The sequence below is a fragment of the Pantoea sp. RIT-PI-b genome, assembly GCF_001187905.1.
GTDB classification, from domain to species: domain Bacteria; phylum Pseudomonadota; class Gammaproteobacteria; order Enterobacterales; family Enterobacteriaceae; genus Pantoea; species Pantoea nemavictus.
On the sequence record NZ_LGIS01000014.1, the window covers coordinates 1 to 56,915 of the forward strand.

The following is a 56,915-nucleotide window of genomic DNA, read 5'->3' on the forward strand; positions in this document are numbered from 1 at the left end:
AGATTCCCGTAAAAATTTATGGCAAAATGCGGAAGCAGGCATAGTGGCGATCTTATTTTTTGTTGGCGCAATAATTAGATCATTTTTCCACTGTGCCTGCTTCGTTTTTGTGGGGATTCATCAGCCCGTAGGGTCGCCATTAATGGCGACCTGGTCATAAACCGCACTTTCTACATCTTCGGATAATGCTTTTTCTGCCATGCCAGCAGCTCAAACACGCCAAAGAAGAAGATTTTCGCCTGGGTTACGCCGCTCAGCTTGGGGGCATCTTTCGGCTGGGTGGCGCGCAGTAACACCAGCTGCAAGCCATGCATAATCACCATAAAGAACAGTGCAACATGCACAAAATAGCGCAGCGGTGTCGGGAAGGGTTGCACCAGATTGAGCAGTAAAAAAGCCCAAACGCAAATCATCAGCAAACGACCTAAATTAAGCCACATCGTGCGTCTCCCGTTGGCGTTGATATAAGCGATACGCAACCTGGCCGGCAATTTTCTCGCGGTACAGATCCCAATTAGCTGGCGCGATGGGCGTGCCGGTTTCCACTTCGCTCTCCACATAAATCAGCGCTTCGGCGGCCAGCCAGCCATTTTGCTCTAGCAGCGTCAATGTTTCCTGTAACAGCCCTTTACGGAACGGTGGATCGACAAAGACCACGTCAAACGGCTCGCCGGGCTGGCTCAGCCACTGCAGCGTATTGGTTTGCACCACGTTGGCTTGAGTGGCGCGCAGCGTTTGCAGGTTCTGTGACAGTTGTTGCGCTACGGAGCGCTCCAGCTCCAGCAGCGTGGCGGATGCGGCGTGACGTGACAGCGCTTCCAGCCCCAATGCGCCGCTGCCGGCGAAGCAATCAAGGCAGCGTGCTTCCTGAATATCCGGCGCTAACCAGTTAAACAGGGTTTCACGCACGCGATCGGTGGTCGGGCGCAAACCTGCGCTATCCGGCACTGGTAATTTACGGCCGCGCCACTGACCGCCAATAATGCGGATCTGGCCTGCAGCGCCGCTGCTGCGGGGGGATTTACTCATTTCGCTCACAACTCGTCATAATTTGTTGCGTAGTTTAACGGGCGTAGCGGGCAGAAGAAACGTTAAAAAAGGGTGCTGTGGTGCGCTGGCTGGAAAGTGTTAGACTACTGAGTTGGTATCGTGCGCGTAATTACCTGATTTTTACGCCGCTCACCCGCTAAAAAATGAATATTTTATCCCCTGGGAACAGCGTGCTACCGGGAATAAGCCATCGAGGAGTAGGGTCACACAATGGCAAAAGAGAAAAAACGCGGCTTTTTTTCCTGGTTAGGCTTTGGCAAAGAAGAAGAGACGCAACAGCCTGCTGAAGAGCAGCAGCAAACTGCCGAGGTGGTCCCAGAGCCCGCCGTTGAAGAGAGTGCGTTAGATCGCGCCGAAGCGCAGGCTGAAGAAACCGTTGCCGTTACCGAACAGGTTGCGGAGCAGCAGAGTGAACCGGAAGTCATTGCAGAGCCGGTACTTGAGCAGCAAGAACCTGAGCCGGTTACCGCTATCGAAGAAGAGGTGTTGCCGGAAGCGATTGAACAGCCGGATGTGGCGCCAATCGAAGAAGAGCCGCAGCGGGAAGAGTTAGCCCTTGAGCCAGTCGTCGAGGCGGAACCTGAGGACGACGCGCCGTTAAGCGATGAAGAGCTGGAAGCGCTGGCTTTGGCGGAAACCTATGCTGAAGATGCTGAACTAGCAGAAGAAACTCAGGATACCGTGAGCGATTTGCCGCTGGCCGCTGCGCCAATCATTGCGCAGGAGCAGGAGCGTCCTACCAAAGAGGGCTTTTTCGCCCGCCTGAAGCGCAGCCTGGTTAAAACCCGCGAAAATCTCGGTTCTGGCTTTATCAGCCTGTTCCGCGGCAAGAAAATTGATGATGACCTGTTTGAAGAGCTAGAAGAGCAGCTGCTGATTGCTGATGTTGGTGTTGAAACCACGCGCCGTATCATCACCAATCTGACGCAACAGGCCAACCGCAAGCAGCTGCGCGATGCCGAGGCGCTGTACGGCCTGCTGAAAGCCGAAATGTCCGGCATTCTGGAAAAAGTTGATCAGCCGCTGGAAGTGGGCGGTAAAACGCCCTTTGTCATCCTGATGGTGGGCGTGAACGGTGTGGGTAAAACCACCACCATCGGTAAGCTGGCGCGTCAGTATCAGGCGCAAGGCAAATCGGTGATGCTGGCGGCGGGTGATACCTTCCGTGCCGCGGCGGTTGAACAGCTGCAGGTTTGGGGCCAGCGTAACGATATTCCGGTGGTGGCTCAGCATACCGGCGCAGATTCTGCTTCAGTGATTTTTGATGCGATTCAGGCTGCTAAATCACGCAACGTGGATGTATTGATCGCCGATACCGCTGGCCGCCTGCAGAACAAATCGCACCTGATGGAAGAACTGAAAAAAATTACCCGTGTGATGAAGAAGCTGGATGAAGAGGCGCCGCATGAAGTGATGCTGACGCTCGACGCCAGCACCGGGCAAAACGCCATCAGCCAGGCCAAACTGTTCCATGAAGCGGTGGGCCTGACGGGCATCACGCTGACCAAACTGGATGGCACCGCCAAAGGCGGCGTGATCTTCTCGGTTGCCGATCAGTTCGGTATTCCGATTCGTTATATCGGTGTTGGGGAAGGCATCGAGGATTTACGGCCGTTTAAGGCCGCAGACTTTATTGAGGCACTGTTTGCCCGAGAGGAATGATTGGGATGATTCGCTTTGAAGAGGTCAGTAAAGCTTACCTGGGAGGACGTCAGGCGCTGCAGGGAGTGGATTTCCATCTGCGTCCCGGCGAAATGGCGTTCCTGACCGGCCATTCCGGCGCGGGGAAAAGTACCTTACTGAAGCTGATTTGTGGCATTGAGCGCCCGAGCGCCGGGCAGATCTGGTTTAGCGGTCACGATATTTCGCGTTTGCGTCACAGCGAAGTGCCTTTCCTGCGGCGTCAGATCGGCATGATTTTTCAGGATCACCACTTGCTGATGGATCGTTCGGTCTATGAAAACGTGGCGATTCCGCTGATTATTTCCGGTGCCAGCGGCGAAGATATTCGCCGTCGCGTGTCGGCTGCACTGGATAAAGTGGGCCTGCTCGACAAAGCGAAAAGCTTTCCGATTCAGCTGTCGGGCGGTGAACAGCAGCGCGTCGGCATTGCCCGCGCGGTGGTGAACAAGCCTGCGGTGCTGCTGGCGGATGAACCGACCGGTAACCTCGATAATGCGCTGTCGGAAGATATTCTGCGCCTGTTCGAAGAGTTCAACCGCGTTGGCGTCACGGTGTTGATGGCAACGCACGATGTCGGATTGATTGCACGCCGAAACTACCGCGTGATGACGCTCAATCAGGGACGTCTGCACGGAGGCCACGATGGTCAATAAACGCAATAAGCGCGCACCTGCGCCGAAAGCGAAGCAGCCCTCTAAAAGCAAAGCGCTGAAGGGCGGCTGGCAGGAGCAGTGGCGCTATGCGCTGCGCGGCACGCTGTCGGACATGTGGCGTCAGCCGCTGGCGACGCTGCTGACGGTGATGGTGATTGCCATTTCTCTGACGCTGCCGAGCGTCTGCTACATGGTGTGGAAGAACGTCAGCCAGGCGGCCACGCAGTGGTATCCCGCGCCGCAGTTGACGGTATATCTGGATAAAGCGCTGGATGATACCGCGGCGGAGAACGTCACCGCGCAGCTTAAGCAGCTGGATGGCGTGGATAACGTCAACTACCTGACGCGTGAAGAAGCGCTGAATGAGTTCCGCAACTGGTCAGGTTTTGGTGGCTCGATGGACATGCTGGAGCAGAATCCGCTGCCGGCGGTGGCTATCATCACGCCAAAACTCAACTTCCAGAATTCGGACACCATGGCGAATCTGCGCGATCGGGTAGCGAAAGTGCAGGGCGTGGACGAAGTGCGCATGGATGATAGCTGGTTCGCACGTTTAGCGGCGCTGACCGGCCTGGTGGGGCAGATCGCCTCGATGATTGGTTTGCTGATGGTCGTTGCGGTGTTCCTGGTGATTGGCAACAGCGTGCGACTGAGCATCTTTGCGCGCCGCGACACCATTAACGTGCAAAAGCTGATTGGTGCCACCGATGGCTTTATCCTGCGTCCCTTCCTGTACGGCGGAGCGCTGCTCGGGTTTGGTGGCGCAGTACTGTCGCTGATTCTTTCCGAAGTGCTGGTATTGCGCCTGCAATCGGTGGTGGCGCAAGTCGCCACGGTGTTCGGTACCACATTTGTGTTGGAAGGCTTTTCCTGGGATGAAGGGCTGCTGTTACTGCTGATCGCGGCCATCATTGGCTGGATTGCGGCATGGCTGGCAACGGTTCAACATTTACGTCGTTTTACGCCGCAGTAACCAAAAGCAACGTTTTTTGATATACTCTTCCTCTGCTGCCGACGACCTGGGAGCAGAGGAATTCTCCTGGTTCCCCCGCCGTCATCTGTGTGTAAAATATTCACTGCTATAATTGAACTTGTGGATAACTTTGTCGTCCAAGTAGCACAGATTGCTTCTGGTTTTCTCGTGACGTTGACATAATGTAACGTCTGCGCAAGGAACTGTGCAGCAAGTCCATTGAATTTGTGAGGGTTTGAATGACCAAAGAAATGCAAACTTTAGCGATTGCTCCTCTAGGTAACTTGGAATCTTACGTCCGGGCTGCCAACAACTGGCCGGTGCTGACGGCAGAAGAGGAAAAAGCATTGGCTGAGCGGCTGCATTACCAGGGCGATCTGGATGCAGCTAAGACGCTGATCCTGTCTCACCTGCGCTTTGTTGTTCATATTGCTCGTAACTACTCCGGTTACGGCTTGCCGCAGGCGGACCTGATTCAGGAAGGTAATATCGGCCTGATGAAGGCGGTGCGTCGCTTCAATCCAGAAGTGGGCGTGCGCCTGGTGTCGTTTGCCGTGCACTGGATTAAGGCAGAGATTCACGAATACGTGCTGCGTAACTGGCGTATCGTGAAAGTCGCGACCACCAAAGCTCAGCGTAAGCTGTTCTTTAACCTGCGTAAAAGCAAACAGCGTCTCGGTTGGTTCAACCAGGACGAAGTGGAAATGGTCGCGCGTGAGCTGGGCGTGAGCAGCAAAGACGTGCTGGAAATGGAATCGCGCATGGCCGCGCAGGATATGACTTTCGACATGTCGTCTGATGACGAAGCGGGCGAAGGCAAACCGATGGCGCCAGTGCTGTATCTGCAGGATAAAACCTCTGACTTTGCCGATGGCATCGAAGAGGACAACTGGGATGCACATGCGGCTGATAAGCTGAGCGATGCGATGCTGAGCCTTGATGAGCGTAGCCAGGACATTATCCGCGCCCGTTGGCTGGACGATGACAACAAAACCACGTTGCAGGAGCTGGCCGATAAATACGGCGTCTCAGCGGAGCGCGTGCGTCAGTTGGAAAAGAACGCCATGAAGAAATTGCGTGTGGCGATTGAAGCCTGATAATTATCAGGCGGAAAAACGGGGCGACTTGATAGTCGCCCTTTTTATTGCCTGAAACACCGTAATTTCATTAGGCAATGACCCGTAGCGGCGCGATTTATCGCGCTGTTTTTATTGCCCATTCCCGACGATGCGCAATAAATTGCGCCGCTACCGATCGAGATTGGCAGGACTTATTTCACCCAACCATCAACCTGCGCGCGAAAACCACAGGCCTGCATAAAAGCAGCCCGCACGCCTTGATCGGCCTCGCCATCATCGGCAATCCACCAATCCGTCAACGCACCATTCTGTGCAATTGTCTCTTCCAGCAAATATTGCCCCACGCCGCGCCGCTGCGTAACTTCACGCACATTGAGATGGGTGATCTTCCCCTGCGTGCCGCTAAGCGTTAACTGCAATGCCGCCAGCAGCCGATCGTTAAAACGCGCGGCATACAGATGCTGCGTGTCGCTGAGTTGTGCTTCGAGTTGCACAATATCGATTCCGGGCCAGACTTTAGCTAAATCGATGCGATCCTGGGCGGTTAACGATGCTAAGCGCTGGATTGTCAGCTTCATACCTAATACCTGTACTAGTGCAAAGGCGATAGTGTAGCGAATTTAGACAGTCAGAGCGCTGTCACTTTTTTGCGATGAAAATAGGTCAAATGCCAGCCGGTTTGCCAGGATTGTGGAGTAAGCCAGCAACGATCGTTGAAAAACCCAGCATAACGCGCTGCTATCCTGCTGAAAATTCGGCCATAACAACCAGACGATTCTGCTGATCCACTCAGTCAATTCTGAATATGTCAGTTGATTTACAGAAGAAAGTTCCTGTTTAATAACCTGAAAAATAAAGCCTTATTACCAATAAATGCCAGAAAAGCGTGCTAACCCATTATTGCAGAATGAGTTTTCCTCTTTGACTGGCAGAAAATAAAGCAATCACAACACACGACACAACAGATGGGGAAGTTCGCATGAAAATGAGTAAAGGACGCGCATTACTGGCGGGCTGCGTAGCGTTGGCATTGAGCCATGCTGCGCTGGCGAAAGACATCAAAATTGCCATCGTTGGCGCATCAACGGGTCCAGTCGCGCAGTACGGTGACATGCAGTTTACCGGTGCAGCACAAGCCATTAAGGACATCAACGCCAAAGGCGGCGTGAACGGTGACAAACTGGTTGGCGTGGAATATGACGACGCCTGTGACCCGAAACAAGCGGTTGCGGTTGCCAACAAAGTGGTTAACGACGGCATTAAATACGTTATCGGCCATTTATGCTCCTCTTCTACTCAGCCCGCTTCAGACATCTATAACGACGAAGGCGTACTGATGATCACGCCAGCCGCTACCGCACCCGAGCTGACTGCGCGTGGCTATGCTGACGTGCTGCGCACCACTGGCCTGGACTCCGATCAGGGTCCTACAGCGGCGACGTACATCCTCGATCACATCAAACCAAAACGTATCGCTGTGGTGCATGACAAGCAGCAATATGGCCAGGGCCTGGCGGAATCCGTGCAGAAAACCCTGAAAGCCAAAGGCGGCAACGTGGTGCTGTTTGAAGGTATCACCGCCGGTGATAAAGACTTCTCCACGCTGATTGCGCGTCTGAAGAAAGAGAACGTCGATTTCGTTTACTACGGGGGTTACTACCCGGAGCTGGGCCAGATTCTACGTCAGGCAAAATCTGCTGGCCTGAATGCCGGCTTCATGGGCCCGGAAGGTGTGGGCAACGCCTCACTGTCTAACATCGCGGGTGATGCGTCTGAAGGCCTGTTCGTGACGCTGCCGAAGCGCTATGACCAGCTGCCAGAGAACAAGGCAATCGTTGATGCGATTAAAGCCAACACCGCGTCTAACCGCAAAGATCCAACTGGTCCGTTCGTCTGGACCACCTACGCCGCGATTCAGTCGCTGGTGGCGGGTATCGAGCGCAGCAAGAGCGATGAGCCTGATGCGATTGCGAAGAACCTAAAAGAGGGCGCTGCCGTCCCAACCGTGATGGGCAACCTGAACTGGGATGAGAAAGGCGATCTGAAGGGCTTCGAATTTGGTGTCTTCAAATGGCACAAAGACGGCTCTTCTACCGCAGTTAAGTAATCCCCCCAAATTCCCTCTCCCGCACGCGGGGGAGGGAATTATTCAGCTCCAGAGCAGGTCCTCACTATGTCCGAGCAGTTTCTCTATTTCATTCAGCAGATGTTCAACGGGGTTACCCTCGGGAGCACCTACGCGCTGATCGCCATTGGTTACACCATGGTCTACGGCATTATCGGCATGATCAACTTCGCCCACGGCGAGGTGTACATGATCGGAAGCTATGTCTCCTTTATCGTGATTGCCGCCCTGATGATGATGGGCATCGATACCTCGTGGCTGATGATTGCCGCTGGCTTCGTGATGGCGGTAATTATCTCTAGCGCCTATGGCTGGAGCATCGAACGCGTGGCTTACAAGCCAGTGCGATCGTCGAAGCGCCTGATCGCGCTGATCTCGGCCATCGGTATGTCGATCTTCCTGCAGAACTACGTCAGCCTGACGCAAGGTTCGCGCGATCTCGCGCTGCCAAGCTTGATCACCGGGCAATGGACGCTGGGCGAAAGCAACGGCTTTGCCGCCACGCTCTCTACTATGCAGCTGGTGATTTGGGTGGTGACCTTCCTGTCGATGCTGGCGCTGACGCTATTCATTCGTTATTCGCGCATGGGCCGCGCCTGTCGCGCCTGTGCGGAAGACCTGAAAATGGCCAGCCTGTTGGGCATCAACACCGACCGCGTTATCTCCCTCACCTTCATCATTGGTGCGGCGATGGCGGCGGTTGCGGGCGTGTTGCTCGGTCAATTCTACGGCTCTATCAACCCGTTTATCGGCTTTATGGCCGGGATGAAAGCCTTTACCGCGGCGGTATTGGGCGGCATCGGCAGCATTCCTGGCGCGATGATTGGCGGCCTGGTGCTGGGTATTGCGGAAGCGCTGACTTCGGCCTATCTGTCGACCGAATATAAAGACGTGGTCTCCTTCGCGCTGCTGATTGTGGTGCTGCTGGTGATGCCAACCGGGATTCTCGGCCGTCCGGAGGTGGAGAAAGTATGAAACGCCTCGGTTTGGTTAACGCCGTCATCTCCACGGTGATGTTGCTGGTGCTTGCCACGTTTTTCATGGGCGTACGCCTCGATCTGGATGGCACCAAACTGGTGGTCGCCAACGCGGGCGCGGTACGCTGGAACTGGATCTTCATTGGCTGTGCGGTGGTGTTTGTCTTCCAGCTGCTGCGTCCGCTGGTACAGGGCAAATTCAAACGCAGCGGCAAAGGTTTTGTCCTGCCGGGTTTTGATGGATCGACGCCGAAGCAGAAGTTGTTGATGGCACTGGTGATTGCCGCAGCAGTGATTTGGCCGTTTCTGGTGTCGCGCGGCAGCGTTGATATCGCCACGCTGACGCTGATCTACGTAATGCTCGGGCTCGGGCTGAACGTGGTGGTGGGATTATCAGGATTGCTGGTGCTGGGCTACGGCGGTTTCTACGCCATCGGCGCTTACACCTTTGCGTTGCTCAACCACTATTACGGCTTTGGCTTCTGGGAAAGCCTGCCGCTGGCCGGTTTGGTGGCGGGAGCCTTTGGTTTGCTGCTTGGCTTCCCGGTGCTGCGCCTGCGCGGCGACTATCTGGCGATTGTGACGCTCGGCTTTGGCGAAATCGTGCGTATTCTGCTGCTAAATAACACGGCGATCACCGGTGGCCCGAACGGTATCGCGCAAATTCCTAAGCCCAGCCTGTTTGGTCTGGAGTTTGGCCGCCGGGTTAGCGAAGGCGGCTGGAGCACCTTCCATGACTTCTTCGGCTTGAAATACGATCCCAGCGACCGCGTGATTTTCCTCTATCTGGTGGCGCTGCTGCTGGTGGTGCTGACGCTGTTTGTCATCAACCGTTTACTGCGCATGCCGCTGGGCCGTGCGTGGGAAGCGCTGCGTGAAGATGAGATCGCCTGCCGTTCGCTTGGTCTGAGCCCAACGCGCATCAAACTGACCGCCTTCACCATCAGCGCCGTGTTTGCAGGCTTTGCGGGTACGCTGTTCGCCGCACGTCAGGGTTTCGTTAGCCCGGAATCCTTTACCTTCGTCGAATCGGCCTTTGTGCTGGCGATTGTGGTGCTGGGCGGCATGGGCTCGCAGCTAGCGGTGATCCTCGCAGCCATTCTGCTGGTGGTCTCGCGCGAGCTGATGCGTGATTTGAATGAGTACAGCATGCTGGTGCTCGGTGGTTTGATGGTGCTGATGATGATCTGGCGTCCGCAAGGTCTGCTGCCGATGAAGCGTCCGCATCTGAAGTTGAAAAGCAGTAAACAAGGAGAGCAGGCATGAGTCAGCCTTTGTTAGCCGTTGAAGGCCTGATGATGCGCTTCGGCGGCCTGTTAGCCGTCAACAACGTGGCGCTGGAGCTGCATCCACAGGAAATCGTTTCGCTGATTGGCCCGAACGGCGCCGGTAAAACCACGGTGTTCAACTGCCTGACCGGTTTTTATAAACCGACTGGCGGCACCATCAAACTGCGCGATCAGCAGCTGCAGGGTTTGCCGGGCCAGAAGATTGCGCGTATGGGCATTGTGCGCACCTTCCAGCACGTACGTCTGTTCCGCGAAATGACAGTGATTGAAAACCTGCTGGTGGCACAGCATCAGCACCTGAAAAGCGGCGTGTTTTCCGGCTTGTTCAAAACCCCGGCTTTTCGTCGCGGCGAGAGCGAAGCGCTGGATCGCGCAGCGACCTGGCTGGATCGCATCGGCTTGCTGGATCTCGCCAATCGCCAGGCGGGCAACCTTGCTTATGGCCAGCAGCGTCGTCTGGAAATCGCGCGCTGCATGGTGACGCGTCCTGAGATTCTGATGCTGGATGAACCGGCTGCCGGCCTCAACCCGCGTGAAACCCACGAACTGGATGAGCTGATCGCCGAGCTGCGCGGTGAGCACAAGGTTTCCGTGCTGCTAATCGAACATGATATGAAGCTGGTGATGGGTATTTCTGACCGCATTTATGTGGTGAATCAGGGAACGCCGCTGGCCAACGGTACGCCGGAAGAGGTGCGTAACAATCCGGATGTAATCCGTGCATATTTAGGTGAGGCGTAACATGGCAAACCCGATTTTAACCTTGCAGAGTGTCAGCGCCCATTACGGTCCGATCCAGGCGCTGCACAATATTAATCTGCACATCAATCAGGGTGAAATCGTTACCCTGATCGGTGCCAACGGCGCGGGTAAAACTACGCTGCTCGGCACCTTGTGCGGTGAACCGCGCGCCACCAGCGGCAACATTACCTTTGATGGCAAAGAGATTACCGACTGGCAAACGGCGAAAATCATGCGTGAAGCAATTGCCATTGTGCCGGAAGGCCGTCGGGTATTTTCGCGTATGACGGTGGAAGAGAACCTGGCGATGGGCGGCTTCTTCGCTACGCGGCAGCAGTATCTGGAGCGTATCGATCGCGTCTATCAGCTGTTTTCACGTCTGGCAGAGCGTAAAGCACAGCGTGCGGGCACCATGTCCGGCGGTGAGCAGCAGATGCTGGCGATTGGCCGTGCGCTGATGAGCCAGCCGCGTCTGCTGCTGCTGGATGAGCCTTCGCTGGGGCTGGCGCCAATTATCATTCAGCAGATCTTCGACACCATTGAGCAGCTGCGTAAAGAGGGCATGACCATCTTCCTCGTCGAGCAGAACGCCAACCAGGCGCTGAAGCTGGCCGATCGTGGCTATGTGCTGGAGAATGGCCACGTGGTGCTGGAGGATAGCGGCGAAGCGTTGTTATCCAATGAAGCGGTACGCAGTGCTTATTTAGGCGCGTAGTTGGTGCTCGCGGTCCCCCTCCTCGGTCCTCCCCCATAAATGGGGGAGGAAGATGCTGCCATATGTGAGTTCTGAAGCAGCATGTGGCAGCGTCTCCTTCCCCCGCTAGCGGGGGAAGGCCGGGATGGGGGACAGCCAGCACGGACGAATGTTTAAACCCGCATTATCCCATCCCTCTGTCACATCCCCGTCATAAACCTGTTATTAATCCGTCATTTCCCCGTGTCATGTTACGTCGCGAACAAAAAAAATGCGCGAATTCGCGCGTAGCTAACAGCACAGGAAAACCTTATGTCCGCTTTTACGCTTCGTCCCCGCCTGATGAGTGTCGTGCTCGGTCTGGCGCTCAGCGGTAATGCGCTGGCTGCAACTGAGATCCCTTTCTGGCACTCAATGGAAGGCGAGTTAGGCAAAGAAGTTGATTCTCTGGCACAACGTTTTAACCAGGCTCATCCCGATTACAAAATCGTCCCGACTTATAAAGGTAACTACGAGCAGAGCCTGGCGGCGGGTATTGCCGCTGTGCGCTCTGGCAAAGCGCCCGCGCTGCTGCAGGTGTATGAAGTCGGTACCGCGACCATGATGGCGTCAAAAGCGATCGTGCCGGTCAATGAAGTGTTTAAAAACGCTGGCGTGCAGATGGATCCGCAGCAGTTCGTGCCAGCCGTTGCCGGTTACTACAGTGATAGCAAAGGCCAGCTGATTTCTCAGCCGTTCAACAGCTCAACGCCGGTGCTGTACTACAACAAAGATGCCTTCAAAAAAGCCGGTCTGAACCCGGATCAGCCACCGAAAACCTGGCAGGAGCTGGCAAAAGACGCCGAAGCGCTGCGCAAAGCCGGCCTGACCTGTGGTTACGCCAGTGGCTGGCAGGGCTGGATTCAGATTGAAAACTTCAGCGCCTGGCATGCGCTGCCGGTGGCCACCAAAAACAACGGCTTTGACGGCACCGATGCAGTGCTGGAATTCAACCAGCCGGTGCAGGTGCGCCACATCGAAATGTTGGAAGCGATGAACAAGAAAGGGGATTTCACCTACTTCGGTCGCAAGGATGAATCCACCGCCAAGTTCTACAACGGCGATTGCGGCATCACCACCGCCTCTTCCGGTTCGCTGGCCGACATCAAACACTACGCCAAATTTAACTTCGGCGTCGGCATGATGCCGTACGATGAAACCGTACCGAACGCACCGCAGAACGCCATTATTGGCGGCGCGAGCCTGTGGGTGATGAAAGGCAAAGATGCCAACACCTACAAAGGCGCGGCGGAGTTTATGAAGTTCCTCGCACAGCCGGAAATCGCCGCTGAATGGCACCAGAAAACCGGTTATCTGCCGATCACCACCGCAGCCTATGAGCTGACTAAACAGCAGGGCTTCTACGACAAGAACCCAGGCGCAGACATCGCCACGCGTCAGATGCTGAACAAAGATCCGCTGCCGTTCACCAAAGGTATGCGTCTTGGCAACATGCCGCAGATTCGCACCATCGTGGACGAAGAGCTGGAGGGCGTGTGGACCGGCAAACAGGCACCACAAGCCGCGCTGGATAACGCGGTGAAACGCGGTAATGAACTGCTGCGCCGTTTTGAGCAGCAAGTGAAGTAAACGCTGTTATCTCGGGGCCGACGCCTGGCGTTCGCCCCGATTTCTCTCTTTGATTGAGCCTGCTATGTCCTCATCGCGCCCCGTATTTCGCTCCCGTTTTCTGCCCTATTTGCTGGTGCTACCGCAACTGGTGATTACCGCCATTTTCTTCCTGTGGCCCGCCGGTGAAGCTCTGTGGTACTCGCTGCAAAGTATTGATCCTTTTGGCATCTCCAGCACCTTCGTGGGTTTGGCAAACTTTAAGCGTCTGTTCAATGACGAATACTATCTGGCGTCCTTCTGGACCACGATTGAGTTCAGTGCGCTGGTGACGATTTGCGGCATGACTTTTTCCCTGCTGCTGGCGGCGCTGGTGGATTACGTCATTCGCCTGCGCAAGCTATATCAAACGCTGCTGCTGCTGCCGTACGCGGTCGCGCCGGTGGTAGCGGCGGTGCTGTGGATGTTCTTGTTCAATCCGGGCCTCGGTTTATTCAGCCACCTGCTGAACCAAATGGGCTACAACTGGAACTATGCGCAAAACAGCGGTCAGGCGATGTTCCTGATTGTATTGGCGTCGATCTGGCAGCAAATGAGCTACAACTTCCTGTTTTTCTTCGCGGCGTTACAGTCGATTCCCAAATCGCTGGTGGAAGCCGCTGCGATTGACGGCGCGGGTCCGGTGCGCCGCTTCTTCAATTTGTCGCTGCCGCTGATTACGCCGGTGAGCTTTTTCCTGCTGGTGGTCAATCTGGTTTACGCCTTCTTCGATACCTTCCCGGTGATCGATGCCGCCACCGGCGGTGGTCCGGTACAGGCCACCACTACGCTTATCTACAAAATCTATCGTGAAGGCTTCACCGGGCTGGATCTCTCCTCCTCCGCCGCGCAGTCGGTGGTGCTGATGCTGCTGGTGATTGGCCTGACCATCCTGCAATTCCGCTTTGTCGAGCGTAAGGTGCAATACCAATGATTGAGAATCGACGCGGGCTGGATATCTTCAGCCATACCTTGCTGGTGCTGGGCGTGCTGACCATTCTGTTCCCGCTTTATATCGCCTTTGTGGCGGCGACGCTGGATAACGAGGCGGTGTATCAGGTGCCGATGACCTTAGTCCCTGGCTCGCATCTGTGGGAGAACATCTCGCGCATCTGGACGCACGGCGTCAACGGCAACGGCCCGGCATTTGGCATGATGATGTTTAATAGCCTGCTGATGGCGCTCGGCATTACCGTCGGCAAAATCACCGTCTCGATGCTCTCCGCTTTCGCGCTGGTGTGGTTCCGTTTCCCGCTGCGCTCGCTGTTCTTCTGGCTGATTTTCATCACCCTGATGCTGCCGGTCGAAGTGCGTATTTTCCCGACGGTGGAGGTGATTTCGACGCTGAACATGCTCGACAGCTACAGCGGCTTAACGCTGCCGCTGATGGCGTCCGCTACCGCCACGTTCCTGTTCCGCCAGTTCTTTATGTCTTTGCCGGACGAGCTGATAGAGGCGGCGCGTATCGACGGCGCCAGCCCGATGCGTTTCTTCTGGGACATCGTACTGCCGCTATCAAAAACTAATCTCGCCGCGCTGTTCGTGATCACCTTCATCTATGGCTGGAACCAGTATCTGTGGCCGCTGCTGATCATCAACGATGCCAGCCTCAGCACCGCTGTGGCGGGGGTGAAAAGTATGATCAACACCAGCGGCGGCCCAACGCAGTGGAATGAAGTGATGGCGGCAATGTTATTAACCCTGATTCCACCGGTGGTGGTGGTACTTGTGATGCAACGTGCGTTTGTGCGTGGCCTGGTGGAGAGTGATAAATAAATGGCAGGCGTAACCCTTCAGACCGTTACCAAGTCGTATGACGGCAAAAATCAGATCATTCAGCCACTGAATATCACCATTAACGATGGCGAATTTATGGTGATGGTCGGCCCTTCCGGCTGCGGCAAATCAACACTGCTGCGCATGGTGGCAGGCCTCGAGCGCGTATCGTCTGGCGATATCTATATCGACGACAAACGCGTCACCAATATGGAGCCGAAAGATCGCGGTATCGCCATGGTGTTTCAGAACTACGCGCTCTATCCGCACATGACGGTGGGCGAAAACATGGCGTATGGCCTGAAAATTCGCGGCATGGGTAAAGTGCAGATCGAGCAGCGCGTGATGGAAGCGGCGCGCAGCCTGGAGCTGGATCATCTGCTGCATCGCCGTCCGCGCGAATTGTCTGGCGGACAACGTCAGCGTGTGGCGATGGGCCGCGCCATCGTGCGTGAACCGGCTGTGTTCCTGTTTGATGAGCCGCTCTCCAACCTCGACGCGCGTCTGCGCGTGCAGATGCGTCTTGAGCTGCAACAGCTGCATCGCCGCCTAAAAACCACCAGCCTCTACGTCACGCACGATCAGGTAGAAGCCATGACGCTGGCGCAGCGCGTGATGGTGATGAACAAAGGCGTAGTGGAGCAGGTGGGTACGCCGGTGGAAGTGTATGAACGTCCGGCCAGCCAGTTCGTTGCCTCCTTTATCGGCGCGCCGGCCATGAACCTGCTGCCGGGACAAATCAGTAGCGACGGCACGCGTTTTACCCTGGATGCACTTAACAGCTTGCTGCTGGGTGAAAGTAAAGCCAAATGGGCCAACCGTCCGCTGACGCTGGGCATTCGTCCCGAGCATATTCAGCTCAGCAGCCGCGAGGCCGGCGGCATTCCGCTGGTGGTGGAGACGCTGGAGATGCTCGGCGCCGATAATCTGGCGCATGGCCGCATCGGCAACGCGCGCATGGTGGTGCGTTTGCCGCACAGTGAGCGCCCGCAGGCGGGCAGTACCTTGTGGCTGCATCTGCCGTCAGATGCGTTACACTTCTTCGATTCAACCTATGGAAAGCGTCTGGAATGAGTCAACACAACTGGCCTTATCCGCACATTGTCGCGCATCGCGGCGGCGGCAAACTGGCCCCGGAAAATACCCTCGCGGCGATTGATGTCGGCGCGCAGCACGGCCACACCATGATTGAGTTTGATGCCAAGCTCTCGGAAGATAAGCAGATTTTCCTGCTGCACGATGACACGCTCGATCGCACCAGCAACGGCTGGGGCGTGGCGGGTGCGCTGTCGTGGCATAAGCTGTCTCAGCTGGATGCGGGCGGTTGGTTTAGCCGCGATTACGAAGGCGAACCGCTGGCGCTGCTGAGCGAAGTGGCAGAACGTTGCCGCCAGCATCAGATGATGGCCAATATCGAGATCAAACCGACGACCGGTCAGGATGCGGAAACCGGACGCAATGTGGCTCTCGCGGCACGCGAACTGTGGCAAGGACAAACCGCGCCGTTGCTCTCATCCTTCTCTTATGCCGCGCTAGAAGCGGCGATGCAGGCGGCACCCGAGCTGCCGCGCGGCTTACTGCTGGATGAGTGGCACGACGACTGGCAGGCGCTAACGGCGCGCCTGAATTGCGTATCGATTCATCTGAATCACAGATTACTCGATGCTGAACGTACCGCGCTGCTGAAAGCGGCCGGTTTGCGGATTATGGTGTATACCGTGAATCAGCCCGCGCGCGCGCGCGAGCTGCTAAGTTGGGGCGTCGACGCCATCTGCACCGATCGTATCGACACTATCGGTGCGGACTTCCGCTAGTTCTGCTGCTTAAGCTGGCCCGGCTGCGATTGAATCACCTGCTGCTGGGCACTGTTACGCTGTTCCTGCACCTTGCGCTGTACATCCTGGCTTTGCTGCTGCTGATCCTGCTGCAGTTTACGCTTTTGCTGTTGCTGCTGATTCTGCATTTGCGACTGCATCCGCTGCTGGCTCGGGTTATAGCCGGGTTGGTTCGGATCGTTGGTGCTATTCAACATATTCGCCATGCTGCTTAACGGCAGCAAAGCGGCGATCACAATTAGCCATTTGTTTTTGTTCATGGTGTTTCCTCCATCAATGCAGCCTGCTGTGTGGTGTTGTTGCGCAACAGGCAACAACGGCTACTGACATAAGTTTATGCTATATCTCAAACCCCTCATCCAGGAGTGCACCTAATTTAACTTTACTGCTACGCTTTTTACTGTATTTGCAAACACTTGCATCAATTAATAACAAATGTAAATAACGTCAAAAGGGTGGTGACAGGATGAGGATACAAGGCAACGTGCGTCAGTTCGGCTGGGCATTGCTGATGAGTTTTACCGTGGTGCAGGGCGCGAACGCCGCGCCGGCCAGTGCACCGCCGGTTTCCTATGGCGTCGATAGCGACACTTTTCACCCGGTTAAGGCCAGACATGGCATGGTGGCATCGGTTGATGCGCTGGCCACTGAAGTGGGTGTCGATATCCTTAAGCAGGGCGGTAACGCCGTCGATGCAGCAGTGGCGGTTGGCTTCGCGCTGGCGGTGACGCATCCGCAGGCCGGTAATCTCGGCGGCGGTGGCTTTATGCTGCTGCGCACCGCATCCGGCCGCACTACCGCCATCGACTTCCGCGAAATGGCGCCGGCGCGCGCATCACGCGATATGTTCCTCGACAAGCAGGGCAACGCTGATAGTAAGTTGTCACTCACTTCTCACTTAGCCTCCGGCACGCCGGGAACCGTGGCCGGTTTTGCGCTGGCCGCAAAGAAATATGGCACCTTGCCGCTCAGCACCTTGCTGGCGCCGGCTATCAAACTGGCGCGTAACGGCATCGTAGTGAACGATGCGCTGGCCGACGATCTCGCCACCTACGGCAAAGAGACGCTAATCAATCACGACAATAGCCGCGCGATTTTCTACAAGGCCGACGGCAAGCCATATCAGAAGGGCGAACGTCTGGTGCAAAAGAATCTCGCACATAGCCTGCAGCTGATTGCCCAGCAAGGTCCGGATGCGTTCTATAAAGGCAAAATCGCCGATGAGATTGCCGGTGAAATGGCACAGCATGGTGGGTTGATCGGCAAGCCGGATCTGGCGGCCTACCGCGCCATGGAGCGTAAACCGGTGAGCGGCACCTATCGCGGCTATGAAGTCTTCTCCATGCCGCCGCCGTCGTCCGGCGGGATTCACATCGTGCAGATCCTCAATATCCTGGAAAACTTCGATCTGGCGAAATGGGGCTTTGGCAGCGCCGATGCGATGCAGGTCATGGCAGAGGCGGAAAAGTACGCCTATGCCGACCGTTCGGAGTACCTGGGCGATCCTGACTTCGTCAACGTGCCGCAGCAGGCGCTTACCAGCAAAGCCTACGCCAAAACGCTGGCGCAGCAGATTGACGTCAACAAAGCGCGTCCATCCAGCGAGATCAAACCGGGCAAACTGGCACCGTACGAAAGTAATCAAACCACGCACTTCTCGGTAGTCGATAAAGAGGGCAACGCGGTAGCGGTGACTTACACGCTGAATACCTACTTTGGCAGCGGCATCGTGGCCGGCCAAAGCGGCATCCTGATGAACAATGAAATGGATGACTTCTCAGCTAAACCGGGCACGCCAAACGTCTATGGCTTAGTCGGCGGGGAGGCGAATGCGGTACAAGCGGCCAAACGTCCGCTGTCATCGATGTCGCCCACCATCGTGGCGAAAGACGGGAAAACCTGGCTGGTTACCGGCAGCCCGGGCGGCAGCCGCATTATCACCACTGTGCTGCAAATGGTGGTCAACAGCATCGATTTTGGGATGAACGTGGCTGAAGCAACCAACGCACCACGCTTCCATCATCAATGGTTGCCGGATCAGCTGCGGGTCGAGAAAGGCTTTAGCCCGGATACGCTGCACCTGCTGGAAACCAAAGGCCAGCATGTGAAAGTGATGCCTGCGATGGGCAGTACGCAGAGCATCATGATTGGGCCGGACGGCACGCGCTATGGCGCATCCGATCCGCGTTCGGTGGATGATTTAAGCGCGGGATACTAATCACCCTGCTTTGTAGGGTCGCCACTCATGGCGACCGGGTTTGCAGGTGCGCATCAATGCGCACCCGACATTGATAATCAGCAAAATGGTGAAAATCCCCTTTAACATCAAGGGATTCTATCTTGCCATCAATGCAAAAAAATTCGCTAAAAGGGTTTACAGACGCGAATGATAATGATTATTATTGTCATGCGAGCTCGGAAACGTCTCCTGACATCTGGGTAAGCACGACATTGCTCACATTGCTTCCAAGTATTATTTAGCCAGCTCGGGTGCTGGCTTTTTTTTTGCTTTTACATGGTGTACCAGGTTGCCGCGCCGGGCCCAACCGGCAGATTGAACACGAACACCCACAGCACAAACAGCAGCGTCCAGCCAATCATAAACACCACCGAATACGGCAACATCATGGCCACCAGCGTACCGATGCCCATGTCACGACGATAGCGCGCCGCCACCGCCATAATCAGACCAAAATAACTCATCATCGGCGTTATCACGTTGGTCACAGAGTCGCCAATGCGGTAAGCCGCTTGAATCACTTCTGGCGCAAAGCCCACCAGCATCAGCATCGGCACAAAGATTGGTGCGGTAACCGCCCATTGTGCCGAGGCGGAGCCAATCATCAAATTGATAAAGCCGCAGATCATGATGAAGCAAACAAACAGTAGCGGTGCGCCCATATCCAGTGATGCCAGCAGATTGGCGCCTTTCACCGCCACCACGGTGCCGAAGTTGCTCCAGTTAAAGAACGCCACGAACTGCGCAGCAAAGAACACCAGTACGATGTACATGCCCATGCTGCTCATGCTGGCAGACATGGCGTTGATCACATCACGATCGGTGCGCATATTGCCGATGAGTCGGCCATACACCATGCCTGGAATAGCGAAGAAGACAAAGATAAACACCACAATGCCTTTCAGGAAAGGCGAGCCCGCCAGCGTGCCGGTTTTCGGATTGAGCAACACGCCGTAACCCGGAATGACGGTTAGTATCAGCAGCATTGTGACGCCCAGTACCGCCCAGCCGGCACCTTTCAGCGCCCGACGTTCAGTCGCTGTGAGCGCGCCCATATCGCCACGCACCGCATCGCCCTCGCTATCCTGATATTTGCCCAATTTCGGCTCGACGATGCTGTTGGTAATCCATGTACCCAGAATGGAAATCACGAAGGTGCTGACAAACATGAAGTACCAATTCACTTCCGGGCCAACATGGTAGTTCGGATCGATAATCTGTGCGGCGCTTTGGGTAATACCCGACAGCAGCGGATCGATGGTGCCGAGCAATAAATTCGCGCTGTAGCCGCCTGAAACCCCAGCAAACGCTGCAGCCAGACCCGCCAATGGATGACGGCCCAGCGAGTGGAAAATCATGGCTGCCAGTGGAATCAGCACCACATATCCCAGCTCCGAAGCCGTATTGGAGATAATACCGGCGAAGACGACAGTAAAGGTGATGAGCTTTTTCGGTGCGTTAAACACCAGTGCGCGCATTGCTGCCGAGAGCAGCCCCGAATGTTCGGCAATGCCCACGCCGAGCAAGGCAACCAGCACGGTGCCGAGTGGTGCGAAGCCGGTGAAGTTGGTAACCAGATTGCTGACAATACGCTGCAGACCTTCGGCACTCATTAGGCTAACCACGTGAATCACCCCATCCGGCGCGCGGCCCGCCGCCCCAATAGGGCGCGGATCCATGACGCTGACACCGAAGGCGGCAGCAACGGCTGATGCGACAATAATAAAGAGCGCAAAGATCGCGAACAGCGTTATTGGATGGGGCAGCAGGTTGCCGAGCCACTCAACGGTATCCAGAAAGCGTTCAATAGGACGCCTGGTGGATGCAGAAGTTTGGTCCGTCATGATTGTCCTTGTTATGTCTTTAGGTGCTAATTTGCAGGACTGCCGATGCTCTTTGTTCTCACTCTGATTAGCTACAAGACCCTTCTCGTTAGTTCAGCCGTAAGGTTTCCCACAAAACCTGAACCTGACAAAAAATGATAAACTCGGGTTACCTTTGATCTCAGGCGCACACGATGAAGAAGAAAAGACCGGTATTACAGGACGTTGCCGATCGCGTCGGCATCACAAAAATGACCGTCAGCCGCTACCTGCGCAATCCCGATCAGGTCTCAGCGGCGCTGCGCGACAAAATCGCCGTGGCGCTGGATGAACTCGGTTATATCCCCAATCGCGCCCCCGACATGCTCTCTAACGCCACCAGTCGCGCTATCGGCGTGCTGCTGCCTTCGCTGACCAACCAGGTTTTTGCAGACGTGCTGCGCGGGATTGAAGCCGTCACCGATGAAGCGGGTTATCAAACGCTGGTGGCGCACTTTGGTTACAACGCGCAGAAAGAGGAGCTCCAGCTGCGTTCGCTGCTCGGCTGGAACATCGACGGCGTGATTCTCACCGAACGCACTCACACGCCAGGCACGCTGCGCATGCTGGAAGTGGCGGGCATTCCGGTGATTGAGATGATGGATTCGGTAACGCCTTGCCTCGATATGGCGGTAGGCTTTGATAACGTCGAGGCGGCACGTCAGATGACGCATGCTATCCTGAAAAAAGGGCATCGCCACACCGTTTATCTCGGCGCACGCCTTGATGAACGTACCTTACAGAAACAGCAAGGTTATGAAAAAGCGATGCGCGAAGCCGGGCTGACGCCGCACAGCGTGATGATGGAAGATGCTTCTTCATTCAGCGCCGGCGCGCAACTGCTGTGCGAAGCGCAGAAGCGTTATCCTGAGACCGATAGCCTGTTCTGTACCAACGATGACCTGGCGGTTGGCGCCATGTTTGAGTGCCAACGCCAGGGATTGCGCGTGCCGCAGCAGATGGCGATTGCCGGTTTTCACGGTCACGACATTACGCAAGTGGTGAATCCGCGCCTCGCCACGGTGTTAACGCCGCGTGAGCGCATGGGTCGTGAATCGGCGGCGATGCTGCTGGCGCGCATTGGCGGCGATCGCAGCGTCACGCAACCATTGGATGTCGGTTTCGAAATTGCCGAAGGTGACAGCATCTGATTTTGGCGAATTTATGAGTCAGTTCACACTTTCGTGCTTTTCCGCCTAACAAGGGTTGCCAGCCTTTGAGTGGGCTCCGACAATGATGACTGAATTTGTTATCGGTAACATTGGGCAGAAATCACTGCCGGAGCGCAAAACAATGACTACGCCATCTCCATCGCACCACGTCTTTATCCTGATGGGCGTTTCCGGCAGCGGAAAATCTGCCGTCGCCAATCAGGTCTCTCACCAGTTAAACACTGCGTTTCTCGATGGCGATTTCCTCCATCCGCGCAGCAACATCATGAAAATGGCCGATGGTCATCCGCTGGACGACAACGATCGCCAGCCGTGGCTGCAGGCGCTGAATGATGCGGCGTTTGCCATGCAGCGCACCCAGGAAATCTCCATTATCGTCTGCTCGGCGCTAAAAAAGTCCTATCGCGACATCCTGCGTCAGGGCAACGAGAACCTGAAGTTTATCTATCTGCAGGGCGATTTCGAGACCATCGAATCCCGTTTGAAGGCGCGTAAAGGCCACTTTTTCAAACCGCAGATGCTGGTGACGCAGTTCGCCACGCTGCAGGAACCCGGCGCGGATGAGCCCGATGTACTGGTGGTTGATATCAATCATTCACTGGGTGAGGTAGTTGCGGCCACGGTTGCGACCATTGAGGGTGCAATCAACAAGGGTTAGTCATGAGTACCGCAACGCTAGTATTAACCGCAGCAGGCTCTGTCCTGCTGCTGCTGTTTTTGGTGATGAAAGCGCGTATGCACGCCTTTGTTGCCCTGATGTTAGTCTCCATTGGTGCTGGTCTGTTTTCCGGCATGCCGCTCGATAAAATCGCCGAAACCATGGAAAAAGGCATGGGCGGAACGCTCGGCTTTCTCGCCATTGTGGTGGCGTTGGGCGCGATGTTCGGCAAAATCCTGCATGAAACCGGCGCGGTCGATCAAATTGCCATCCGCATGTTGAAAACCTTTGGTGAAAGCCGCGCGCACTATGCGATGGGCGTCGCCGGGTTAATCTGCGCGCTGCCGCTATTTTTCGAAGTGGCGGTGGTGTTGCTAATTAGCATTGCGTTCGCGGTGGCGCGTCGCACCAAAGGCAATTTAGTTAAGCTGGTGATTCCGCTCTTTGCCGGGGTAGCCGCGGCGGCGGCGTTTCTGTTGCCGGGACCGGCGCCGATGCTGCTGGCTTCGCAAATGCACGCCGATTTTGGCTGGATGATCCTGCTGGGCCTGTGCGCGGCAATCCCGGGCATGCTGATTGCCGGTCCGCTGTTTGGTAACTTTATCGCGCGTCACGTCAGCTTTAGCGCCCCGCCGGAAGATCATCAGCCGGAAGTGGAAGAGGGCAAACTGCCGTCGTTTGGCTTTAGCCTGGCGCTGATTCTGTTCCCGCTGCTGTTGGTCGGTCTGAAAACCATCGGCGCGCGCTTCACCACGCCGGGTACCCATTTGTATGAGTGGCTGGAGTTTATCGGCCATCCGTTCACGGCGATTCTGCTGGCCTGTCTGGTGGCGATTTATGGCCTGGCGTACCGTCAGGGCATGGATAAAGAGAAGGTGATGCAGGTGTGCGGCAGCGCGCTGCAGCCGGCGGGCATTATTCTGCTGGTGATCGGTGCGGGCGGCGTGTTTAAGCAGGTGCTGGTGGATTCGGGTGTGGGCCCGGTGCTGGGACACGCGTTGACTGGCGCAGGTATGCCGATTGCGCTGGCGTGCTTCATTCTCTCCGGTGCGATCCGCGTGATTCAGGGCTCGGCTACCGTGGCGTGTTTAACCACCGTGGGTTTGGTGATGCCGGTGATTGAACCGCTGCACTACAGCGGCGCGCAGCTGGCGGCGCTGTCGATCTGTATCGGCGGCGGCTCGATCATTATCAGTCACGTGAATGATGCCGGCTTCTGGCTGTTTGGCCGCTTTACCGGCGCCACCGAAGCCGAAACGCTGAAGACCTGGACGCTAATGGAAACCATCCTCGGTACCACTGGCGCGATTGTCGGAATGATTGCGTTTAGTTTGCTGTCGTGATGTAAAACCCGCGCAATAAATTGCGCCGCTACGGAATGCAGATGTTTGTAGCGGCGCGATTCATCGCGCGTTTTTGAACTTATCAATCCTCATCCCGCTCGTCATCCGGCTGATCTAACACCGTGTACGCCACGGCGCAGAACAGCGAATTCAAACGTTTCATATCGCCCAATAATCCAAGATGCAGCGAGCTGGTTTCAATGCTTTGCACATTTTGCAGATGTAAACGCTCGACGTGCGCGTGGGAGAAGCGGCGAATCAGAATGCGGAAACGATGTTTAGAGCGGCGCAGGCGTTTGGCGCTGGTGACATCGTGCGACAGAAACACCGACAAACTCAGGCGCAGGTTATACAGCACCTGCTCCTGCAAGGTTTGCAGCTCCTCCAATCCTTCCGCTGAGAAGGCGCGGCGCGCGGTCAGCGACTTATCCGCTACGTCGGCGCACATGCGTTCAATAATATCGCCCGCCTGTTCCAGATTGAGCGCCATCTCAATGATCTCCGCCCAGCGGCGGGAATCATCCTCCGGCAAATCCTCTTTCGGCATGCGCGCCAGATAGAGTTTGATCGCGGTGTAGAGCACATCCACATCATCATCCAGCCGCCGCACCGCGCGCTCTTCTCGCAGGTCGCCGTGCACCACTTTATTGAATGACTCAATCATCTGCTCGACCACGTCGCCAATACGCAGCGTTTCGCGCGAGGCATTTGCCAGTGCTAACGCCGGCGTATCTAGCGCGCTACTGTCGAGATGTTTGGGTTTCAGATGGGTTTCATTCTCCGCATCGTCGTCAATCATGCGGCGGCACAGACGCGCCATCGGCTCGGCAAACGGCACCATCACTAAGCAGCGAATCAGGTTGTAGAACACGTGGAAGAAGATCACCAGCTCCTCATCATTGACCGGTAATTTGTCGAGGATGTCGGCGACGAAATTGACGAACGGCAAAATGGCGATGCTGCCAATCAGCTTGAACAGCAGGCTGCCGAGTGCAACACGTTTGCCGGCGGCGTTGGAGCCGCTGGCGTTGATCATTGCCAGTAAGCCGCTGCCGAGGTTGGCGCCTATCACCAGACAAAGCGCGACTTTAAACGAGATGACGCCGGTTGCCGTCAGCGTAGCGGTAATCAGCACCGCCGCGAGGCTGGAGTAACTGATGATGGCAAACACCGCGCCAATCAACGCATCGAGCATCACGTCGCCAGTTAGCGTCGAGAACAGCACCTGCACGCCTGCCGCCTGGGTAATCGGTTTGGCGGCGGCGACAATCAGCTGCAACGCCAGCAAAATCAGCCCCAAACCTATGCTGGCGCGGCCCAGCTGACCGCCGCGCGTCTGCTTGCGGCTGAGGAAAAACACTACGCCAAAGAAGATGAACAGCGGCGAAAGCCACGTCAGATCAAAGGTCAGGATGCGCGCCATGATGGCGGTACCGACATCGGCACCCAGCACCACGACCAGCGCGGGCGTGAGGCTCACCAGATTCTGCGCGACAAAAGAGGTGACGAGCAGCGTGGTGGCGTTACTGCTTTGCACCAGCGCTGTGACGCCAATCCCGGCGAGAAACGCCATCGGTTTTTTTTCGACGCTGCGGCTGAGTACACGACGCAGATCGGCACCGTAAACGCGCATGATACCGGTACGCACGATGTGCGTGCCCCACACCAGCAGCGCAACGGCAGAGAGTAGATTAAGCAGAGTTAACACGGTTAAAGGCTCCTCATCCGTCAGGCGCAAACAACACCGATTGCCAGCCTGACGGTGAGCGCAACCGGTAAAACCTTCGCCGCGTTGCGTTGCCCATTTTTTCGTTTAAATTAAGCGACCTGGCGCAACGTCGACATCTCTAACTGTAGCCCAATCTGCATGCCAGCGGGGTGCAAATCTGCCACGCTACGGTTGAGGACATCAATCGAGAGCTCGACGTTTTGTGCGCGCACGCGATAGCGGATCACGTTGCCGAGCAAGCTGTGGCTGAGGATGGTGGCGGGAATGCCATCCGGTGGCGCGCACAGCCGAATTGACTCGGGACGAATCGCCACCTGGCCGCTAAATGTTTGGCCGGTAAGCTGCAATGCCTGCTCGGCGCTCAGCAGGTTGTAGTTGCCAATAAATCCGGCGGCGAACAGATCGGCTGGCTCGGTATACAGCCTCTCAGCGTTGCCGTTCTGCACGATCTTGCCACGATTCATCAACACGATGCGATCGGACATCGTCAACGCTTCTTCCTGATCGTGGGTGACGAACAGGGTGGTGAGTTTTAGCTCTTTTTGAATATTACGGATCTGTTCGCGCAGATGACGGCGAATACGCGCATCCAGCGCCGACAGCGGTTCGTCCAGCAGCAGCAAGCGTGGACGCGTCACCAGCGAACGTGCCAGCGCCACGCGCTGACACTGTCCGCCCGAAAGCTGATGCGGATAGCGGCGCGCGAAATCGGTGAGTTCGACCAGCGCCAGCACCTCCATCACGCGTTTTTGAATATCGCCGCTGGCCAGCTTCTGCATCTTCAGACCAAACGCCACATTCTTCTCAACCGTCATATTCGGAAACAGCGCGTAGCTCTGGAACACCATGCCAATGGTGCGCTTCTGCGGCGGCAGCGGCACGATATCCTGACCTTGCAGCAGCACTTTACCGCTATCAACGTCAGTCAATCCGGCGATGCAGCGTAGCAGCGTGGATTTACCGCAGCCGCTTGGGCCGAGCAGGGTGACAAACTCGCCCTCTTCGGCGCTAAAATCGATGTTTTCAAAAATGGCGGTCGGGCCGTAGCTTTTATTCAACTGAGTGACGTTCAGATAACTCATGGTCAGCCTCGTTCAGGATTGAGGGCATTCGCCAGCCAGGTGACCAGCAGAACGACGGCAAAATAGGAGATCACCAGCGCACTGGTGAAGTGGCCGCTGCCGTTGCGCATGTTAAACAGATAAACCTGCAAGGTTTCATAGCGGGTGCCGACCAGCATGTTAGCGAAGACGAATTCACCAATCAGGAAGGAGAAGGAGAGCAGCACCGCGATAAACACCCCTTTACGCAGGTTTGGCAGCACCACAAACAGCGCAGCCTGCCAGGTGCTGGCGCCGAGCAGCTGGGCGGCATCAATCAGCTCTTTTAGGTTGATCGCCTGCATGTTGTTGGAGATGGCGCGGTAGATAAATGGCAAAGCGATGGTGAAGTAGCAGCCGATCAAAATCCACGGCGTGCCGGTCAGCATCAAGGGTGACGACGAATAGAGCTGCGGCAGGCCGACCGATGACACCACCGGCGGCACGGCGAACGGCATCAGAATCAGCACATTCATTACCGCATCCAGCTTCGGATAGTAGTAAGCGATCACAAACATGGCGGGCAGCACCAGCACCAGCGAGAACAGTAGCGCACCGAAGCAAACCAGCAGCGAATGTCCCAGCGCCGTCAGGAAACGTGGATCGCTCCACAGCGCAGTCAGCCATTTAAGCGTAAAGCCCTGCGGCAGAATAGTGTCGCTCCAGCTGGTGGAAATGCCGTACAGCAGCGTCGCCAGCAGCGGCGCGGCCAGGATGCACAGCAGCAGCCAGACAATCAGGCGATGGTAAAATTTTTCCGCGCGAGACACGTGTGGCTCCTTAAGACGCTTTGGCGTTGAGATAGCTGCGGCGCACCAGATATTGCTGCACCACGGTAATCAGCGCCATGATCAGCACCAGCAGCATCGCCAGCGCACCGCCGGTATTGGGATCGAGTGAGATATCGCCGGATACCAGCGCCGCGATGCGCACCGGCACCACGTTAAAGTTGCCGGTTGTCAGCGCGTAAATGGTGGCGTAAGCACCGAGCGCGTTAGCCAGCAAAATCACGAAGGTGCCGAGTAGCGCCGGGAACAGAATCGGTAAACCGATATGCCACCAATAGCGCCCGCGCCCCGCGCCCAGCAGCGCGGCGGACTCCTGCCAATCCTGCCGCAAGCCATCAAACGCCGGATAGAGCAGCAAAATGCCAAGCGGGATTTGGAACCAGGTGTAAACCAGCACCATGCCGTCGCGCGAGAACAGCTTAAAGCCCTCCAGCACGCCGTAATGGCGCAGCAGCAGCGTCAGGCAGCCGTTCAGGCCAAGCAGGATGACAAAGGCAAACGCCAGCGGCACGCCGGCGAAGTTGCTGGTCATGTTGGTAAATGACATTAAAAAGCGCTGAAAACGCCCGCTGCCGAGTTGATGTAACGAATATCCAGCAATAAGCGAGATCAGCAGACCATAAATGCTTGACCAGATGGAGATATCCAGCGACAGGCGAAAGGCCTGTAAATAGAATGGCGAAGTGAGAATATCGCTATAGTTATCAATGCCCCAACGCTCATTCATGTCGCTCCAGAAGCTGTTGATAGCAATCCACAGCAGCGGTGCGAGCTGAAACGCCACCCAGAACAGGGCAAAAGGCAGCAGCAGCAGGGAAGCGAGCGTTTTTCCTTTCATTACTGCGGCTCCGCCAGTAACGCGCGGCAAACCGGCTTATCATGCTCAACGCCGAGTAAGGTGCAAACGATACCGCATAGCTCGGTCTGCTGGGGTTTGAGATCCGGCTGCAGTGAAAAACCGGCGCCAAACACAAACAGCGGCACCTGCGTCTCTTCGGGCAAAATGCCGCCGTGCGAGCGGTCATCGTTCATGCCGTGATCGGCGGTGACAATCACCTGATATCCGGCGGCCAGCCAACCTGGCATCCACTGCGACAGGTAACCATCGGCCATGCGCGCGCGGTTGCGATATTGCGGCGATGACAAACTGTGTTTGTGCCCGGCATCGTCAATGTTCATCGGGTGGATCAGCAGGAAGTCCGGATCGTGGCGCAGGCGCAGGCTTTCCGCGTCCTCAAACAGATGGGAATCCGGATAGCCGTCGTCCCAGTAAAAGTGCCCATACTGAATCGGCAGGTCGGGTGCGGCCGTATGCCGGTCGCGCACCGCATTGAACGGGGAGTGATTGTAAAGTTCACTCACCCAGTGATAGGCGGCCGCAGCGGTGGTGAGACCGGCTGCACGCGCATAATGGAAGATGCTGCGCTGATTACTTAAACGGCTGACGCCATTATGAATAATGCCGCTGCGCACCGGTGGAATGCCGGTGAGAATGCATTCATACAGCGGACGCGACAGCGAAGGCAGCTCGCAGGTCAGCGTGTAATATTGGCCGTTGCCCTGCGCGCATTCGGCAAATAGATAGCCCATCGCGTGCTGCGCTACCTGATTGCTCAGGCCATCCAACACCACCAGGATTGTTTTCATCCCTTCTCCTTTATGGCAATCGTTAATCCAGGTGCGCATAAATGCGCACCCTACAAAACAACGTTACTGTTTCATATTGATGATGACGTTCTCCTGCCACAGGCGCGGCAGCATTTTCGACGTCTTATCCCATGCCGCCTGGTCTTTGATTGGACGGGCATTCTTATACTCAGACTGCGGTAACAGTTTGGCCTGCACGTCAGCCGGCAGGGTTAAATGCTCAGCACGAATCGGACGCGCATAGCCTTTCGCCAGGTTGATCTGGCCTTCATCAGACAAGATGTATTCACGCGCCAGCTTGGCGGCATTTGGGTGTTTAGCGTACTTGTTGATGATGGTGCTGTAGCCCGAGGTGACGGAACCATCGGAGGGGATCACCACTTCGTAGCGATTTTTGTCGATTTGATCGCGATAGTTCAGACCGTTGAAGTCCCACACCACGGCAACCTGAATTTCGCCTTTCTCGATGTTGGCAATCACCGGATCGGTTACGCCAAGACGGCCCTCTTTCGCCAGGTCACCGAAGAAGCTCAGCGCCGGTTTAACGTTCTTCTCGTCACCGCCCATGGCGTAGCTGGCCGCCAGTACACCGTTGGCCGCTTGAGCTGCAGTACCGACGTCGCCGATAGTGACCACATACTTACCTTTCTTTAAATCGGCCCAGCTGTGTGGCACATCTTTCACCTGCTGCTTATCGACCAGGAAGGCGATGGTGCCGGTGTAGGCCAGCATCCAGTTGCCATCCTGATCTTTCGCCCAGCTCGGAATTTGATCCCAATGCGTTGGCTTGTAAGGTTGTGCTACGCCTTTCGCGACGGCAATCGGACCGAAAGCGGCACCCACATCACCGATATCGGCGCTGGCGTTCTCCTTCTCTGCAGCAAATTTTGCCAGCTCTTGCGCAGAAGACATGTCAGTGTCGCTGTGTTTCAGACCATATTTGCTGCTGAGATCACTCCAGGTATCTTTCCAGTTGGCCCAGCTATCCGGCATGCCGACGCTGTTAACCTGGCCTTCAGCGCGCGCGGCTTTTTCTAACGCGGCGAGGTCATTATCTGCAGCTTGCGCGGCAGGCAGCGCAAGCAGTACGGCACTGGCTACTACAGAGGCGATAAACGCTTTCATCTCGATTGCTCCCGGTATATGTTGTGGGACTTCTTGGTCTAGTCCAGCAAGAACCGAGCCAATGTAGCCCGAGTAGATGAAGGTTTTATGACCATGGTGGTGAAATGTGGTGTGGCGCGACGATCCACATGCGGTTACAGCGCGCTAAAGCGTGGGTTGACTCTTGTCACATTGTAGTCATCGAACTGTCATAGTGCAGATTTGCCCCAAAATGAGGCTGAAAAATGTTGTCAAAAACGGCGGATATGATTGCGGCAGGCGTGCGGGAACGCATTGAAAACGGTGAATTTGCCAGCGGTCGTTTGCCTGCGGAGCGCGCGTTAAGCGAACACTATTCCACCACGCGCATCACGCTGCGTGAGGCGTTGGGTTTGCTGGAAGCGCAGGGCATAATTTATCGCGAATTGCGCCGTGGCTGGTTTCTCGCACCGCCGCGCCTGGTTTATAACCCTTCGCATCACAGCCATTTTCATGCGATGGCGGCCGAGCAAGGTCGCGTTGCCAGCACCGAAGTGCTTGAAGCGCGTGAAGTGCCAGCCCAGTTGGCGATTGCGCATCATCTGCAGCTGCTGGAGGGCGACAAGGTGTACCGCATTCGCCGTTTGCGCCGCATTGACGGCCGCGCGGTGTTGTATGTTGAGCATTACCTTAATCCAGCCTATTTCCCGGGCTTGCTGGATGAAGATCTCACGCGTTCACTCACCGATCTCTATGACCAGCGCTACGGCATCCGCTACGGTGGCGCGCGCTTTACTATTTTGCCGGGGCCACTTCCGGTGCGTGCTGCGCCTGCGCTCAATGTCGCCAGCGGTACGCCGGGCTTACTGATTACCCGCATCAACCGCGATCAGCACAAGCGAGTGATTGATTGTGACTGCGAGTTCTGGCGCTACGACGCGCTGTGCGTAGATGTTGAAGTATAAATATTGTGATTTTGATCACGCTACAGCATGATAGCGTCAGAAAGTTCTTGAGAGACTAAGGCGCGAAAAAATGACAATAAAAACAGGGGTTGGGCAGTACATTTCATTAGCATTGCAGTGGGTGCTCAACATTGGCCTGATTATTCTGGCCATTATTCTGGTGGTGTTTCTCGGTAAGGAAACCATTCATCTGGCCAATGTGTTGTTCAGCACCGGTGAGCAGACCTCTTCTTATCTGCTGATTGAAGGCATCGTGATCTATTTCCTCTATTTCGAATTTATCGCGTTGATTGTGAAGTACTTTCAGTCGGGCTATCACTTTCCGCTGCGCTATTTTATCTACATCGGTATCACCGCCATTATTCGCCTGATCATCGTCGACCATAAAAACCCGTTTGATACGCTCTATTATTCAGCGGCGATTTTGATTCTGGTGGTGACGCTGTGGCTGGCAAACAGTAACCGCCTGAAGCGCGAGTAATTACCCTTCTTTATCTGCCGTGGCACAACGAGCCGTGCCACGCATTCTCCTCTGCGTTAAACTAGGGCAACTTTTTTTCCGGAGATGTCCTGATGTCGCATGACGCGCTGCGCCAGTTACGCGCACTGCACTGGCTGCCAGCCTCTTCCCCACGGCTTTCTGCCCCTTTACTCGACTGGTTACTTGAAGAAGATTCCATGACGCGTCGCTTTGAGCAGCATTGCCAGCAGGTGACGGTAGAACTCATTCGTGAAGCGTTTATTGGTGCCGATGAGGTAACGGATGAAGCTGAATTTCTGCCTAGTGATCAACGCTTTTGGCTACGCGAAATTGTGCTGTGCGGCGATGGTGAACCCTGGCTGATTGGCCGCACCGTGGTGCCGGAAAGTACCCTTCACGGCCCGGAGCAGATGCTGCAACAGCTGGGTACGCGCCCGCTTGGTCGCTATCTGTTTTCTTCATCGACTCTAAGTCGCGATTTTATCGATCCTGGCCAGGTAGACGATTTGTGGGGACGTCGTTCCCGCCTGCGTTTATCAGGCAAACCGCTACTGCTAACCGAACTGTTTTTACCGGCGTCGCCGCTGTATCGCGCGCTGGAGCAAGGATAAAACCACTGTGCAAAACACCTTACCCATGACCAAATGGCAGGCTTACTGCCGCCTGATGCGTATCGATAAACCGATCGGCACCGTTCTACTGTTGTGGCCGACGATGTGGGCGCTGTGGCTCTCGGGCATGGCGATTCCGCCGCTACCGGTGCTGCTGGTGTTTGTGCTCGGCGTCATCGTGATGCGTGCTGCAGGCTGCGTCATCAATGACTATGCTGACCGAAAAATCGATGGCCACGTCAAGCGTACCGCATCACGTCCGCTGGCCAGCGGCGCGGTAACGGAGAAGGAAGCCAAACTGCTGTTTGCCGGGCTGGGAATAGTGGCGTTTATGCTGGTACTGACCATGAACACCATGACCATTTTGCTGTCGTTTGGCGGTCTGGCGCTGGCATGGGTCTATCCGTTTATGAAACGCTACACGCATCTGCCGCAGGTAGTTCTGGGGGCGGCATTTGGCTGGGCTATTCCGATGGGGTGGGCGGCAGTTAGTGAGTCCTTACCTTTAGTGTGCTGGTTGGTATTCATCGCTAATATCTGCTGGACGGTGGCCTATGATACGCAATATGCGATGGTGGACCGCGATGATGATCTGAAGATTGGCGTGAAATCCACGGCGATCCTGTTTGGTCGCTATGACAAACTGATTATCGGTTTACTGCAGCTGGCGACGCTGGGCCTGATGGTACTGGTGGGCATGATGCTCAATCTGAATGGGGCATTTTACTGGGCGCTACTGCTGGCGGCAGGCTTATTTGTGCATCAGCAGAAGCTGATTGCTCAGCGCGAGCGCGATGCCTGCTTCCAGGCGTTTCTGAATAACAACTATGTGGGCATGGTGCTATTTATCGGCATTTTGCTCAGCACCGTACCGTTCGCCGATTTGCTGTAAACAAAAAAGGCGCACCGAAGTGCGCCTTTTTATCGCTGGTCGCCAGGTTAATCGTGCGCGACCGCGCTCTCAATCGTCAGACGCACATCGCTGGTCACTAACTCCGCCAGCATTTGCCACATCATATGACTCCGTTCTGCATCAGCATCGCCTTTATCACTGATGTAACCTTCATCACGCAGCGTTAGCACCAGCGCAGTAAATACCGCTTTATCAAAGAACTCTGGCGCGTTAATGCCGTGCAGCACTGACAGGCGTTGAGCCAACGTGCGGCTCTCCTTCTCCAGCGTGCCGCGGTTAATGGCCGGTTTTGCGCTGAGAATGGCGAAGGTAATCGCAAAGCGCTGCAGCGTTTCACGAATACCTGCCGCCAGCAGCTGCAGCGAACGGTGACGCGCCGGTGTCATTTTCAGCATGCCGTCTTGCAGTGTGATCAGCCCCTGACGCGCCATCTCGGCGCACAGAGCGTTGAGCACCGCAGGCAATTCCGCTTTATCCCAACGCAGGAACAGCTCGCTCTTCAACATCGGATACACCAGGCTAACCTGGCGCAGCAGCTCAGCATCGCTGATTTCGCGATGCTGCTGCACAATGGCGGCAATCAGCGACGGCATCACCAGCATGTGATGAATGTTGTTGCGATAGTAGGTCATCAGCACCGCCTGCTCGCGCGGCAGAATGATGATGTCGCCAATGTTGTCTTGCTCGGTCTCGAACTTGTTCATGCCCATGGCGTGATCAAGCAGCGCTTCGGCGCTCATATCCGGTACCGTTGCTTCCGGTGAATACGGTACGTTGCGCAGCAGTTGGGTGTAACACTCAAGCTGTTCAATCAACTGTTCGCGCGTCAATGAACGCTGACGTGAGGCCAGCAGCGCGGTGACGCACAGGTTCATGGCGTTCGCCGCACCCGCTTCGTTGATGCGTACCATCAGCTTCGCCGCAATATCATTCACGGCTGGCGTCATCCATGCAGGGCGTTGTGGTTCGATCGGATCGATTGCGTCACGCCATTCCGGCACGTTTTTGTTGAGGTAATTCATCAACGGCAGCGGTTCGCCAAAGTTGACGTAGCCCTGACCAAGATTGCGCAACTTACGTAAGCCGCGCACCATCTGCAGGAAGCTCTCTTTCTCTTTGGCGGCGCCACGCAGCTCTTTAGCGTAAGTACCCACTTCCATCACGTGCTCATAACCAATGTAAATCGGCACAAAAGTGATGGGACGACTGCCGCCACGCAGCATCGCCTGCAGCGTCATCGATAAGGTGCCGGTTTTCGGGTCCAGCAAACGTCCGGTGCGTGAGCGTCCGCCCTCAACAAAGTACTCAACCGAGTATCCACGGCTAAACAGCTCGCCAAGGTATTCACGGAACACCGTGGAGTAGAGCTTGTTGCCCTTGAAGGTACGACGAATAAAGAACGCGCCCAGACGACGGAAAATCGGGCCTGCTGGCCAGAAATTCAGATTGATACCTGCGGCAATGTGCGGCGGCACCAGGCCCTGGTGATAGAGCACATAAGAGAGCAGCAGGTAGTCCATGTGACTGCGATGGCAGGGCACATAGACAATCTCGTGGCCATCCTGCGCCAGCTGACGCACGCGCTCGCCACCGTGGACGGTGATGCCCTGATAAAGGCGGCTCCACAGCCAGCCCATTACGCGGTCGGTCACTTTAATCGCTTCGTAAGAGAAGTTTGCCGCCACTTCTTCCATCATTTCGATGGCATTCTGCTGAGCTTTCTCATGCGAAATCTTTTTACTGCGCGCTTCATCTTCGACTGCTTTTTCAATCGCTTTGGATTGCAACAGCTTATTGAAGAGGTCCTGACGCGCGGGCAGACGCGGTCCGACAGCGGCCAGGCGCTGGCGAGCAAAGTGAATGCGCGCGACACGTGCCAGTTTCTGCGCAATCGACTTGTCGGTGCCGTGTTCGGTCGCCATTTGGCGCAGCGAAACGGTTTGCGAGAAGCGAACGAAGCTATCGCGGCCGTGCCACAAAATGGCGAAGAACTTCTGCACGCCATTCAGAATACGCAGATGCGGTGTCGCTTCTCCCTGAATTTCACGTCCCGGCGCACGACCAAACATCACCGCAACGGGTAACATCTGGACATCGAGCTGTGGGTTGCTGCGGTGCAAATCGAGATAGTCGTGGAATAGCTTTACTGATTCCGGATTCGCCACGAAATAGGGAATAACGCGCGGGCCGTCGTGAATAAACACGTGGCGCGGTAGCAAGGTGCCATCGATCTCTAGCGGAGCCAGCGGATCGGGCAGATCATGTTTCAGACATTGCGCCCGTAGCGTGAGCAGGTCAGCCTTTGAATCATAAGGCAAAACATACATCACTGGACGTGTCGGATCGATCCCGTGTTCAGAGACGGGATCGGTCGGAATGACCTTACTTTTTACCAAAATAGAGAGTGGTAAATTCAATAATTTGTAATAGAGTTTACGCCAACCTGACATAGACAACTTAAAGCCTCTTGTTAGCAAAGCGCGGCAAGCATACCAGAAAGCGCAGCGAAGATCTGTGGCTCTGCCACCTCCCACTGCCACACATTGACGTCAAAATAGTTCAAGGGTTCCATAAAAATGGCAAATAACGTCACCGGTCTTGTAAGAATAGTGAAAGCAGCCGGTTATTCCTGGCAGGGCTTGCGTGCCGCATGGCAGCATGAAGCCGCATTTCGCCAGGAGGCGATTGCCGCGCTGGTGGCTATTATCGTGGCCAGTTGGCTGGATGTTGATGCCATTTCCCGCGTGTTAATGATTGGTTCGGTGGTACTTGTCATCATTGTTGAAATCCTTAATAGCGCCATCGAAGCGGTGGTAGACCGCATCGGTCAGGAGCAGCATCCGTTAGCCGGGCGCGCCAAAGATATGGGATCGGCTGCCGTGTTGCTGACTATCTTACTGGCTCTGTTTGTCTGGATCGCGCTGCTCTGGACGCATTTGAGATAGGGATTCCAGATTCATCAATGCGCTGATTTTTCCCTCTGTTACGGTTTTCATTTCGCGAATACCTGTATATACTCACAGCGACTGTATAAACAACCAGGGGGCGGGATGAAAGCGTTAACTGCAAGGCAGCAACAGGTCTATGACCTGATTCGCGACCATATTAACCAGACGGGCATGCCGCCAACGCGTGCGGAAATTGCTGCGCAACTGGGTTTTCGCTCGCCCAATGCTGCTGAAGAGCATCTGAAAGCGCTGGCGCGAAAAGGCGTTATTGAAATTGTTTCCGGCGCATCGCGCGGGATACGCCTGCTGATGGAAGAAGAGCCGAGCGAAGGTTTGCCATTAATTGGCCGCGTCGCTGCTGGCGAGCCGCTGCTGGCACAAGAGCACATTGAAGCGCACTATCAGGTTGATGCCAACCTGTTCAAACCCAGCGCCGATTTCCTGCTACGCGTTAGCGGTATGTCGATGAAAGATATCGGCATTATGGATGGCGATCTGTTAGCGGTGCATAAAACTCAGGAAGTGCGTAACGGCCAGGTTGTGGTGGCGCGCATTGATGATGAAGTCACCGTTAAACGCTGGAAAAAGCAGGGCGCGATTGTGCATCTTCTGCCGGAAAATAATGATTTCCAGCCGATTATCGTTGATACCCGCGAGCAGTCACTGACCGTTGAAGGTTTGGCTGTGGGTATTGTGCGCAACGGCGAATGGCTCTGATCAATTTCTGATCCTCCCCAACTGCGGCGGCGTATGCTGCGCTGACCGCAGTCTGCTATTTTATTTCTCTGTGACATTTTCTGCGGCACTGTCGGGCGCATTATCACGCTGATACCGCAAACAACGGAATGCGATGATGCAGCTGTTTTCCCCTTCAGATAAAGCACTCTGGCGGCTGGCGCTGCCAATGATTCTCTCCAACATCACCGTTCCGCTGCTGGGCGTGGTGGATACTGCCGTCATTGGTCATCTTGATAGCCCCATTTATCTCGCTGGCGTCGCCGTGGGTACCACGGCAACCAGTTTCATCTTCATGCTTCTGCTGTTTTTGCGAATGAGCACCACCGGCCTGACCGCGCAGGCTTTTGGTGCGAATGATAAAAGCGCACTGGCGCGCGCCTTGACGCAACCGCTGCTCATCGCTTTAGTCTTCGGACTCTTATTTATGCTGTTGCGAACGCCAGTAAGCAGTTTGGCGGCAGCACTGATGGGCGGCAGTCCGGAAGTGCAGCAGCAGGCGAAAATATTTATTGAGATTCGCTGGCTGAGTGCGCCGGCCACCTTGGCTAATTTGGTGATTCTTGGCTGGCTGCTGGGCGTGCAGTATGCGCGTGCGCCGATGGTGTTATTGATCGTCGGTAATCTGGTGAACATCCTGCTCGACCTGCTGTTTGTCCTCAAGCTGCACTGGGGCGTGGCGGGAGCGGCGGCGGCTACGGCGTTGGCCGAATATGTCACGCTGGGTGTGGGTTTGTGGATGGTAGCGCGGGTACTTAAATTGCGCGGTATCCACTTCACGCTGCTAAAAAATAGCTGGCGCGGTGATGCGGCGCGGTTGTTTCGCCTCAATCGCGACATTATGTTGCGTTCCCTTATGCTGCAAATCTGCTTCGCGTCTCTCACCATTCTCGGTGCGCGCATTGGTCCGGATGTCGTTGCGGTCAATGCGGTGCTGCTGATGTTCCTCACCTTTACTGCCTACGCATTAGATGGCTTTGCCTATGCGGTAGAAGCCTGTTCCGGTGAAGCGGTCGGCGCTAAAGATCGCAGCCGGTTATTGCTGATCTGGCACGCTGCTTGTCGACAGGCCTGTTTTGTGGCGGTGCTATTTGCGCTGATTTATGCGTTCACTGGCCCGCAGATTGTAGCGATGCTGACTTCACTGGAAGCACTACGCGACATGGCCGATCGCTACCTCATCTGGCAGGTGATACTGCCGCTGATTGGCGTCTGGTGTTATCTGCTGGATGGCATGTTTATCGGCGCGACGCGCGGGCGAGAGATGCGAAACAGCATGGTAATAGCGGCCATTGGTTATGGCGTAGCGCTGTTGACGCTGCCGTGGCTCGGTAACCACGGTTTATGGTTGGCGGTAACGGTATTCCTGGCGTTACGTGGGCTGACACTATGGCTAATCTGGCGGGGTCACTGGCAACGTGATAGCTGGTTTAACGCCTGATTAAGCGAAGCGTAACCTACAGATTAATCTGTAATTCTCTGCAAACTTCGAAGCGGCTACTACAATTACCTTATACGGCGCACATGAGTAGCGCGTTGTCTGGGTATATTGCCATATAGACAGGCGATATATCTATCTCACTCAGGATGAAGTGGAGGATTATATGAACAAAGACGAAGCGAGCGGAAACTGGAAGCAGTTTAAAGGGAAAGTGAAGGAAAAGTGGGGCAAGCTTACGGATGATGATATGACCGTGATCGAAGGTAAACGCGAGCAGCTTGTCGGTAAAATCCAGGAACGCTATGGCTATGCGAAAGATCAGGCAGAGACCGAAGTGAAAGACTGGGAAAGCCACAACAAAGATTACCGCTGGTAGTCGACGACCCCTATTAAGGATGATGCTCCTACCCACCGGTCATTATGATCGGGTCGGCACAAGGATGTGCCCATTACGCTTTTCTCACCCGCTTTTTCCCCTCAACCTGGTGGTCGTGTTCGCAGCTTTCGTGATGCGTACAAGCCGCAACCTCAGCGCAATTCTCACACAAGCCATGTGCTTCAATCACCGTATGACGCAGTGAAAATCCCGCTTGGTCTGCCAGTGCCGCGATAGTTTTTTCCACGCCATGAGCATGCTTTTCGCTGACCGCTGCACAACCATCACACACCAGCATCACCGAAGTGTGTGCCGGCTCATCGAAATGGTGGCAAACCACATAACTGTTGTTCGACTCCACGCGATGAATAAATCCCTGTTCCAGCAAAAAATCCAGTGCACGATAGATGGTGGGCGGTTTGGCTTGCGGCTCACTCACGCGCAGCTGATCCAGCAAATCGTAAGCGCTTATCGAACCGTTTTGCTCTGCCATTAAGCGCAGCACTTCGGCGCGTTGAGTGGTGAGACGCACGCCGCGGTCGAGGCAAAGTGATTCTGCCTGAGTAAGAAGTTGTTCGGGCGTGAGGTTTGACATAAGCATTCTCCAGGTTGCAGGTGATGTTATTTTATCACACAAATTTTTACCCTGCTGTGATTGCTTATTCCCCTTAAAAATGGCCAGAAAGCTCTCGCCAATCAATAAATTATCCTAAGAATCCTCCCCACGATTTTTCTGCAATGATTTTACCTGAGAAATGCGGACCGCCAGACAGCGCAACGGCGCACGGGTTTTTGCTTTGCAACTCACCGGGTTAGCGTCTATGGTTCAAAAGGTCTTAAGTAATTTCTGGTATCAATTTACTCACTGTTAATTTTTCTGCATAAAAACACAGCGGAATGGCGCTTATGCATCCAATTCTGCGAATAGCAGTGCTATTTCCTTTTAATTCACAGCAATGAAGCGTTAGCCAGGGTTCAGAATAGCGGCTAACTAAACTGTTCCGTCGGTGAGTGGCTCAGCGACATTTTAAAGGTGATGGCAGACTCATGGTGAAGACATTATTCAGGCACAAAAAAGTAGCTTATCTTGTTGGTTTGAATGCGGTATTTCTCTCCTCGTCGGCTCTGGCAGCAGGAACATGGTATGACGCGCGGAATGATGCGATGGGCGGTACGGGGGTAGCTTCTTCTACCTGGAGTTCAGCGGTGCTGGCGAACCCAGCATTGATGACCAAAGCGCAGCCTGAAGATAACGTCAGCATTATTATCCCTTCAGCAGGGGCGCAGGTGACTGACAAAGACAAATTACTGGATCGCGTTGATGACATCACCGATACCGTCGATCGTTATCAGGATGTCATCGATAACCTGACCTTTGCAGATTACCTTAATGGTTATCCACAACTTAAAGCGGCAGCGGGCGATGTGGCTAATCAGCTCAGCGATCTACGCGGTAATAAAGCGAATGCCACCGCGGGTGTGGCGCTGGCAGTCACCGTACCAAATGAAACGTTGCCCTTTGCCTTTATCACCAAAGCATACGGAACGGCGCATGTGCGAGCTAACGTCGCTGATAGCGATATTGCCTACCTACGCGGTGTTGCTAATGGCACCATCATTCCCGTACCGGGAGATGAAGATAATCTGCGTTCCAGCGCCAACGGCTTGGCCGCGTTAGTCACGGATTATGGTGTTGCAGTTGCGCATGAATTCTCGATTGCTGGCCATCCGGTTTCAGTCGGCGTGACGCCAAAACTGCAGAAAACCTGGTTGTATAACTACACCGCCAGTATTTATAACTACGACAAGAGCGACATCAACAGCAGCCGCTATCGCAGCAGCGATACCGGTTTCAACGTGGATGCCGGCGTGGCCACTGATTTTGGTGACAACTGGACCTTTGGCGTGACCGGTCAAAACCTGATTTCGCGCGATATCGACACCAAAGAGGTCAACGGCTACCGCGATACCTATCAAATTCGTCCGCTGGTAACTACCGGGCTCTCCTGGAATAACGGACCGTTCACGTTGGCGGGTGATGTTGATCTGACCGAAACCAAGCGCTTCAAATCGGAAGAGTCCAGCCAATATGCGGGCGTGGGCGCAGAGTATCGTGTGCTGGATTGGCTGGCGCTGCGCGCCGGTTATCGCGCCGATTTGAAATCGAATGATACCGATGTCTTTACCGCTGGTTTGGGCGTGTCACCGTTCAACAATACGGTCCATCTGGATCTGGCCGGTTCGGTCGGCAAAGACAATACCGTGGGTGCGATGTTGCAACTCGGATTTAACTTCTAACCCCAGCAAGGTTTTAATCCTGCAAACGGGCGGCTGTGTCGCCCGTTTTGCTGTGGTATCATTGCGCAGTTTCTCATCACTTAACTCACTGCGGATTTACTGCGTTTCATGACCGATACTTTCTCCTCGCAACGTTTTTCTATCGCCCCCATGCTCGACTGGACCGATCGCCACTGTCGCTATTTCCACCGTAAGTTGAGCGGCGATACGCTGCTGTACACCGAAATGGTGACGACTGGCGCAATCATTCACGGTAAGGGCGACTATCTGGCCTACAGCGAGGATGAACATCCGCTGGCGCTGCAACTCGGCGGTAGCGATCCCGCTGCGCTGGCGCAGTGCGCCAAACTGGCTGAAGAGCGTGGCTACGATGAGATCAACCTGAATGTAGGTTGTCCGTCCGACCGCGTTCAGAACGGCCGTTTTGGTGCCTGCCTGATGGCTGATGCCGCGCTGGTTGCCGATTGCATTAAAGCCATGCGCGACGTCGTGAGCATCCCGGTAACGGTAAAAACCCGTATCGGCATTGACGAGCAGGATAGCTATGAATTTTTATGTGATTTTATTGGCACCGTGGCGCAACAGGGCGGCTGCGAAACCTTTATTATCCACGCGCGCAAAGCCTGGTTGTCAGGTTTAAGCCCGAAAGAGAACCGTGAAATTCCGCCGCTGGATTATCCACGCGTCTATCAGCTAAAGCGCGATTTTCCAGCACTGACCATGGCGATAAACGGCGGTATCAAGACGCTGGAAGAGGCCAAACTGCATCTGCAGCATATGGATGGCGTGATGATGGGGCGTGAAGCCTATCAAAATCCTGGCATTCTGGCGCAGGTGGATCGCGAACTGTTTGGACGCGATACGCCAACTGTCGATCCTGTGGCAGTGGTGCGCTCGATGTATCCCTATATCGAAGCGGAGTTATCGAAAGGCATGTATCTCGGCCACGTTACGCGTCATATGCTTGGCCTGTTCCAGGGAATTCCCGGTGCTCGCCAGTGGCGCCGCTACTTGAGTGAGAATGCCCACAAGCCCGGCGCAGATGTGCGCGTGGTAGAAGCGGCGCTGGCGCTGGTTGCGGATAAAATCCCGCAGGAAGCGCTGTAATCATCGGGGGTTGGGTCGCCATGAATGGCGATCCTAAGCAAGCCAGTGGTAGGGTGCGCATTGATGCGCACCGGAACCACAGCACAATAATCCCTTACAGTTGGTTTTTTCTGCGCCACAAGTTAGCAATTTCCACCACGTCTCAGGCATCGCCATTCTGGCGCTATCAATTATTTCAACGTGTTAGCTGAAGTTCTTACCTGGCACGCATCTTGTAATACTCCTGATGTTACTTACACAGGAGAACCTTCGTGGAAATTCTATTTGTTCTCGGCTTTTTTCTCATGCTGCTGTTTACCGGCGTTTCGCTGCTGGGAGTTATCGCGGCATTGGTCGTTGCCACTGCTTTGATGTTCTTCGGCGGGTTACTGGCAATTGTTATCAAAGTGTTGCCATGGCTGGTATTGGCGGTCATTGCCGTGTGGCTTTATCGTGCATTTACTACGCCATCAGGCGAGGCAAAGTTACGCAGGCTGAAAAGAAAAATCAGTGACTTAGAGAGAAAGAGCTGGCGCTAAATGCGGTGATGATCACAGACTCGAAAATTGCTTAGATCAATTCCGCAATTAAACATATTTTTTACTTATGTTTTCTGTCAGGATGATTGGCGTTGTTACAAACGAATTCATCGCCGCTGTCCCTACACCAGCGCGAACTATAAAAAAGAAAGAAAAAGGGGCTTCCTAATGGGAAGCCCCGTTTGCTTTTAGCCGATCAGGGAATCAGCAGGCTCGAACCTTGCGTTGCCCGGCTCTCCAGCACCTGATGCGCGCGCACCGCATCGCTCAAGGCAAATTTCTGCTGCTCCGGCACGTTTAGCTGAATCGCCCGGCTGGCAATCAGTGAGAACAACTCGTTGCTGGCGGCATCCAGTTCTTCACGATTGGTGATGTAGCCAAACAATGAAGGTCGGGTGACAAACAGCGAGCCTTTCTTATTCAGAATACCCAGGTCGATGCCCGTTACCGGGCCCGATGCATTGCCAAAGCTCACCATTAATCCGTGACGACGTAGGCTATCCAGCGAAGGTTCCCAGGTATCTTTCCCCACCGAGTCATACACAACGGCGACTTTCTCACCGTTGGTCAACTCGCTGACGCGCTTAGCGATATCCTCTTCGCGATAGTTAATCGTCGCCCATGCACCCGCATCTTTGGCGATTTGCGCTTTTTCCGCGCTCCCCACGGTACCAATCAGATGCGCGCCCAGCGCCTTGGCCCATTGGCAGGCAATCAAACCGACGCCACCGGCAGCGGCATGGAACAGGAAGATTTCATCGGCTTTCACTTTATAGGTTTGGCGCAGCAGATACTGCACGGTTAACCCCTTAAGGAACGAGGCTGCACCTTGCTCAAAGCTGATGCTGTCCGGCAGGATCACTAATCGATCTTCGGCCACATTATGCGCTTCGCTATAAGCTCCCAGCGCGGCCTGGCAATACACCACGCGATCGCCCGCTTTAAAGCGCGTCACTGCCGATCCCACACGCTTAACCACGCCGGCCGCTTCCGTCCCCAAACCTGATGGGAATGCGCTTACCGGATATAAGCCGCTGCGCACGTAGGTATCAATGTAGTTAATACCAATCGCTTTGTTCTCAACCTGTACTTCGTGTTCGGCAGGATCGGCTAACTCGAAATCGGCCCATTGCAATACTTCGGGGCCGCCGTGTTGGTTGAACTGAATACGCTTTGCCATTCTGACTCCTGTGATTGTTCATCCTGGGACGGTATACTTGCGCGTCCCTTTCACGATCGGTAATGCATTCACTATGGCAGGAAATAAACCCACCAACAAATCGAACGAACCCCGCGATCGGCAGCTGGAAGGCGTGAAAATGCCGCCGCATTCCATAGAAGCGGAGCAGTCGGTGCTGGGTGGGTTGATGCTGGATAACCAGCGCTGGGACAACGTCTCTGAACGCGTCGTCGCCAACGATTTCTTCAACCGCTCGCACCGCATGATTTTCACAGAGATGCAGCGTTTGCTGGAGGCGGGCCAACCGATCGACCTGATAACGCTGTCTGAATCACTGGAAACGCTGGGTGAATTAGAGATGGCGGGCGGCTTCGCCTATCTGGCCGAACTGGCGAAAAACACGCCAAGTGCGGCGAATATCGGTGCCTATGCCGATATCGTGCGTGAACGTGCGGTCGTGCGCGAAATGATCTCGGTGGCGAACCAGATAGCCGATGCGGGTTACGATCCGCAGGGACGCAGCAGCGAAGACCTGCTCGATTTCGCCGAATCTAACGTGTTCAAAATCGCTGAGCAGCGCGCCAATAAAGATCAGGGTCCGCAGAACATCGAGCAGATTCTGGAAGCTACGGTATCGCGCATTGAGGCGCTGGTCTCCACGCCGCACGATGGCGTCACCGGCGTCGATACCGGTTATCAGGATTTGAACAAAAAAACTGCCGGATTACAGGGCTCGGATCTGATTATCGTCGCGGCGCGTCCGTCGATGGGTAAAACCACGTTCGCCATGAACCTGTGTGAAAACGCCGCCATGTTGCAGGATAAGCCAGTACTGATTTTCAGTCTGGAGATGCCCAGCGAACAGCTGATGATGCGTATGTTGGCGTCGCTGTCGCGCGTGGACCAGACGCGTATTCGTACCGGTCAGTTGGAAGATGAGGATTGGGCGCGCATCTCTGCCACCATGGGGATTTTGCTTGAGAAGAAGAACATGTTTATTGATGACTCTTCTGGCCTGACGCCAACCGAAGTGCGTTCGCGCGCGCGACGCATCTTCCGTGAAAACGGTGGATTGAGCTTAATCATGATCGACTACCTGCAACTGATGCGTGTACCGGCGCTGTCGGATAACCGTACGTTAGAGATCGCCGAGATCTCGCGCTCACTCAAAGCGCTGGCCAAAGAGTTGAATGTGCCGGTCGTCGCACTTTCACAGCTGAACCGCTCGCTGGAGCAGCGCGCCGATAAGCGCCCGGTCAACTCGGATCTGCGTGAATCCGGCTCGATCGAGCAGGACGCCGACTTGATCATGTTCATCTATCGTGACGAGGTGTATCACGAAAACAGCGATCTGAAAGGCATCGCCGAGATCATCCTCGGTAAGCAGCGTAACGGCCCGATCGGTACGGTACGTTTGACCTTTAATGGTCAATGGTCGCGTTTTGATAACTATGCTGGCCCGCAATACGACGACGAATAATCCTTTCTCCGCAGATGCATGCACGATTTGTGCATGCATTTCACGTCATCAGAAAATAGTGTTGGACAACCCCGGCGTTAATCAGGTTATCTGTAACAAAGCGCACTCAATAACGCTGTGGAAGCAGAATGACTCAGGTAGACGATCACGACCTTAAGATATTGACTCTATTACAATCTAATGGACGCCTCACCAATCAAGAACTCAGCGATTTAGTCGGACTTTCGGCGTCACAATGTTCACGTCGCCGCATTAATCTTGAGCAGGCAAATCTCATTCTTGGCTATCACGCTCGCCTGTCGCCAGATGCGGTTGGCCTGGGCATGGTAGGATTAATTGAAGTGAGATTGAAAAACCATACGCCGGATTATGAAGAGAGCTTCCATCGCATGGTGGAAGAGGAAGCGGCGATTGTTGATGCCTTCAAAACGACCGGCGATGCCGATTATCTTCTGAAGGTGGCGGTCGCCGATTTAGCCTCACTCAGCGCGCTGATCAGCCAGTTAGTGGCCGGCCATCAGAGTGTCGCCCACGTAAAAACCTCCGTGGTTTTAAGCCGTCTCAAAGAGAACGGTTTGATGATGATTCCCCAGCACAAAACGCGCCAAAAAAGTGCATGATGTGCTAATCTGGTGCAATAATTGCCGTATTAATGCAAAAAGCGCGCACCAGAAAACAGATTTGTGCATGAGTTGATGGTTTGAGTCCTAATTAATGCACAAAAACCTGCAATAAAGCGCCTTAGTTATCAATTGGATAATCACTGGCACCCATCGGCGGCTAACATAGGTCACCGATGTGGTGCGTTTTTTGCATTTGAAGGGCATCATTTGCAATGAGATTAACCCATGGATAACGTTGTACAACCCACTAAAGTTCCTCACTCACTCGTTGAAGATGCGCTGGCGATCGTGCTCGGCACGCTGATGGTGTCGTTTGGTGTCATCATGCTGAAACAAGCCGGCGCGTTGACCGGCAGCTCAGCGGGTATTGCCTTTTTGATCAGCTATTTGTCGCCGCTCTCCTTTGGTAGCGCGTTCTTCCTGATCAACCTGCCATTTTACTGGCTGGCGGTACGCCGCATGGGCTGGGAATTCACCCTGAAAACCTTCTGCGCGGTGGGTTTGGTTTCGCTGTTTACCCATCTGCACCCGCTGTTTGTGCATTTTTCTGCGCTAAATCCGTTTTATGCGACACTGTTCGGTAACGTGGTGATGGGCGTTGGGTTTATAGTGTTGTTCCGTCATAAAGCCAGCCTCGGCGGCATCAATATTCTGGCGCTCTGGTTGCAGGACCGCATCGGTCTGCGTGCCGGAAAACTGCAGATGGCGGTCGATACCTGCGTGGTGTTAGCCTCGCTGTTTGTGGTGTCGTTACCCATGCTGTTGGCCTCAATTGCGGGCGCGGTGATCCTTAATCTCATCATCGCAATGAATCATCGTCCCGGCCGTTACCTGGTTTAATGACGCCTCTTACCTCTTATTTATGACCAATCATGGAGATCTGCACCGTGTTTCAAAACGTTGATGCTTATGCCGGCGATCCGATTCTGTCGCTGATGGAAACTTTCAAACAAGATCCGCGCGATAACAAAGTAAACTTAAGCATTGGTCTCTATTACAACGAAGCGGGCATTATTCCTCAGCTGCAGGCCGTTGCCGCCGCGGAAGAGCGTCTGCAGGCGCAGCCGCATCAGGCGTCGCTGTATCTGCCGATGGAAGGTTTGAACGCTTACCGTAACGCGATTGCACCGCTGCTGTTTGGTAAACAACATCCGATGCTGCAAGCGGGTCGCATTGCATCCATCCAGACGCTGGGTGGTTCGGGCGCACTGAAAGTCGGTGCCGATTTCCTGAAGCGCTACTTCCCTGCTTCAAACGTGTGGGTGAGCGATCCAACATGGGAAAACCACATCGCGATCTTCAACGGTGCGGGTTTCGACGTGGATACCTATCCGTGGTACGACGCTGAGACCAACGGCGTGAAGTTTGATGCGTTCATTGCCAAACTGAAAACGTTGCCGAAGCAATCCATCGTGCTGCTGCATCCGTGCTGCCACAACCCAACCGGCGCCGATCTGACTAACGCGCAGTGGGATGAAACCACCGAAGTCCTGAAAGCGCAGGAGCTGATTCCGTTCCTCGATATCGCCTATCAGGGCTTTGGGGCGGGCATGGAAGAAGATGCTTATGCGATTCGCGCGATTGCGGCAGCCGGTTTGCCTGCGCTGGTCAGCAACTCATTCTCTAAAATCTTCTCGCTGTACGGCGAGCGCGTCGGCGGACTTTCTATCGTGTGCGACAGTGCAGAAGAGTCGGCGCGTGTCCTCGGCCAGCTGAAAGCTACCGTACGTCGTAACTACTCCAGCCCGCCAAACTTTGGTGCTCAGGTTGTTTCCTGCGTGCTGAATGACGAGGCGTTGCTGAACAACTGGCTGGCCGAAGTGGAAGCCATGCGTCTGCGTATTATTGAGATGCGCCAGGCGCTGGTGAAGGTGTTGAGCACTAAGCTGCCAGGGCAAAACTTTGATTACCTGCTGAAGCAGCGCGGTATGTTCAGCTACACCGGTTTGAGCGCACAGCAGGTTGATCGCCTGCGCGATGAGTTCGGCGTGTACCTGATCGCCAGCGGCCGTATGTGCGTAGCTGGCCTCAACAGCCGTAACGTTAATCAGGTTGCTGAGGCGTTTGCTGCGGTGATGTAACTCTTTTTGCGCGCCGCTGTTTAACTGAACCACCCAGCTTTAACGCGGGTGGTTTTTTTATGCGTATGATTAAGACGGTTCTTGTGGGGAGCGGAGGGATGCGACGTTAGTTTTGGCGGGCTTTTATCTGGTCGGAAGCGCCAGAAGCCAGGAAGTCTAACAATAAGGAATCGCCCCATGAACCCTTTCTCTACCGCACTGAAACCCCTCTGTTATGCCATGACATTGGCCCTCTCGCTGCCTGCCTTTGCGACTGAATTGACGCGTGACAATGGCGCACCGGTCGGTGATAACCAGAATTCGCAAACCGCGGGTGAGCACGGCGCCGTGTTGCTGCAGGATGTGCAGCTGATTCAAAAGCTGCAGCGTTTTGACCGTGAACGTATTCCGGAGCGCGTAGTGCACGCGCGCGGCACCGGCGCACACGGTGAGTTCCGCGCCAGCATAGACATCAGTGATTTGACGATGGCAGACGTATTCAAGCCAGGCAGCGTGACGCCGGTGTTTGTACGCTTCTCGTCGGTGGTGCACAGCAAACATTCGCCGGAGACGCTGCGCGATCCGCGCGGTTTTGCTACCAAGTTTTACACCAGCCAGGGCAACTGGGATTTAGTCGGTAACAACCTGCCGGTGTTCTTCATCCGCGATGCGATCAAATTCCCGGACATGGTGCATGCCTTTAAGCCCGATCCGCGCACCAACCTGGGCAATGATGCCCGCACCTTTGATTTCTTCTCACACGTGCCAGAAGCCACGCACGGTCTGACCATGCTGTTCTCCAACATGGGCACACCCGCTAACTATCGCCAGATGGATGGCAACAGCGTGCACGCCTACAAATTCGTTAACGCGAAAGGCGAAGTGCACTACGTGAAGTTCCACTGGAAAACGCTGCAGGGCGAGAAAAATCTCGATCCTGCGGAAGTCGCAGCGATCCAAAGCGGCACCTTTAGTCATATGACCGAAGATTTGGTGGCGGCGATCAACAATAAAGCCTATCCGAAATGGGATCTCTACATTCAAACCATCAAAGCCAGCGATATCGATAAGTTCGACTTCAATCCACTGGATGCGACCAAAATCTGGCCGGGCATTGCCGAAGTGAAAGTGGGGCAGATGGAGCTCAACCGCAACGTCGATAACTTCTTCCAGGAGACCGAGCAGGTAGCAATGGCGCCATCGAATCTGGTGCCGGGCATTGAGGCATCGGAAGATCGTCTGCTGCAAGGGCGTTTGTTCTCGTACGCTGATACCCAGATGTATCGCATCGGCGCTAATGGGCTAAGTTTGCCGGTCAACGCGCCGCGCGTGCTGGTCAGTAATGGCAATCAGGATGGCGCCATGAACAGCGGTAAGGCCGACGATCATGGTGTGAACTATCAGCCCAGCCGCATCTATCCACGTGAAGAGCTGCAAAGTGCGCGCTACAGCCACAGTCCGCTGAGCGGCGTGACACAACAGGCCACCCTCGCCAAAACGCAGAACTTCAAGCAGGCTGGCGAGCTGTATCGTTCCTTTAACGATAAAGAGAAAAGCGATCTGATTACCTCGCTGGGCGGGGCGCTGAAAGGTGTCGATGTGCAAAGCCGCGCCATCATGCTGTCGTATTTCTATAAAGCCGATAAAGAGTATGGCGAGCGTCTGGCCGCGATGACTAAAGATGATGTGGGCAGCATCAAAGCGATGGCCGCTAAGCTGAACGACTAACCTTCAGGCGGCAGACTTCACGCTCTGCCGCTTTTTCCTTGTCATAGGGTTTACCTTTCGCCGACATGCTGCACACTTAAACGGTGTGTTTCATTTTAGGATTCTGGCATGTGGCATCAACAAACTCTGACGCTGAGCGCCAAAGCGCGCGGTTTTCATCTCATCACCGACGAGATTGTCGGCCAGCTTAACGGCTTAACCGATGTGCGCATTGGTCAGCTGCATCTCCTGCTACAGCACACTTCGGCGTCACTGACGCTGAATGAAAATTGTGATCCCACGGTGCGCAGCGATATGGAGCAGCACTTCTTACGTCATGTTCCGGAAAATGCACCTTATCAGCACGATTACGAAGGGGCCGATGACATGCCCGCTCACATCAAATCGTCGTTACTGGGTGTTTCACTCCTGATTCCGGTAAGTCGCGGGCGCTTGTTACTGGGCACGTGGCAGGGAATCTGGCTGGGTGAGCATCGCGTACATGGCGGCGCGCGGCGCATTGTTGCGACCTTACAAGGGGAATAAAACATGAACACTTCGGATTTACTGACTTACTGCATGGGCAAGCCAGGCGCAGAGCAGAGCTACAAAGACGTGTGGCAAGCGACGCAAATTAAAAGCGAAGGCGTGCTGTTTGCCATGCTGTATGAGGTGAAAGGGCGGCCAGCATTATCGCTGAAAGCGTCACCCGCACTGGCGGATTTACTGCGAGAGGAACATAGCGATGTGTTTCCCAGTGAGCATTTAAATAAGTCGCACTGGAGCACGCTGTGGCTGGATGGTTCACTGAAGGATTCGCAGATTTACTATCTGGTGGATGCCTCCTGGCAACAGGCTGACGCCACGCGCGCGGCGGGCGTCAACCATGATGAGAACTGAGGCCGGTTAAGCCGCAGACTCTTCGCGCAGGGTGTTGATATCAATCACGAAACGATATTTTACGTCGCTTTTCAGCATACGTTCGTAGGCTTCGTTGATTTGGTTCATCGCGATCAGCTCGATATCCGAGGTGATGCCGTGCTTGCCACAGAAATCCAGCATCTCCTGGGTTTCTGCAATGCCGCCAATCAGTGAACCGGCAACGCTACGACGTTTAAAGATCAGGTTAAATACCTGCGGTGCCGGGTGATCGTGCTCCGGTGCGCCAACCAGCGTCATGTTGCCGTCGCGCTTCAGCAGGGTGATGAACGGGTTGAGATCGTGCTGCGCCGCAACGGTATTCAGAATGAAGTCAAAGCTATTGGTATGCTGTGCCATCTGATCGGCATCTTTCGAGATCACCACTTCATCTGCGCCGAGGCGCTTACCGTCTTCAATTTTGGACGGTGACGTGGTGAACAGCACCACATGCGCACCCATAGCATGGGCCAGTTTGACGCCCATGTGGCCAAGACCGCCGAGGCCGACGATACCCACTTTTTTACCCGGACCCACGTTCCAGTGGCGCAGCGGTGAGTAAGTCGTGATACCGGCACACAGCAGAGGTGCAACACCTGCCAGATCGAGATTTTCCGGCACGCGCAGTACGAAGCTTTCATCTACCACCATGTTGGTGGAGTAGCCGCCGTAGGTGATGGCGCCCGTTTCGCGGTCTTCACCGTTATAGGTGCCGACAAAACCATTTTCGCAATACTGCTCCAGTCCTTCCTGGCAGCTAGGACAGCTGCGGCAGGAATCAACCATACAACCCACGCCGACCAGGTCACCCACTTTATAGTTGTGTGTGTGAGCGCCAACGGCAGTCACGCGGCCCACGATTTCATGGCCAGGTACCACTGGGAAAATGGTGTTGCGCCATTCATTGCGCGCGGTATGCAAGTCTGAGTGGCAAACGCCACAGTACAACACTTCAATCTGCACATCATGAGCGCGCAGTTCGCGTGGCTTAAAGTCGAACGGGGCGAGTTTTGCTTTCGCGTCCTGTGCGGCATAGGCATGCGTAATATTCATGGTGTCTCCAGTCGGATGTGTCGTGAGTTTTATGCGGGATCCCGTTCAGCGGACTGAAGGGATAAAGGGCGTATGGACGCCAAAAGGAACGCTGTAAGGATAGTCAGCAGGATGAAATGCGTATATGCCTGAAGTTGTCTGATTCTTGCCTGTTCCTGCATTTCGCTGTGGGAATTGGCAGCAAAAATAAGGCCCGCATTAGCGGGCCTGAGAGAAAATCACTTTTTCAACATTGGCTTAAGGAAACGTGCCGTGTGTGATTTTTCACACTCTGCCACCGTTTCTGGCGTGCCGGCAATCAGGATTTCCCCGCCGCCGCTGCCACCTTCCGGACCAAGATCGACAATCCAGTCAGCGGTTTTGACCACGTCGAGATTGTGCTCAATCACCACGATGGTGTTGCCCTGATCGCGCAGCTGATGCAGCACTTCCAGCAGTTGCTGAATATCCGCAAAGTGCAGACCGGTGGTCGGCTCATCAAGGATATACAACGTCTGGCCTGTGCCGCGTTTTGACAGCTCACGCGCCAGCTTAACGCGCTGGGCTTCACCGCCAGACAGCGTCGTCGCCGACTGGCCGAGGCGGATATACGACAGGCCAACATCGATCAGCGTTTGCAGCTTACGCGCCAGCGCTGGAACGGCATCGAAGAACTCACGCGCCTCTTCGATAGTCATATCCAGCACTTCGTGGATGCTCTTGCCTTTGTATTTAATCTCCAGCGTTTCGCGGTTATAGCGTTTGCCTTTGCACTGGTCGCACGGCACGTAGATGTCAGGCAGGAAGTGCATCTCTACCTTGATCACGCCATCGCCCTGACAGGCTTCACAGCGTCCGCCGCGTACGTTAAAGCTGAAGCGGCCAGGATTGTATCCACGTGAACGCGCTTCCGGCACACCGGCGAACAGCTCGCGCACCGGCGTGAAAATGCCGGTATAGGTCGCGGGGTTAGAGCGCGGGGTACGGCCAATCGGGCTCTGATCGATATCGATCACTTTATCGAAGTGTTCGAGACCGGCGATCTCACGATAAGGCGCGGCTTCGATGGTGGTAGCCCCGTTGAGCTGGCGCTGCGCAATCGGGAACAGCGTATCGTTAATCAGCGTCGATTTACCCGAGCCGGATACGCCGGTGATACAGGTAAATAAGCCGACCGGAATCGTCAGCGTGACGTCTTTGAGGTTGTTGCCGCGCGCACCCGTCAGTTTCAGTACTTTGGCGGGATCGCCTTTGACGCGCTCTTTTGGAATCGCGATCTCACGCTTGCCGCTAAGGAACTGGCCGGTGAGTGAATTTTCATTCGCCATGATCGCGTGCACATCGCCTTCCGCCACCACCTGACCACCATGCACGCCAGCGCCTGGCCCGATATCGATCACATGGTCAGCCGCGCGAATCGCATCTTCATCGTGCTCTACCACAATCACCGTATTACCGAGATCGCGCAGGTGAATCAGCGTACCTAACAGGCGTTCGTTATCGCGCTGATGCAGACCGATGGAGGGTTCATCCAGTACATACATTACGCCCACCAAGCCAGCACCAATCTGGCTGGCCAGACGAATACGCTGCGCTTCACCGCCGGAGAGCGTTTCTGCCGAGCGTGACATCGACAGGTAGTTCAAGCCGACGTTGACCAGGAAGCTCAGGCGATCGCCGATCTCTTTCAGGACTTTCTCGGCGATCTGTGCGCGTTGGCCGCTCAGCTTCATATTGGCGAAGAACTCCATCGCATGCCCGATGCTCATCTCAGAGATGGTCGGCAGGTTGGTGTTTTCGACAAAGACATGACGCGCTTCACGACGCAAACGGGTGCCTTCACAGCTGGCACAAGCGCGGTTGCTGATAAATTTCGCCAGCTCTTCGCGTACCGCGTTGGATTCCGTCTCTTTATAACGGCGCTCCATGTTGTGCAGCACGCCTTCAAACGGATGGCGGCGCACCGAAGTATCACCCCGATCGTTGATGTATTTGAATTCGATATTCTCTTTGCCGGAACCGTACAGAATCACGTTGCGCGCATTGTCGCTCAGGCTGTTAAACGGAGCTTCAACATCGAATTGCAGATGCTCTGCCAGCGAGCGCAGCATCTGGAAATAGTAGAAATTACGGCGATCCCAGCCGCGGATGGCGCCACCGGCCAGCGACAGCTCGGGATTCTGCACCACGCGATCGGGGTCGAAATATTGCTGCACGCCCAAGCCATCGCAGGTCGGGCAAGCGCCGGCTGGGTTGTTGAACGAGAACAGGCGCGGTTCGAGTTCGCGCATGCTATAGCCACAAATTGGGCAGGCAAAGTTCGCCGAGAACAGCATCTCTTCAGCATGGGTGTCGTCCATATCGGCGACGATTGCCGTACCACCGCTGAGTTCCAGCGTGGTTTCAAAAGATTCCGCCAGACGCGTTGCCAGATCCTCGCGCACGCGGAAGCGGTCAATCACCACTTCGATGGTGTGTTTCTTCTGTAATTCCAGCTTCGGCGGATCCGACAGGTCGCACACTTCGCCGTCGATACGCGCACGGATATAACCCTGTGCGGCGAGATTTTCCAGCGTTTTGGTGTGTTCGCCTTTGCGATCTTTCACCACTGGCGCCAGCAGCATCAGGCGACGGCCCTCTTCCTGCGACAATACCTGATCGACCATCTGGCTAACGGTTTGCGCGGCCAGCGGAACGTCATGATCCGGACAGCGCGGCTCGCCGACGCGTGCAAACAGCAGGCGCAAGTAGTCGTGAATTTCGGTTATGGTGCCGACGGTGGAACGCGGGTTATGCGAAGTCGATTTCTGCTCAATGGAGATGGCGGGCGAAAGACCTTCAATGTGGTCAACGTCCGGTTTCTCCATTAATGAAAGAAACTGGCGCGCATAGGCCGAAAGCGATTCGACATAGCGACGCTGGCCTTCAGCATACAGCGTATCAAACGCCAGCGAAGACTTACCGGAACCTGACAGACCGGTGACCACAATGAGCTTATCGCGAGGGATGATCAGGTTGATGTTCTTCAAATTATGGGTGCGAGCACCGCGGACTTCGATCTTATCCATTCACCTTTCCCGGATTGAACAACACTCGCCATGCCTTGCCAGCACGACCAGCAGAAACGCTCCATTATGGCACAAAAAATAACCTGAATAAATATCCAGTGTTTTTTGCTATTCTGCTTGCTGGAAAAAAATTGGAATCCCGCTCTAAAGTGGGCACACGCCAATGTGACGTGATACAATTTTTCGCTTAGACTTTTAGCATCAACTCATCGGGAGACAGCAACATGGCCAGTCGTGGCGTAAACAAAGTGATTCTAGTCGGGAATCTGGGTCAGGATCCGGAAGTGCGCTACATGCCAAATGGTGGCGCGGTAGCCAACATTACGCTGGCCACGTCAGAAAGCTGGCGCGATAAAGCCACCGGTGAAAACAAAGAGATCACGGAATGGCATCGTGTTGTGCTGTTCGGCAAACTGGCGGAAGTGGCGGGTGAATACCTGCGTAAAGGTTCCCAGGTTTACATTGAAGGCCAGCTGCGCACCCGTAAATGGACCGACCAGAGCGGCCAGGAAAAATACACCACTGAAGTGGTTGTGAACGTTGGCGGCACCATGCAGATGCTGGGTGGACGTCAGCAGGGCGCGAACGCAGGTGGCGCACCGGCGGGCGGTCAGGGCGGCGGCAATAACAACGGTTGGGGCCAGCCACAGCAGCCACAACAGCAGCCGCAAGGCGGTGGCAACCAGTTCAGCGGCGGCGCGCAGCAGCGTCCACAGCAGCAGAGCGCACCGGCGAACAACGAACCGCCAATGGATTTTGACGACGATATTCCGTTCTGATTATTCGCCTGAACACTCGGGCGCATTGTCAATGAATCCAGAGCTGCCATTCCGTGAGGAGTGGCAGTTTTTTTTCGACTGGAGCTGAACCTATTCCTGCATTAATGCGGTCGCCATTCCCGCAGCAACGCTTCCGTTTCGCGAACCAACACCGGATTGCCCGGCATAATCAAATCTGCCCATACTTCGTTATGCTGGTTGATCTGCTGCTGTGCCGAAGCATAAGTACGGTCCGCGGTGGTATGCGCATCGGCGGCGACCGTGATGTGATAGCCGAGGCTGGCGCCGACTTTAATCGTGGTATCGACACAGTAATCGGTCGCGCAGCCACAAATCACAAAGCTTTTAATCTCGAGCTGATCGAGGTGGGCGGCGAGATCGGTTTGCCAGAAGCTGTCGCAGGCGGTTTTGTTGACGAAGATGGCGTTGGCTGGCTGGTGTAATTCGGGCACGATTGCCCAGCCTGCGGAGTTAGCCTCTAAACCGGGACCAACGTGCTGGATGAAGATCACCTGATCGGCTGCGGCGGTTAACTGATTGATTCGCTCACAACGACCGGCGCGATCAAAACGCGGCGTTGCTAGCACGCCATTTTGCATATCCACTACCACAACCACGCGATTGGCCATATTTATCTCCTTTTTAAGTCGTTTTAGTGTCCGGTGAATACACGATGAGGTAAAGCAAATCCGCTTTGCATTTATCGCTACTGCCGCGCATGCTTACAGAGGTTTTAATCCGGAGGTGTGTGGTGAAGGTGGTTCCTGAAGTCTTTCCTTGCGAGCAAGATCGTGCGCAGTTTCAGCATTTCGCTGAGCTGCCGGGCATTGAGCTTTACCAGGCGCACATCTCCCGCTACGCCTTTGAACCGCATACGCATGAAGCCTTTGGTATCGGGACGATTGAATCCGGTGCTCAGCGTTTTCGCTATCGTGGTGCCAACTACACCGCGCCGCAGCATTCGCTGGTGATGATGAATCCTGACGAACTGCATACCGGCGAATCGGCCTGCGACGAAGGCTGGCGCTATCGCATGATCTATATTGATCCGCACGAAATGGATCGTCTAACGGGCGATCGTCATTGGTGGTTCAATGATGCACTGCGCACCGATGCGCGTCTGGCGCAGCCGTTTTCTCAACTGCTGGCGCAGATGTGGCAGGCGCAAACTGCGCTGGAGCGCGAAAGCATTCTGCTTGAACTGCTGGAGTTAATGCGGCCGCTGGCACGGCAGGGACAGCAACGACCGATCGAAGGCGCACATCGCTTTGATGCGGTAAGAGACTATTTACGGGAAAACCTCGCCGAACCGGTGCGCCTCGAAGAGCTTGCTGCGCTGGCGTCACTGTCGCCATGGCATTTTCTGCGCAGCTTCAAACAACACTTCCACGTTACCCCGCATCAAATGCTGATGGCGTTTCGCTTGTTTGCCGCCAAACAACTGCTGGCGCGTGGTGAGAGTGCCGCCACGGTTGCAGCTTCGGTCGGCCTGACCGATCAGGCGCATCTCACGCGCGCCTTCGCGCATCGCT

Annotated in this window: 55 protein-coding genes (1 of these 55 running past the window's edge); 38 read left to right on the plus strand and 17 right to left on the minus strand. The window is 55.1% G+C overall.

Going from position 1 to position 56,915, the window contains the following annotated elements; translation table 11 throughout:
• Positions 1 to 170: 170 nt before the first annotated feature.
• Both AC790_RS06430 and rsmD read right to left on the minus strand, forming a co-directional pair.
• A complete protein-coding gene (locus tag AC790_RS06430) occupies positions 171 to 440 on the minus strand; it encodes a DUF1145 family protein (RefSeq protein ID WP_008109883.1) in 270 nt (89 codons plus the stop codon).
• Positions 430 to 1,029, minus strand: coding sequence for a 16S rRNA (guanine(966)-N(2))-methyltransferase (gene rsmD, locus AC790_RS06435; protein ID WP_049851258.1), 600 nt, complete (start codon positions 1,027 to 1,029; stop codon positions 430 to 432). The genes AC790_RS06430 and rsmD overlap by 11 nt, the downstream gene beginning before the upstream one ends.
• Positions 1,030 to 1,260: 231 nt before the next feature.
• Between rsmD and ftsY the strand changes: the two genes are divergently transcribed.
• From ftsY to rpoH, 4 genes are all read left to right on the plus strand, one after another.
• Positions 1,261 to 2,712, plus strand: coding sequence for a signal recognition particle-docking protein FtsY (gene ftsY / locus AC790_RS06440; RefSeq protein WP_049851259.1), 1,452 nt, complete (start codon positions 1,261 to 1,263; stop codon positions 2,710 to 2,712).
• Positions 2,713 to 2,717: 5 nt separating this feature from the next.
• Positions 2,718 to 3,386 (plus strand): cell division ATP-binding protein FtsE, encoded by a 669-nt coding sequence (gene ftsE / locus AC790_RS06445; protein ID WP_009128521.1) that lies wholly within the window; start codon positions 2,718 to 2,720, stop codon positions 3,384 to 3,386.
• Positions 3,376 to 4,359: a permease-like cell division protein FtsX gene (ftsX, locus tag AC790_RS06450; RefSeq protein ID WP_009128523.1), complete on the plus strand. Its 984-nt coding sequence runs from the start codon at positions 3,376 to 3,378 to the stop codon at positions 4,357 to 4,359. Before ftsE ends, ftsX begins: the two co-directional genes overlap by 11 nt.
• A gap of 239 nt (positions 4,360 to 4,598) precedes the next feature.
• On the plus strand, positions 4,599 to 5,456 hold the full coding sequence (gene rpoH, locus AC790_RS06455; RefSeq protein ID WP_009128524.1) for an RNA polymerase sigma factor RpoH: 858 nt from the start codon (positions 4,599 to 4,601) through the stop codon (positions 5,454 to 5,456).
• A gap of 173 nt (positions 5,457 to 5,629) precedes the next feature.
• Here the strand turns inward: rpoH and panM are convergent, their stop codons facing one another.
• Entirely contained in the window at positions 5,630 to 6,016 is a 387-nt protein-coding gene (gene panM / locus AC790_RS06460) for an aspartate 1-decarboxylase autocleavage activator PanM (protein ID WP_049851260.1), read from the minus strand.
• Between the two features lie 401 nt (positions 6,017 to 6,417).
• Here panM and AC790_RS06465 point away from each other — a divergent pair, with 401 nt between their 5' ends.
• The 10 genes from AC790_RS06465 to ugpQ all read left to right on the plus strand — a co-directional run bounded on the left by AC790_RS06465 (position 6,418) and on the right by ugpQ (position 16,501).
• Positions 6,418 to 7,545: a branched-chain amino acid ABC transporter substrate-binding protein gene (locus tag AC790_RS06465; protein WP_049851261.1), complete on the plus strand. Its 1,128-nt coding sequence runs from the start codon at positions 6,418 to 6,420 to the stop codon at positions 7,543 to 7,545.
• Positions 7,546 to 7,611: 66 nt separating this feature from the next.
• On the plus strand, positions 7,612 to 8,538 hold the full coding sequence (gene livH / locus AC790_RS06470; protein WP_008109897.1) for a high-affinity branched-chain amino acid ABC transporter permease LivH: 927 nt from the start codon (positions 7,612 to 7,614) through the stop codon (positions 8,536 to 8,538).
• Complete coding sequence (locus tag AC790_RS06475) at positions 8,535 to 9,806, plus strand: high-affinity branched-chain amino acid ABC transporter permease LivM (RefSeq protein WP_049851262.1); 1,272 nt, start codon at positions 8,535 to 8,537, stop codon at positions 9,804 to 9,806. The genes livH and AC790_RS06475 overlap by 4 nt, the downstream gene beginning before the upstream one ends.
• Entirely contained in the window at positions 9,803 to 10,570 is a 768-nt protein-coding gene (gene livG / locus AC790_RS06480; protein ID WP_009128534.1) for a high-affinity branched-chain amino acid ABC transporter ATP-binding protein LivG, read from the plus strand. The genes AC790_RS06475 and livG overlap by 4 nt, the downstream gene beginning before the upstream one ends.
• A gap of 1 nt (position 10,571) precedes the next feature.
• Positions 10,572 to 11,285, plus strand: a complete 714-nt coding sequence (livF, locus tag AC790_RS06485) for a high-affinity branched-chain amino acid ABC transporter ATP-binding protein LivF (RefSeq protein ID WP_009128538.1) — start codon at positions 10,572 to 10,574, stop codon at positions 11,283 to 11,285.
• A gap of 291 nt (positions 11,286 to 11,576) precedes the next feature.
• Positions 11,577 to 12,893: a sn-glycerol-3-phosphate ABC transporter substrate-binding protein UgpB gene (gene ugpB, locus AC790_RS06490; RefSeq protein ID WP_049851263.1), complete on the plus strand. Its 1,317-nt coding sequence runs from the start codon at positions 11,577 to 11,579 to the stop codon at positions 12,891 to 12,893.
• 64 nt (positions 12,894 to 12,957) lie between these two features.
• On the plus strand, positions 12,958 to 13,845 hold the full coding sequence (gene ugpA, locus AC790_RS06495; protein ID WP_049851264.1) for a sn-glycerol-3-phosphate ABC transporter permease UgpA: 888 nt from the start codon (positions 12,958 to 12,960) through the stop codon (positions 13,843 to 13,845).
• Complete coding sequence (gene ugpE, locus AC790_RS06500) at positions 13,842 to 14,687, plus strand: sn-glycerol-3-phosphate ABC transporter permease UgpE (protein WP_009128544.1); 846 nt, start codon at positions 13,842 to 13,844, stop codon at positions 14,685 to 14,687. Before ugpA ends, ugpE begins: the two co-directional genes overlap by 4 nt.
• Complete coding sequence (locus tag AC790_RS06505) at positions 14,688 to 15,761, plus strand: sn-glycerol-3-phosphate import ATP-binding protein UgpC (RefSeq protein ID WP_049851265.1); 1,074 nt, start codon at positions 14,688 to 14,690, stop codon at positions 15,759 to 15,761. It abuts the gene before it with no gap.
• A complete protein-coding gene (gene ugpQ, locus AC790_RS06510) occupies positions 15,758 to 16,501 on the plus strand; it encodes a glycerophosphodiester phosphodiesterase (protein WP_049851266.1) in 744 nt (247 codons plus the stop codon). The genes AC790_RS06505 and ugpQ overlap by 4 nt, the downstream gene beginning before the upstream one ends.
• On the opposite strand, the gene AC790_RS06515 is transcribed toward ugpQ, so the two are convergent.
• The gene (locus tag AC790_RS06515) at positions 16,498 to 16,782 is read right to left on the minus strand and encodes a DUF2756 domain-containing protein (protein ID WP_009128550.1); all 285 of its coding nucleotides are present in this window, start codon (positions 16,780 to 16,782) and stop codon (positions 16,498 to 16,500) included. The genes ugpQ and AC790_RS06515 overlap by 4 nt on opposite strands.
• A gap of 206 nt (positions 16,783 to 16,988) precedes the next feature.
• Between AC790_RS06515 and ggt the strand changes: the two genes are divergently transcribed.
• Entirely contained in the window at positions 16,989 to 18,740 is a 1,752-nt protein-coding gene (gene ggt / locus AC790_RS06520) for a gamma-glutamyltransferase (RefSeq protein ID WP_049851267.1), read from the plus strand.
• 293 nt (positions 18,741 to 19,033) lie between these two features.
• On the opposite strand, the gene AC790_RS06525 is transcribed toward ggt, so the two are convergent.
• Positions 19,034 to 20,605 (minus strand): AbgT family transporter, encoded by a 1,572-nt coding sequence (locus AC790_RS06525; protein ID WP_049851268.1) that lies wholly within the window; start codon positions 20,603 to 20,605, stop codon positions 19,034 to 19,036.
• 173 nt (positions 20,606 to 20,778) lie between these two features.
• Between AC790_RS06525 and gntR the strand changes: the two genes are divergently transcribed.
• From gntR to gntU, 3 genes are all read left to right on the plus strand, one after another.
• On the plus strand, positions 20,779 to 21,774 hold the full coding sequence (gntR, locus tag AC790_RS06530; protein WP_009128557.1) for a gluconate operon transcriptional repressor GntR: 996 nt from the start codon (positions 20,779 to 20,781) through the stop codon (positions 21,772 to 21,774).
• Between the two features lie 142 nt (positions 21,775 to 21,916).
• A complete protein-coding gene (gntK, locus tag AC790_RS06535) occupies positions 21,917 to 22,453 on the plus strand; it encodes a gluconokinase (protein WP_049851544.1) in 537 nt (178 codons plus the stop codon).
• 2 nt (positions 22,454 to 22,455) lie between these two features.
• Complete coding sequence (gene gntU / locus AC790_RS06540; protein ID WP_009128561.1) at positions 22,456 to 23,796, plus strand: gluconate transporter; 1,341 nt, start codon at positions 22,456 to 22,458, stop codon at positions 23,794 to 23,796.
• Between the two features lie 82 nt (positions 23,797 to 23,878).
• Here the strand turns inward: gntU and AC790_RS06545 are convergent, their stop codons facing one another.
• The 6 genes from AC790_RS06545 to AC790_RS06570 form a co-directional block, all read right to left on the minus strand.
• Positions 23,879 to 25,504 carry a Na/Pi cotransporter family protein gene (locus AC790_RS06545; RefSeq protein WP_049851269.1) on the minus strand — a complete coding sequence of 542 codons (1,626 nt, stop codon included), beginning with the start codon at positions 25,502 to 25,504 and terminating at the stop codon, positions 23,879 to 23,881.
• A 110-nt stretch (positions 25,505 to 25,614) separates the two neighbouring features.
• Positions 25,615 to 26,607, minus strand: coding sequence for an ABC transporter ATP-binding protein (locus AC790_RS06550; protein ID WP_049851270.1), 993 nt, complete (start codon positions 26,605 to 26,607; stop codon positions 25,615 to 25,617).
• Between the two features lie 2 nt (positions 26,608 to 26,609).
• Complete coding sequence (locus tag AC790_RS06555) at positions 26,610 to 27,395, minus strand: ABC transporter permease (protein ID WP_049851271.1); 786 nt, start codon at positions 27,393 to 27,395, stop codon at positions 26,610 to 26,612.
• Positions 27,396 to 27,405: 10 nt separating this feature from the next.
• Positions 27,406 to 28,251, minus strand: a complete 846-nt coding sequence (locus AC790_RS06560; RefSeq protein ID WP_009128572.1) for an ABC transporter permease subunit — start codon at positions 28,249 to 28,251, stop codon at positions 27,406 to 27,408.
• Positions 28,251 to 29,060, minus strand: coding sequence for an alkaline phosphatase family protein (locus AC790_RS06565; RefSeq protein WP_049851272.1), 810 nt, complete (start codon positions 29,058 to 29,060; stop codon positions 28,251 to 28,253). The genes AC790_RS06560 and AC790_RS06565 overlap by 1 nt, the downstream gene beginning before the upstream one ends.
• Positions 29,061 to 29,123: 63 nt before the next feature.
• Positions 29,124 to 30,185 (minus strand): ABC transporter substrate-binding protein, encoded by a 1,062-nt coding sequence (locus tag AC790_RS06570; RefSeq protein ID WP_009128577.1) that lies wholly within the window; start codon positions 30,183 to 30,185, stop codon positions 29,124 to 29,126.
• 224 nt (positions 30,186 to 30,409) lie between these two features.
• Between AC790_RS06570 and AC790_RS06575 the strand changes: the two genes are divergently transcribed.
• The 4 genes from AC790_RS06575 to ubiA all read left to right on the plus strand — a co-directional run bounded on the left by AC790_RS06575 (position 30,410) and on the right by ubiA (position 33,092).
• Positions 30,410 to 31,108: a UTRA domain-containing protein gene (locus AC790_RS06575; RefSeq protein ID WP_009128579.1), complete on the plus strand. Its 699-nt coding sequence runs from the start codon at positions 30,410 to 30,412 to the stop codon at positions 31,106 to 31,108.
• 70 nt (positions 31,109 to 31,178) lie between these two features.
• Positions 31,179 to 31,589, plus strand: a complete 411-nt coding sequence (gene psiE, locus AC790_RS06580) for a phosphate-starvation-inducible protein PsiE (protein WP_008109934.1) — start codon at positions 31,179 to 31,181, stop codon at positions 31,587 to 31,589.
• Positions 31,590 to 31,681: 92 nt separating this feature from the next.
• Complete coding sequence (ubiC, locus tag AC790_RS06585) at positions 31,682 to 32,200, plus strand: chorismate lyase (RefSeq protein WP_049851273.1); 519 nt, start codon at positions 31,682 to 31,684, stop codon at positions 32,198 to 32,200.
• 7 nt (positions 32,201 to 32,207) lie between these two features.
• A complete protein-coding gene (gene ubiA / locus AC790_RS06590) occupies positions 32,208 to 33,092 on the plus strand; it encodes a 4-hydroxybenzoate octaprenyltransferase (RefSeq protein WP_009128586.1) in 885 nt (294 codons plus the stop codon).
• A gap of 47 nt (positions 33,093 to 33,139) precedes the next feature.
• Here the strand turns inward: ubiA and plsB are convergent, their stop codons facing one another.
• Positions 33,140 to 35,563 (minus strand): glycerol-3-phosphate 1-O-acyltransferase PlsB, encoded by a 2,424-nt coding sequence (plsB, locus tag AC790_RS06595; protein WP_049851274.1) that lies wholly within the window; start codon positions 35,561 to 35,563, stop codon positions 33,140 to 33,142.
• Positions 35,564 to 35,689: 126 nt separating this feature from the next.
• Between plsB and AC790_RS06600 the strand changes: the two genes are divergently transcribed.
• The 4 genes from AC790_RS06600 (at position 35,690) to AC790_RS06615 (ending at position 38,613) form a co-directional block, all read left to right on the plus strand.
• On the plus strand, positions 35,690 to 36,058 hold the full coding sequence (locus AC790_RS06600) for a diacylglycerol kinase (protein ID WP_049851275.1): 369 nt from the start codon (positions 35,690 to 35,692) through the stop codon (positions 36,056 to 36,058).
• A gap of 105 nt (positions 36,059 to 36,163) precedes the next feature.
• The gene (gene lexA, locus AC790_RS06605) at positions 36,164 to 36,778 is read left to right on the plus strand and encodes a transcriptional repressor LexA (protein WP_009128593.1); all 615 of its coding nucleotides are present in this window, start codon (positions 36,164 to 36,166) and stop codon (positions 36,776 to 36,778) included.
• A 136-nt stretch (positions 36,779 to 36,914) separates the two neighbouring features.
• Positions 36,915 to 38,237, plus strand: a complete 1,323-nt coding sequence (dinF, locus tag AC790_RS06610) for an MATE family efflux transporter DinF (RefSeq protein ID WP_049851545.1) — start codon at positions 36,915 to 36,917, stop codon at positions 38,235 to 38,237.
• Between the two features lie 163 nt (positions 38,238 to 38,400).
• On the plus strand, positions 38,401 to 38,613 hold the full coding sequence (locus AC790_RS06615; RefSeq protein WP_049851276.1) for a CsbD family protein: 213 nt from the start codon (positions 38,401 to 38,403) through the stop codon (positions 38,611 to 38,613).
• 73 nt (positions 38,614 to 38,686) lie between these two features.
• On the opposite strand, the gene zur is transcribed toward AC790_RS06615, so the two are convergent.
• Positions 38,687 to 39,208 (minus strand): zinc uptake transcriptional repressor Zur, encoded by a 522-nt coding sequence (gene zur / locus AC790_RS06620; protein WP_009128600.1) that lies wholly within the window; start codon positions 39,206 to 39,208, stop codon positions 38,687 to 38,689.
• 452 nt (positions 39,209 to 39,660) lie between these two features.
• On the opposite strand from zur, the gene traF reads away from it, so the two are divergent.
• From traF to pspG, 3 genes are all read left to right on the plus strand, one after another.
• A complete protein-coding gene (gene traF / locus AC790_RS06625) occupies positions 39,661 to 40,911 on the plus strand; it encodes a conjugal transfer protein TraF (protein WP_049851277.1) in 1,251 nt (416 codons plus the stop codon).
• Between the two features lie 108 nt (positions 40,912 to 41,019).
• Complete coding sequence (dusA, locus tag AC790_RS06630; protein ID WP_049851278.1) at positions 41,020 to 42,018, plus strand: tRNA dihydrouridine(20/20a) synthase DusA; 999 nt, start codon at positions 41,020 to 41,022, stop codon at positions 42,016 to 42,018.
• Between the two features lie 251 nt (positions 42,019 to 42,269).
• Positions 42,270 to 42,536 carry an envelope stress response protein PspG gene (pspG, locus tag AC790_RS06635; RefSeq protein ID WP_009128606.1) on the plus strand — a complete coding sequence of 89 codons (267 nt, stop codon included), beginning with the start codon at positions 42,270 to 42,272 and terminating at the stop codon, positions 42,534 to 42,536.
• Positions 42,537 to 42,732: 196 nt separating this feature from the next.
• On the opposite strand, the gene AC790_RS06640 is transcribed toward pspG, so the two are convergent.
• The gene (locus AC790_RS06640; protein ID WP_049851279.1) at positions 42,733 to 43,716 is read right to left on the minus strand and encodes a quinone oxidoreductase; all 984 of its coding nucleotides are present in this window, start codon (positions 43,714 to 43,716) and stop codon (positions 42,733 to 42,735) included.
• Between the two features lie 73 nt (positions 43,717 to 43,789).
• Here AC790_RS06640 and dnaB point away from each other — a divergent pair, with 73 nt between their 5' ends.
• The 7 genes from dnaB (at position 43,790) to AC790_RS06675 (ending at position 50,486) form a co-directional block, all read left to right on the plus strand.
• Positions 43,790 to 45,196: a replicative DNA helicase gene (dnaB, locus tag AC790_RS06645; RefSeq protein WP_036621482.1), complete on the plus strand. Its 1,407-nt coding sequence runs from the start codon at positions 43,790 to 43,792 to the stop codon at positions 45,194 to 45,196.
• Between the two features lie 128 nt (positions 45,197 to 45,324).
• Positions 45,325 to 45,816 carry an Lrp/AsnC family transcriptional regulator gene (locus AC790_RS06650; protein ID WP_008109951.1) on the plus strand — a complete coding sequence of 164 codons (492 nt, stop codon included), beginning with the start codon at positions 45,325 to 45,327 and terminating at the stop codon, positions 45,814 to 45,816.
• 228 nt (positions 45,817 to 46,044) lie between these two features.
• A complete protein-coding gene (locus AC790_RS06655) occupies positions 46,045 to 46,659 on the plus strand; it encodes a YitT family protein (protein WP_009128614.1) in 615 nt (204 codons plus the stop codon).
• 47 nt (positions 46,660 to 46,706) lie between these two features.
• Positions 46,707 to 47,900, plus strand: coding sequence for an amino acid aminotransferase (locus AC790_RS06660; RefSeq protein WP_152929118.1), 1,194 nt, complete (start codon positions 46,707 to 46,709; stop codon positions 47,898 to 47,900).
• A gap of 177 nt (positions 47,901 to 48,077) precedes the next feature.
• On the plus strand, positions 48,078 to 49,607 hold the full coding sequence (locus tag AC790_RS06665) for a catalase (RefSeq protein WP_049851281.1): 1,530 nt from the start codon (positions 48,078 to 48,080) through the stop codon (positions 49,605 to 49,607).
• 108 nt (positions 49,608 to 49,715) lie between these two features.
• Positions 49,716 to 50,132, plus strand: a complete 417-nt coding sequence (locus AC790_RS06670) for a secondary thiamine-phosphate synthase enzyme YjbQ (RefSeq protein ID WP_049851282.1) — start codon at positions 49,716 to 49,718, stop codon at positions 50,130 to 50,132.
• Between the two features lie 3 nt (positions 50,133 to 50,135).
• Positions 50,136 to 50,486 carry an MmcQ/YjbR family DNA-binding protein gene (locus AC790_RS06675; protein ID WP_009128623.1) on the plus strand — a complete coding sequence of 117 codons (351 nt, stop codon included), beginning with the start codon at positions 50,136 to 50,138 and terminating at the stop codon, positions 50,484 to 50,486.
• Between the two features lie 6 nt (positions 50,487 to 50,492).
• Here the strand turns inward: AC790_RS06675 and AC790_RS06680 are convergent, their stop codons facing one another.
• The gene (locus AC790_RS06680; RefSeq protein WP_009128625.1) at positions 50,493 to 51,557 is read right to left on the minus strand and encodes an NAD(P)-dependent alcohol dehydrogenase; all 1,065 of its coding nucleotides are present in this window, start codon (positions 51,555 to 51,557) and stop codon (positions 50,493 to 50,495) included.
• Positions 51,558 to 51,775: 218 nt separating this feature from the next.
• Positions 51,776 to 54,604, minus strand: a complete 2,829-nt coding sequence (uvrA, locus tag AC790_RS06685) for an excinuclease ABC subunit UvrA (RefSeq protein WP_049851283.1) — start codon at positions 54,602 to 54,604, stop codon at positions 51,776 to 51,778.
• Positions 54,605 to 54,828: 224 nt separating this feature from the next.
• On the opposite strand from uvrA, the gene ssb1 reads away from it, so the two are divergent.
• On the plus strand, positions 54,829 to 55,383 hold the full coding sequence (gene ssb1, locus AC790_RS06690) for a single-stranded DNA-binding protein SSB1 (protein ID WP_009128630.1): 555 nt from the start codon (positions 54,829 to 54,831) through the stop codon (positions 55,381 to 55,383).
• Between the two features lie 101 nt (positions 55,384 to 55,484).
• On the opposite strand, the gene AC790_RS06695 is transcribed toward ssb1, so the two are convergent.
• Positions 55,485 to 56,012: an isochorismatase family protein gene (locus AC790_RS06695; protein WP_009128632.1), complete on the minus strand. Its 528-nt coding sequence runs from the start codon at positions 56,010 to 56,012 to the stop codon at positions 55,485 to 55,487.
• Between the two features lie 89 nt (positions 56,013 to 56,101).
• Here AC790_RS06695 and AC790_RS06700 point away from each other — a divergent pair, with 89 nt between their 5' ends.
• Positions 56,102 to 56,915 carry the 5' portion of an AraC family ligand binding domain-containing protein gene (locus tag AC790_RS06700; RefSeq protein ID WP_369817582.1) on the plus strand. It continues 50 nt past the right edge of the window, so the window shows 814 of its 864 coding nt (coding positions 1-814); the start codon lies at positions 56,102 to 56,104; its stop codon lies beyond the right edge, outside the window.

Excerpts from the sequence above, each read along its gene's own strand:
- AC790_RS06515 (WP_009128550.1), bottom strand. The coding sequence starts at position 16,782 with ATGAACAAAAACAAATGGCTAATTGTGATCGCCGCTTTGCTGCCGTTA.
- panM (WP_049851260.1), bottom strand. The coding sequence starts at position 6,016 with ATGAAGCTGACAATCCAGCGCTTAGCATCGTTAACCGCCCAGGATCGC.
- AC790_RS06680 (WP_009128625.1), bottom strand. The coding sequence starts at position 51,557 with ATGAATATTACGCATGCCTATGCCGCACAGGACGCGAAAGCAAAACTC.
- psiE (WP_008109934.1), top strand. The coding sequence starts at position 31,179 with ATGACAATAAAAACAGGGGTTGGGCAGTACATTTCATTAGCATTGCAG.
- AC790_RS06575 (WP_009128579.1), top strand. The coding sequence starts at position 30,410 with ATGTTGTCAAAAACGGCGGATATGATTGCGGCAGGCGTGCGGGAACGC.
- AC790_RS06570 (WP_009128577.1), bottom strand. The coding sequence starts at position 30,185 with ATGAAAGCGTTTATCGCCTCTGTAGTAGCCAGTGCCGTACTGCTTGCG.
- AC790_RS06550 (WP_049851270.1), bottom strand. The coding sequence starts at position 26,607 with ATGAGTTATCTGAACGTCACTCAGTTGAATAAAAGCTACGGCCCGACC.
- plsB (WP_049851274.1), bottom strand. The coding sequence starts at position 35,563 with ATGTCAGGTTGGCGTAAACTCTATTACAAATTATTGAATTTACCACTC.
- ugpB (WP_049851263.1), top strand. The coding sequence starts at position 11,577 with ATGTCCGCTTTTACGCTTCGTCCCCGCCTGATGAGTGTCGTGCTCGGT.
- AC790_RS06640 (WP_049851279.1), bottom strand. The coding sequence starts at position 43,716 with ATGGCAAAGCGTATTCAGTTCAACCAACACGGCGGCCCCGAAGTATTG.
- AC790_RS06670 (WP_049851282.1), top strand. The coding sequence starts at position 49,716 with ATGTGGCATCAACAAACTCTGACGCTGAGCGCCAAAGCGCGCGGTTTT.
- AC790_RS06465 (WP_049851261.1), top strand. The coding sequence starts at position 6,418 with ATGAAAATGAGTAAAGGACGCGCATTACTGGCGGGCTGCGTAGCGTTG.
- livG (WP_009128534.1), top strand. The coding sequence starts at position 9,803 with ATGAGTCAGCCTTTGTTAGCCGTTGAAGGCCTGATGATGCGCTTCGGC.
- gntU (WP_009128561.1), top strand. The coding sequence starts at position 22,456 with ATGAGTACCGCAACGCTAGTATTAACCGCAGCAGGCTCTGTCCTGCTG.
- AC790_RS06655 (WP_009128614.1), top strand. The coding sequence starts at position 46,045 with ATGGATAACGTTGTACAACCCACTAAAGTTCCTCACTCACTCGTTGAA.
- AC790_RS06600 (WP_049851275.1), top strand. The coding sequence starts at position 35,690 with ATGGCAAATAACGTCACCGGTCTTGTAAGAATAGTGAAAGCAGCCGGT.
- rsmD (WP_049851258.1), bottom strand. The coding sequence starts at position 1,029 with ATGAGTAAATCCCCCCGCAGCAGCGGCGCTGCAGGCCAGATCCGCATT.
- gntR (WP_009128557.1), top strand. The coding sequence starts at position 20,779 with ATGAAGAAGAAAAGACCGGTATTACAGGACGTTGCCGATCGCGTCGGC.
- uvrA (WP_049851283.1), bottom strand. The coding sequence starts at position 54,604 with ATGGATAAGATCGAAGTCCGCGGTGCTCGCACCCATAATTTGAAGAAC.
- ftsE (WP_009128521.1), top strand. The coding sequence starts at position 2,718 with ATGATTCGCTTTGAAGAGGTCAGTAAAGCTTACCTGGGAGGACGTCAG.
- AC790_RS06430 (WP_008109883.1), bottom strand. The coding sequence starts at position 440 with ATGTGGCTTAATTTAGGTCGTTTGCTGATGATTTGCGTTTGGGCTTTT.
- dusA (WP_049851278.1), top strand. The coding sequence starts at position 41,020 with ATGACCGATACTTTCTCCTCGCAACGTTTTTCTATCGCCCCCATGCTC.
- AC790_RS06675 (WP_009128623.1), top strand. The coding sequence starts at position 50,136 with ATGAACACTTCGGATTTACTGACTTACTGCATGGGCAAGCCAGGCGCA.
- AC790_RS06475 (WP_049851262.1), top strand. The coding sequence starts at position 8,535 with ATGAAACGCCTCGGTTTGGTTAACGCCGTCATCTCCACGGTGATGTTG.
- AC790_RS06650 (WP_008109951.1), top strand. The coding sequence starts at position 45,325 with ATGACTCAGGTAGACGATCACGACCTTAAGATATTGACTCTATTACAA.
- zur (WP_009128600.1), bottom strand. The coding sequence starts at position 39,208 with ATGTCAAACCTCACGCCCGAACAACTTCTTACTCAGGCAGAATCACTT.
- ftsY (WP_049851259.1), top strand. The coding sequence starts at position 1,261 with ATGGCAAAAGAGAAAAAACGCGGCTTTTTTTCCTGGTTAGGCTTTGGC.
- dinF (WP_049851545.1), top strand. The coding sequence starts at position 36,915 with ATGCAGCTGTTTTCCCCTTCAGATAAAGCACTCTGGCGGCTGGCGCTG.
- ugpA (WP_049851264.1), top strand. The coding sequence starts at position 12,958 with ATGTCCTCATCGCGCCCCGTATTTCGCTCCCGTTTTCTGCCCTATTTG.
- AC790_RS06565 (WP_049851272.1), bottom strand. The coding sequence starts at position 29,060 with ATGAAAACAATCCTGGTGGTGTTGGATGGCCTGAGCAATCAGGTAGCG.
- ftsX (WP_009128523.1), top strand. The coding sequence starts at position 3,376 with ATGGTCAATAAACGCAATAAGCGCGCACCTGCGCCGAAAGCGAAGCAG.
- gntK (WP_049851544.1), top strand. The coding sequence starts at position 21,917 with ATGACTACGCCATCTCCATCGCACCACGTCTTTATCCTGATGGGCGTT.
- ugpQ (WP_049851266.1), top strand. The coding sequence starts at position 15,758 with ATGAGTCAACACAACTGGCCTTATCCGCACATTGTCGCGCATCGCGGC.
- lexA (WP_009128593.1), top strand. The coding sequence starts at position 36,164 with ATGAAAGCGTTAACTGCAAGGCAGCAACAGGTCTATGACCTGATTCGC.
- livH (WP_008109897.1), top strand. The coding sequence starts at position 7,612 with ATGTCCGAGCAGTTTCTCTATTTCATTCAGCAGATGTTCAACGGGGTT.
- ssb1 (WP_009128630.1), top strand. The coding sequence starts at position 54,829 with ATGGCCAGTCGTGGCGTAAACAAAGTGATTCTAGTCGGGAATCTGGGT.
- ugpE (WP_009128544.1), top strand. The coding sequence starts at position 13,842 with ATGATTGAGAATCGACGCGGGCTGGATATCTTCAGCCATACCTTGCTG.
- traF (WP_049851277.1), top strand. The coding sequence starts at position 39,661 with ATGGTGAAGACATTATTCAGGCACAAAAAAGTAGCTTATCTTGTTGGT.
- ggt (WP_049851267.1), top strand. The coding sequence starts at position 16,989 with ATGAGGATACAAGGCAACGTGCGTCAGTTCGGCTGGGCATTGCTGATG.
- AC790_RS06615 (WP_049851276.1), top strand. The coding sequence starts at position 38,401 with ATGAACAAAGACGAAGCGAGCGGAAACTGGAAGCAGTTTAAAGGGAAA.
- AC790_RS06505 (WP_049851265.1), top strand. The coding sequence starts at position 14,688 with ATGGCAGGCGTAACCCTTCAGACCGTTACCAAGTCGTATGACGGCAAA.
- AC790_RS06560 (WP_009128572.1), bottom strand. The coding sequence starts at position 28,251 with ATGAAAGGAAAAACGCTCGCTTCCCTGCTGCTGCTGCCTTTTGCCCTG.
- dnaB (WP_036621482.1), top strand. The coding sequence starts at position 43,790 with ATGGCAGGAAATAAACCCACCAACAAATCGAACGAACCCCGCGATCGG.
- AC790_RS06525 (WP_049851268.1), bottom strand. The coding sequence starts at position 20,605 with ATGACGGACCAAACTTCTGCATCCACCAGGCGTCCTATTGAACGCTTT.
- ubiC (WP_049851273.1), top strand. The coding sequence starts at position 31,682 with ATGTCGCATGACGCGCTGCGCCAGTTACGCGCACTGCACTGGCTGCCA.
- AC790_RS06665 (WP_049851281.1), top strand. The coding sequence starts at position 48,078 with ATGAACCCTTTCTCTACCGCACTGAAACCCCTCTGTTATGCCATGACA.
- livF (WP_009128538.1), top strand. The coding sequence starts at position 10,572 with ATGGCAAACCCGATTTTAACCTTGCAGAGTGTCAGCGCCCATTACGGT.
- AC790_RS06695 (WP_009128632.1), bottom strand. The coding sequence starts at position 56,012 with ATGGCCAATCGCGTGGTTGTGGTAGTGGATATGCAAAATGGCGTGCTA.
- rpoH (WP_009128524.1), top strand. The coding sequence starts at position 4,599 with ATGACCAAAGAAATGCAAACTTTAGCGATTGCTCCTCTAGGTAACTTG.